This is a genomic window from Nesterenkonia sp. NBAIMH1 (assembly GCF_007922635.1).
Classification (GTDB): domain Bacteria; phylum Actinomycetota; class Actinomycetes; order Actinomycetales; family Micrococcaceae; genus Nesterenkonia; species Nesterenkonia pannonica.
In genome coordinates this window covers 1,986,260-2,040,859 of the sequence record NZ_CP042335.1, presented here as the reverse complement: position 1 = coordinate 2,040,859, position 54,600 = coordinate 1,986,260, and the positions used below count along the sequence as shown (strand labels likewise).

Sequence of the window (54,600 nt, the reverse complement as noted above, 5' to 3'; positions counted from 1 at the left end):
TTCGGCAACGATGAGGCGCTCATGTCCGCCGTCGATGCCATCAACCTGGCCTGCGGCTACCATGCCGGCGACCCGCACACCGTGGCCCATACCGTCGCGCTCGCTGCGGAGCGAGGCCTGCGGATCGGAGCTCACCCCGGGCTCCCGGACCTGTCCGGCTTCGGGCGACGCCGCATGGCGCTGACCCCCGACGAGGCTGCCGACCTGGTCCGGTACCAGACAGGAGCCCTGGTGGGCTTTCTTCAGGCCCACGGCGCCGCTCTGAGCCACATCAAGCCCCACGGGGCCTTCTACGGAATGCTCTCCGGAGACGAAGAGCTGATGCGCAGCGTCGCGGATGTGAACCTTCAGTACGGCGTCCCATTCTTCGGCCTGGCCGGCACAGCGCACCAAAGCGTCTGCGCGGAGAAGGGCGTCGAGTTCATCCCCGAGCTCTATGTGGACCTGAACTACTCCGCCGAAGGCACACTGATCATCCAGCGCAGGCCAGAGATGGCCGACCCGGAGGCGGTGAAGGACCGAGTGCGCCGGGCCCTCACGGGTCAGCCGATCCTGTCGGTGGACGGCACCGAGGTGGCCATCGAATTCTCCAGCATCTGCGTCCACTCAGACGCGCCCAACTCCCCTGATGTTGCCACCGCCGTGCGCAGCGTCCTCGATGAGCCCCGCTGACCGGTCGAGCACCACCCACCCCCAGCAGCACCTACGAAAGGCACAACCACCATGGCAGAGATCGTCTCCCCCCTCCCCGGCGTCTTCTACACGACGCCCGGACCGGACAAGCCCCCCTTCGTCAGCCCCGGCGACACGGTCGAGGCAGGACAGGCAGTGGGTCTGGTGGAGGTGATGAAGCAGTTCACCGAGATCAAGTCCGACGTCTCGGGAACGGTCGCATCGGTGGACTCCGAATCCGGGGCCACCGTGGTTCCCGGCACAGTGCTCGTCACCGTCGACGAGGGCTGAAAGCCTGTGAAGAAGCTCCTGATCGCCAATCGCGGGGAGATCGCGGTGCGCATCATCCGCTCCGCGAAGACCCTCGGCATCTCCACCGTGCAGGTCTGCAGCGAGGCCGATGCCGACTCGCTGTGCGCCCGCATGGCCGACGAGGTGGTCATCATCGGTACGCCTCCCGCCCAGCAGAGCTACCTCGACCAGGCCGCCGTGCTGAAGGCAGCGCGGGACACGGGCGCGGACGCGATCCACCCCGGATACGGCTTCCTCTCTGAGAACGCCGACTTCGCTCAGGCTGCTGCCGACTCCGGGCTGATCTGGGTCGGCCCAGCAGCCAGCATCATCCGCACCATGGGGAACAAAGTCGCCGCGCGCGCTCAGGCGGCCAAGGCGGGGGTTCCCACCCTGGCCGGATCCGACGGTCCCCTGGACGTGGATGCGGACCCGCTCGCCCGGGCAGAGGAGATCGGATTCCCCCTGATGATCAAAGCGTCCGCAGGCGGCGGCGGTCGGGGCATCCGACTGGTGGAGGAGGCCGGCGACTTCCTCTCCGCCCTCGACGTCACCCGCGCGGAGGCCCGTGCGGGCTTCGGCGACGACACCGTCTACCTCGAGAGGTTCGTCAGGCAGGCTCGTCACGTCGAGGTGCAGATCCTCGCCGACGGCGAGCGCGCCGTCCACCTGGGAGACCGTGACTGCTCCATGCAGCGCCGCTCGCAGAAGGTTCTGGAGGAGGCTCCCGCGCCGCACCTGCCCGACCACGTCCGTCAGACCATCGCGGAGACCTCAGTGGCACTGGCTGAGCAGTGCGGGTACTCCAGCGCCGGGACCGTTGAGTTCCTCTATGACCCGCAGCGTGAGGAGGCGGCGTTCATCGAGATGAACACGCGCCTCCAAGTGGAGCACCCCGTGACCGAGGAGATCACCGGCATCGACATCGTCGCCCAGCAGCTGATGATCGCCTCCGGAGAGCCGCTGAGCATGGTTCAGAGCGACGTCGCCCTCACCGGCCACGCCTTCGAGGTGCGCATCAACGCTGAGGACCCCTCCAACGGCTTCTTCCCCAGCCCCGGTGAGATCTCCGCCCTGAAGTGGCCCGCGGGCGAGACCATCCGCGTGGACACCGGCGTGGAGGAGGGTGACATGGTCGCACCCTTCTACGACTCGATGGTGGCCAAGCTGATCGTCTCCGGCGCCGACCGTGACGAGGCACTCTCGCGTCTGTCCCAAGCCCTGGAGGAGACCGAGATCGGCGGCATCACCACCACGCTGGACATGCACAGGCTGCTGGCCTCCCATCAGGCCCTATCGGAGGCCGCCCACCACACCAAGTTCATCGAGAACTCCGGTCTTCTCAACGAATTGGAGAAAGCATGAGCGCACCAACCATCCCCGAGAACGCCCGCTACACCTTCGGAGGCGACGAGTTCCTCTTCGTGGAGATCGACGCGGCCATGAGCCTGGCTGCCAACGCTCGGGCTATGACCATCGCCCAGGGTCTGCGGTCCATGGACCTGGCAGGCCTGATCGAAATCTGCCCGGCCAACGCCTCCCTGCTGCTGCGGGTCGACCCGGACATCTTGGACCCTCGAGACCTCAGAACTGAGGTGCAGAAGCTTGAGGAGCAGTCGAAGGCAGCGTCATCCGTGGTGCTCCAGACCCGCATCGTCGAGGTCCCCGTCTGGTATGAGGACCCCTACACCGACGAGACCGTCTGGAAGTACCGGGAGGGCTACCACCAGGAGCCCACCATGAGCGACCTCGACTACGCGGCCAAGGTCAACGGGCTCACCGACAAGCACGAGTTCATCCGCCGCCATCACTCCTCCCCCTGGCTGGTCACCATGGTCGGGTTCGTGGCCGGGCTGCCGTTCATGTTCCAGCTCACCGACCAGGAGAAGCAGATGGAGGTGCCCAAGTACCTCAGCCCGAGGCCCTCCGGCACCCCCGGGCTGACCGTGGGGCACGGCGGCGCCTTCAGCGTCATATACTCCGTGCCCGGAGCCGGCGGCTACCAGATGTTCGGCCTCGCAGCGGGACCCATCTACGACCCCCAGCAGAGGGGCGAGGACTTCGGAGAATCCATGATCTACTTCCGGCCCGGTGACATCGTGAAGTTCACGCCGGTCACTGAGGAGGAGTACCGGACCATGCAGAAGCAGGTGGATGCCGGCACCTTCGCCTACCGCACCTTTCCTGTCGAGTTCGACGCCGAGGCGTCCCAGGCCGACCCCGAAGGCTACAACCAGCGACTCTTGGAGACCCTCGCATGAGCATCGAGATCACCCAGCCCGGCCTGGCCACCTCCGTTCAGGACCGCGGCCGCTTCGGCTACTACCACCTCGGCCTGCCGCAGGGCGGCGCACTGGACCAATACTCCTACGAGCTTGCCAACGCCCTCGTCGGCAACACCGAAGGCGAGGCGGCCCTGGAGTGCACCTACATGGGGCCGGCCATGACCGCCTCAGAGCCGGCAGCGATTGCAGTCACCGGCGCGCCTGTGCAGGTGCTGATCAACGGCGAGTCCCGGCCGCAGTGGAGCAGACTCCGCCTCGAGGCCGGCGACGAGCTCAGCTTCGGCATCATTGAGGGCGGCACACGCTTCTACATCGCCTTTTCCGGCGGCGTCGATGTGCCTGTGGTGATGGGAAGCCGCTCCACCTACGCCCTCGGCACCCTCGGCGGGTTCCAGGGCCGAAAGCTCGAGGCCGGCGACGTCATACCCATCGGAGCGCCTCAGACCGTCCCGCAGGGCAGCACCATTGCTGAAGAGCACCGGCCGAACTTCAGCACCAGCCAGCAGGTTCGCATCGTTCTGGGCCTCTACGACCACAGCCTCACCGAACAGGGACTGAGGAACCTGACCGAGGAGGAATGGACACTGACGCCGGTGGCCGACCGGATGGGGCTGCGCTATGACGGGCCCGGTGTGGAATGGATGCAGAAGGAACAGCCCTTCGGCGCAGGCTCCGATCCGTCCAACATCGTCGACGCCGGCTATGCAATGGGCTCCATTCAGATCCCGGGAGGGACTCAGCCGATCATCCTGCACCGAGACGCCGTCTCCGGAGGCGGGTTCGGGATGGTGGCCACTGTCATCAGCGCCGATATGGACAAGGTCGCACGGGCCGCTCCCGGCACGGCGACCCGATTCGAACCCGTGGACATGGACGAGGCGCTCGCCGCCCGGCGTGAGCGCCGAGCTGCCCTCGAGGCGGCTGCTGCTTCCCTGAGCTGACTGCAGGGAGCGGAGTCACAGGAGGCGGAACGGTGATCCGAGATGCACCGTTCCGCCTCTCCTCACCCGCGCATAGGCTCCAAAGACCGGCTCCCCGGTATGCATGGCTAGGCCCCGGCCGGCCAGACGCCTGAGCAGATCTCCGTTCCGTTCGCCGGTCTGCGGATCGACGTCGATCACCGCGCAGCGAGGCACCGCTCCGCCGAGGGTGACTGTGGCTGACCCGAGCTGCGCAGTGCGCCCGCACCAGCCCTCCTCAGCCCACGGCACGTCGGTGCGCAGGTGCACCGCAGAGCGAAACCGCCGGTGGTCGGCGTCGCTTCCCAGCTCCGCCAGGGACGCAGAGGCCGTGATGGTGATGTGATCCCCATAGACCACGTCGCCGCGCTGGGCTCGCGCGAACAGAACCGGCCTGCCCAGAAATGCGGAGAAGAGCTCGCTGAGCTCATCGCTCAGCAGCTCCACCCGGATGCGGCGCCCCCAGTACTCGACGTCCAGGAACCCACGGGGCGCTGCCGCACCCATGGTGAGAGCCGACTGACCGGGCACCTGCACGCGCAGTCCCTCCGGGAGCCGCGACACGTCTGCCCCCACCAGTTCGGGGTGCTGCACCGTGCGGATCACGCCTCGACGCTCAGGGTCGACCAAGCAGAACTCACGATCCCCGACCGGTCCGTCCCGATCCAGGCTCAGCGACGGAACGGCCAGATGACGCGTTCCCTTCATGGGCGACAGCCCCAAGCTCATCACGTCCATGAAGTGCATTGTCCCCTCTAAGCCCCACCCACCAGAGCACCGCTCAGGGCCAGGGCCGTCCCCGCAGCGGCTGTCAGCGACACCGGTACGCAGACCACCCACTCCCGCCACGAGCCGGCACTGCCCAGCACGGGGAGGGCCTGACGGCCGCCCGGCGTCCAGACCCGCCGCACGCTGGGTATGCGGCGCAGAGACTGGGGCGGGCGAATGCGCAGCGGCCACACCCAGTTGACGCCCTGCGGGGTCAGCATGTCCCCCACGATGTGAACCACCATCCCAAGCGCGACCGCCAGCGGGAAGAGAAGCATCTCTCCGCCGAGGCCGAAGGCCACCAGGGCCCCCACGGCTGCGCCCACTGCCCATGGCGCTCTGCTTGCTGAGGACGGCATGAACTTCAGCACCTTCGCGGCAAAGCTGGCCAGCAGCACCGTCATCACCCCCGCTCCCACGTTGACGGCACCCGCCGGCGTCTCGACGACGATCAGCGACGCGGCCCACGCGACAGCGGTGAACGCGATGACCCCGACCACGGAGTGGGTGCCGTTGCGGTGCCCGCCGGCCACCCTCCCCACCAGCTCGCAGACAGCTTCGCTCACCGGCGGCAGCGAATGCGCGACGGTGGCGTGGCGGTGGTCGGCGTCGGCCAGGAGTGCAGCGCCGGCGCACACGAAGATGAAGGTGAGAATCTCGAAGTCTGACATGGGGCCGAGGAGCCCGAACCCGAGCGTCAGGGTGTCCGGCAGCCACCCCACATGGCCGGAGAGCCATGTGAGCGGCACCTGGAAGGACGCGGCGGCGAGGACACCTGCGGCGGCGCCGCAGGCGGCGTGATGCGCCCCCATCATGAGGCATTCACCAAGGGATTACTCCTGAAGTGAGTGAGCGAAGAGCCGCGGTTCCGTTCCGGCGGCCCCGCCACTCTACTCGGCCGCGCACCGACCCGCGGCTCCGCCGCGAAGACGTTTCAGATCACCGGGCGCGTCCACATCCCAGGCCTCGGCGATGCCGTCCAGCGGCACCCACGTCGTCCGATGCTCGTGCTGCCGGAGGAAGCGGCGAGCCCCTTCGTCGCCGACGGCGAGCGCCGCCGCCGCTGAGAGCATCGGGCGTATCCAGCAGCACCGGATGCGAGGGCTGACCCTGGATCCGACCTCGAGTGATGCGCTGCCTGCGATGGGCAGCGAGCACAGCACGGGCTGCGGCTGCGCCGATCGAAGGCTGGTCCACCAGCATCAGCAGCACGTGGTCCGCCGCGCCCTCAGCTGCCCGATGAACGCCCGCCTGCAGCGAATCGGCCATCGCGCAGCTTTGCTGCAGGTGCACCACGCTCGTGCCGCTGAGCAGGTCAGCCTCCTCCGCTCGGAGGGTGCCCAGCACCTCATCGGATCGGTGCCCGAGAACAAGGAGGGGCTCTGTTCCTGCATCATGGGCGGCCTGCATCGCCAGGCCCGAGAGGGTGCGTCCGTTCCAGCGCAGCAGGGGCTTCGACAGCCCGCCGAGCCGCCGCCCTGCCCCTGCGGCGAGTATGACGGCGACAGTCCGAGCCACAGTCAGGCCCTAGTGCGCAGCCATCGGCTGCAGGATGCTGCGGTGCCGCGGTCTGCGGCGGTCGACAGGCCCCGAGCCGGCCGACAGGGCCTCCCCCAGGTGATCGGAGGCGTCGTTCTTGGCCCCGAGGATCTCAGCGAACATCGAAATGGCGCTTTCGGCGGGCGACTGGGACCCGATGTCGAGGCCCAGCGGTGAGCGGACCCGGCCCCTTGATGCTGCCGGGTGTCCCAGCTCCGCCAGCTCCATGTCCCGCCGGGCAGCCGCGAAGCGAGACCCCATGGCGCCGACGAAGCTGACGCCCGGCGAGCGGAGTGCCTCGCTGAGCACCGGCACGTCAAGGTCCGGGTGGTGGGTCATGACGCACACGGCGGTGAATGGGGAGTCGGCCGCTGAGATGAGGTCTCTGACGACGAAGGGAGGGTGCCCCACGTGCAGCTGTGCGCCGTGCGGGCACCGTTCGGGGATGGCGAATTCGCGCCGGATGTCCACAACGTGGGTCCACCAGCCGGCGCGCACGGCCGCTTCGGCCAGCTGCTGCGAGAAATCGTGAACGCCCGTCAGGATCAGCGTGGGCGCGGCGCTCCGTGCGAAGCGCACTGTGGCTGCCAGCTCGGCAACGTCGATGCTGAGGCTCGCCCGGTGCCGCCGGTCCTGGTGGGTGAGCTGCCGGGCCCGTTCGAGGTCCTGCATTCTGCTGAGCGGCAGGATGAGCACCTCCATGGCTCCTCCGCAGGTCAGATTGACCGAGCCGGCTCGCTCACCGTCGCGGCTGAAGACCTCCACAACGGCTTCGTCACGCTCGATGGCCTGCTGCGCCGAGAGGGCCGCTGCCGTCTCAGCGCAGCCTGCGGAGAGGGCGCCGATGATCTCCAGGTCATCCGAGACGGCCATGGACGTACCGACCGGCACCGGCGAGGAACCTGTGACGGACACCACCGACGCAATGGCCCATCGCTGCGGGTCTGCGAAGCAGCGGACGTATTCGTGCAGGCGATCGAGCATGGCGGCACTCTAGGTCAGCGATGTTTCGGCTCTGTCACCGCTGCGCGTCGACGAGTTCGAGCAGGCGATGAACTCCTCTGCTCGGGCCCTTGGCGCGCGGGTGAGCAGGCTGATCCCGACGTAGAGCACCACGGCGGCGGTGAGGCCCCACACTCCGCTTCCCTGACCGAGGAGAGCGGTCTGCGTGTACTCCAGCACCAGCACCAGAGTCCCTGCTGCGATGACGGAGATGATCACGGCAGGGGCCGTGCCCCTCTTCCAGAAGAAGGCGCCGACGATAGGCGGCACCATGACCAGCAGACCGGCTGAGGCGGAGACCGACAGCACTGCGATGAGGTCAAGCTGCAGCTGGGCGAACCAGAAGGCCAAGCCCGCGATCACCGGCAGCGTCAGCTTGCCCACCAGCAGCTGTCCCCGCTCACCCGCACCCGGACGGGCGGCGCGGTAGACGTCGCGGCTCACCATGGAGGACAGAGTCAGCATGATCGAGTCGATGGTGGAGACGGCCGCTGCCATGATCCCGACCATCACGATCAGCGCCAGCGGCGCGGGCACCACCCCCGAGGCCAGCAGGGCAGGAGTGGCCTGGTCGGCGGACTCCAACTCGTCGAACTCGAGGACTGCGCTGAGCCCCCACACCACCGAGATCAGCGTGTAGACGAGCCCGAAGGCCATGAAGCCGATCATCATCCGTCGCAGCTCGCGAATGGAGCCCGGCGTGTAGAGGCGCTGACTGACCTGAGGGTTCGAGATCATGAAGAACACCCACGGCAGCGTCAGGCCGATGAAGGTGCTGACCGTGAAGAAGCCCGGCCCGGGGACGGTGAGGACCCCTCCCGGCTCCGCTGAGAGCGCGCCGAAGAAGCTGCCCACCCCGCCGAAGTGGGCGACGACGAAGACGACCACCAGGCTGGCGCCTACGACCATCACGATGGACTGAAGGGCGTCGGTCCAGGCCACCGAGCGCAGCCCCGCCACCATGGCGAAGAGGATCGCCAGCGCTGTGGCCAGCACCGTCCCGGCCGTGAAGCTCACCGCCCCGCCCGAGAGCCCGGAGAGCAGGTACCCCACGCCGGCCAGCTGCACCGCGGCGTAGGGGATGAGGAACACGCAGCTGGCAAGAGCCGTGACGGCGCCCACCGTACGGCTCGAGTATCGATGGGCGAGCATCTCGGTGGGCGTGACGAACCCGTACCTGTTCCCCACCCGCCAGAACCGGGGTCCGAAGATGACGATGAGAACGACTCCGCACAGGTAGAGCAGCTCGAAGCCGAGGGCGCCGACGCCGCCGGCGTAGGTCAGTCCCGCCAGCCCGATCATCATGAACGCGCTGTAGGTGGTGGCGGAGTAGCTCATGGCGGAGACGAACCCGCCCATGCGGCGCCCGCCGAGGAAATAGTCGGACATGCTGGAGGACCTGCCGGCCCGAGACACCACGGCGGCGATGAGCGCGACCAGCACGTAGGCGGCCACTGCAGTCCAGATCCAGATGGGGTCCATGTCAGTCCTCCCAGCCGAAGCTCAGCAGGGCGCTGGCGACCAGCACGGCCGCCGCACCGACGGTCCAAAGCAGGAAGCTGCCATACCACGCATTGACGCCGGTGAGCAGGGTGTACGGCAGCAGCACCATGGCAAGCACCGTCACCGCGATCCCGGCGTAGAGCCAGGGTCTGAGAGTCCGCATGCTGATGAAGAGTACTCGCTGGGCGCAGAACGCGTGGTGTGTGACAGTCCGCCGGTCGATCAGAGGGGCTGGAGGGTCTCCGGGTCCACTGCCTGGAAGCTCACCGAGGCCCCCGGCGGGAGCTGGGCAGCGAGCCCCAGGTCCTCCCGCACGACCACCCCGATGACCGGGTATGCGCCCGCGACCGGGTGATCGACCAGAAGCAGGACCGGGTGGCCGTCGGGGGGCACCTGCACCGCGCCACGGACCACAGGTTCGCTGGGCAGCTGCCCACCGGCGGTCACCTCCAGCCTCTCCCCCTCCTCCGGAAGCAGCCGCATGCCGACGCGATCCGCATCTTTGCTGACGGTCCACCGCTGCTGCTGCAGCGTCTCCAGGCCGGGGTTGCGCCGCCGGGGGCGCTCCTGGTCCGCGAAGCAGGCCTCACGCGGCCCCACGGCGAAGCGCAGCACCACCGTCTCGTCGCTGGGCAGCGGCGTGCGCGCCACATCTGCGATGCCCACGAACCGTGATGTCACGCCCTCCAGGCCGAAGGTCTCCCCGGCTCTCACCGGCGGCGGGCCCAGCCCCGAGAGCGTATCCGTCGATCTGCTCCCGAGCGTCGGCGCCGCCTCCAGCCCTCCGGAGACGGCCACGTAGCTGCGCAGCCCCGCGGACGGCTGCGCAATGGTAAGCCGCTCCCCCGCATGCATCCAGAAGGGCGCTCGCTGGGCGGCCTCACGACATTGCCTCTGCTCCTCAAGCGGGGCAGCCCCTGTGCCCGCCACTGCCATGTTCGACCTGTCCTGCGGCACCGGCGAGCTGATCTCCAGCTCCGCCTCAGCGCCCGTGACCGCCAAGACGCAGGTCTGATGCACCTCGAGAGCGAAGCCTCCCCACAGCACCTCGAACGCCGCGGCGCCGTCATCATTGCCGACCAGCTGATTCGCCTGCCGCAGCGCAGCCACATCGGCGGCACCGGAGCGGGCAGCCCCCAGGCCGGCGCAGCCCTTGCGGCCCACATCCTGGATCAGGGTCTGCGCACCCGGCTCGATCACCTCGAGCATCGGGCTGCGCGTCGTCGGCGGCGACGGTGCGCGCTCGGCCACTTCAATCCGCTCAGCGGCTCGAACGTACCGCACCCGGTCACCGGGCCGGATGAGCGCGGGGCCTCCGGGCCCGCCCCGCTCCAGGTTCCACAGATCGGCGTCGCTGGTGCCGATCAGCTGCCAGTCCCCCGGCGTCCTGCGCGGGCACACTGCGGAGAACTCGTCGGCCAGCACCACGCCTCCGGCCGGAATCGCCGAACGGGGCGAGGAGCGCTTGGGGATCGGCTCTCCGCCGGCCAGCAGCTCAGACTTGCGGGGGCGCCTGCGACGCGCCAGCTCCTCGGGGACGCAGTAGGCGAAGCCGGGTGCGGCCCCGCCGAACGCGGCCACCCACACGGTGCTGGTGTGCCAGCTGATGAGTGCCTCAGGCGAGGTCCCCAGGTGCTGGGCGAGCGGTTCGAGGTCCTCACCGTCGTAGTGCACGCGCACGTCGATCTGCGGCGCATGGTCGTGGCGCGGTGTGCGCAGCTTCATGCGCCGGACCTGCTTGGCACCTGCCACAGCCTCCCTGTGGGAGCGGAACGCCAGCAGCACGGTCCGCGCGGCCGCCACCGTCTCGGTCTGGCCGGGCAGCGGCGAAGCCTTCACCTGATCGTGGAAGGCCAGGACCTCGGAGAGTGTGCCGAACTCTGCGATCAGCGCCCGCTGACCTGCAGGCAGAACGGCATCAGGCATGGGGCTGGGCTCCTCGTGGCACAATCAAAGACGTGGTTGATGATACGTCGAAGGGTCAAGGTGCTCCACAGCCGAAGGACCCCGAACCGAAGCCTCGGCTCTTCACGCGGGACTTCCTCTTCGCCACCCTGATCAACCTGCTGATCACCACCACCTTCTTCACCCTGGTGACGGGCATGGCCGTCTACGCGGCAGCAGAGTTCTCCGCAGGGGAGACCGCAGCAGGCTTCGCAGCGAGCGCGTTCGTGGTGGGCGCCCTGGGGGCCCGGGTCTTCGCCGGCAAGTATGTGAACACGCTGGGCCGCAAGCGAGTGATGATCACCTGTCTGGCCGTGTTCACCCTCGCCACTGTCGCCTACCTCGGCGTGGACTCCTACGAGCTTCTGATCACCGTGCGCATCGTTCACGGCATCGCTCTGGGATTCGCGCAGACGGCTCTCACGGCGTCGGTTTTCGACATCATTCCCAAATCTCGTCGGGGCGAGGGCTCGGGCTACTACCTCCTGGCCAATGCGCTCCCACCTGCGCTGGGCCCCCTGCTGTCCCTGCAGCTCTCCGAGCGGTACGGGTTCGACGCGATGTTCTGGGTGGTCAGCGCACTCTCCGCCCTGGCGTTCGCGCTGGCCGTCGTCATGCGCATTCCGGAGATCAGACGACCAGGCACCGGCTGGTGGGCCGCACTGTCGCTACGCCCCTCGGACATCATCGAACCGCGCATCTTCCCCGTGGCCCTGGTGGCCATGCTGCTGGGTCTGACATTCGCCTCCGTGATGACGTTCCTCAACGGGTACGCTCGAGAGCTCGGCATGCTCGATGCCGCCTCGGTCTACTTTCTGCTCTACTCGGGCGGCATGCTGATCACGCGGCTGTTCACCGGACGCATCCAGGACCGGTACGGCGACAATTCGGTGATCTACCCAGCCCTGTGCCTTTTTGTTGCTTCTATGGCCCTGACCGCCTGGGCACCCGGTTCTTGGGCGCTCTACGTGGGAGGAGTGCTGGCCGGCGGCGGCTTCGGCACGATGCTGCCGGCGCTCCAGGCGGTCATTGCAAATGCCCTGCCGACCCACCGAATCAGTATTGGTGTCTCCACATTCTTCATATGCATGGATGTGGGATTCGGCTTTGCCCCGCTCATGCTGGGGCCTGTCGTGGAGGCCATGGGGTATCAGTTCATGTACGCGGCCTGCGCTGCGGTCATTGCGCTGAACCTGGTGCTCTACTGGCTGGTGCACGGCCGGTACCGCGTGCGGCAGGGGGTGCACGGACGCGGCCCGCTGGCCGGGCAGCGGCGCCCCGAGACAGGCATCATGCCCTCCGTAGACCCTCGTCGCTGAGGATCATTGTCAGGGCCAAATCGGGCAGAGGTGCTGACACGTCATATTCATCGCGAGAAATACGTGCTTTGCTATGTTGAAGCGTTGGTTATTGCACCAGAGGGAGTATGAGGTTTTGAGCGAAAGCGACCATGCCGCTGCACCAGCAGTGAGCGTCCAGAACGTATATAAGGCTTTCGGCCGCAGGCCGAAGCAGATAGTCAAGCGCCTGAAGGAGGGCGCCACGCGGCAGGAGCTGACCTCCCAGGGGACCGCGGCCGTGATCGACGCGAGCTTCGACGTGAACCCGGGCGAGATCTTCGTCGTCATGGGCCTCTCCGGCTCGGGCAAGTCCACCCTGATCAGAACGCTCAACGGGCTGCAGCCGCCGACGGACGGGGTGGTGAAGATCATGGGCCAGGACATCACTGCCGCCAATAAGACCGAGCTGCGCCGTCTGCGACGTGAGCACCTGGCCATGGTCTTCCAGCACTTCGCCCTGTTCCCGCACCGCACAGTGCTGGACAACGCGGCCTACGGCCTGGAGATTCAGGGCGTGGACCGGGCTGAGCGACGCCGCCGCGCCGGAGATATCCTGAGCAAGGTAGGCCTCGAGGGGTGGGCCGACCACTATCCGGACGCGCTTTCCGGAGGCATGCAGCAGCGCGTCGGCCTCGCCCGTGCCCTGGCGGCCGACACGGACATCATGCTCATGGACGAGGCATTCTCCGCACTGGATCCGCTGATTCGTCGAGAGATGCAGGGACAGCTGCTGCACCTGCAGGAAGAGCTGGGAAAGACGATCGTATTCATCACGCACGACCTCAATGAGGCCATGTACTTGGGCGACCGCATTGCCGTGATGAAGGACGGCGAGATCGCGCAGATCGGCACCCCAGCAGACATCCTCTCCAAACCCGCAGACGACTATGTGGCGTCCTTCATCGCAGATGTGGACCGCACCAGAGTGCTCACCGCAGAATCTGTCATGGTTCCGCCTGCGGCACTCTCAGAGGAGGAGCAGGTCCGCGCACGCACGACCACCGTCAAAGCCGGAATGACGCTCCAGGAGCTTGTCCCGGTGGCCATCCGCTCAGACGGAGCTGTGGCCGTGGAGGGCGACGGCCGCGACGGCGAACCGGTCCAGATGGGCTACGTGAAGCTGGCCAACCTGCTGGAGGCCATGGCGCCGCCGGAGACAGGCACCCACCCCACGGTTCCTGAACCCGAGACATCGACTGTCAAGCCTGCAGGAGAGGATGCGTGATGGCTGACGAGGCAATCGACTTCCGCATCCCGCTCGGCGACTGGACCGAGACCGCCGAGGACTGGATCCAAGACGTCTTCGACACTCCGCTGGGCCTGCTGGCGGACCTGATGCGGATGCTGTTCGACATCATCACAGACGGGCTGGCATCCGTCCTCCCCGTAGAGGTCCCAGAATGGTCTCCGCTGATTCTGGCGCTGCTCCTTGGGCTCGGGCTCGGCTTCGCCGCGAAGTCATGGCGCCTGGGGCTGGGCACAGCGCTGGTGCTGGGACTCATCCTCGGCGGGCTGCACCTGCCGCCGTGGTACATCGTCGCCGTGGTGTTCGCGGCCATCGCGTGGCTCGCCAAGTCGTGGAAGCTCGCGCTGGGAACCCTGGTCGGCATGACGCTGATCTTCGGCGTCGGCCTGTGGGAGGAGGCGATGGACACCCTGGCCCTGGTGGCCGTGGCAACCCTGGTCTCCATCGTCATCGGTGTGCCGCTGGGCATCGCTGCCGCTTACTCCCGCACGTTCTCTGCTGGACTGCGCCCCGTGCTGGACTTCCTGCAGACCATGCCCCCGATGGTCTACCTCATCCCTGCCATCGCCTTCTTCAGCGTCGGCGTAGTGCCGGGCATGGTGGCCACCATCCTGTTCTCCATGGCTCCCTCAGCACGACTGACGGAGCTGGGGATCAGGGGCGTCAATCACGAGGTGGTGGAGGCCGGCGAAGCGTTCGGCGCGTCCACCTCACGCATCCTGCGCCAGATCCAGCTGCCGCTGGCGGTGCCGACCATCATGGCCGGCATCAACCAGGTCATCATGCTGGGCCTGTCCATGGTGGTCATCGCAGGCATGGTCGGAGCAGGTGCGCTCGGCGGCGAGGTGGTCCGCGCTCTCTCCGGCAACGACCTGGCACTCGGTGTGGAGGCCGGGATCTGCGTCGTCGTCCTGGCCATGTTCCTTGACCGCATCACCGCCCACTCCGGCCGAGCCAAGACGTGATCATTCGGCCCCGCTGACACCTATAGACCTTCCGAACCCGATAAGAGAAAAAGTAGAAAGGATCAAGAAGATGACACTCGCACATTCAAAGTTCATCAAATCCGCCGCAGTGCTCTCCGTGCTTGGGGTGGCCCTCACCGGCTGCGCCGACGACAACGGTGACGCAGACGACGAAGAGGCCGAGGACGCCGACGTCGAGACTGACGAGAACGGCGGCGACGACGCTGAAGCTGGCGACGACGCTGAGGCCGGCGGCGACGGTGAGGAGATCACCCTCTCCATGTTCGCCGGCTGGGAAGAGGGCATCGTCGCCACCCACCTCTGGGAGATCCTCCTGGAGGAGGAGGGCTACGAGGTGAACATTGAGGAGTCTGAGGCAGGTGTGGCCTACGCAGGCCTCGCCAACGCCGACTACGACGTCAACCTCGACGCGTGGCTGCCCATCACCCACGAGTCCTACTGGGAGGAGTACGGCGACGACCTCGAAGACCTCGGCACCTGGAACGACGAGGTCTACCTGACCATCGCCGTCAACGAGGATGCTCCCATCGAGTCCCTCGAGGAGCTCGCCGACAACGCCGACGAGTTCGACAACACCATCTACGGCATCGAGCCGGGCGCTGGCCTGACCGACGCCACGGAGAACGAGGTCATCCCGACCTACGGCCTGGAGGACATGGACTTCATCACCTCCTCCACCTCCGCGATGATCGCCGAGCTGGACAGCCAGATGAGCGCCGGCGAGAACGTCGTCGTCACCCTGTGGCGTCCGCACTGGACCTACGGCGAGTACGAGATCCGCGACCTCGAGGATCCAGAGGGCACTCTGGGCGACGAAGAGGGTCTGCACATCGTGGCCCGTGACGGGTTCTCCGACGACCACCCTGAGGTGACTCAGTGGCTCGAGGACTTCGACATGGACACCGAGATGCTCAACGACCTGCTGGGCCACACCTTCGGCGGCGAGGCAGACGGTGACCCCCGTGACCTTGTCGAAGAGTGGATGGACGAGAACAGCGACTACGTGGACGGTCTGACGAGCTGATCGACAGCCTTCACGTCTGAGCACGACACACTGAGGCCCGGTCCCCTGGGGACCGGGCCTCAGTGCATTCGCAGGGAGCGTCTCAGCCGGTCAGAACGGCCTGCGAATCCTGGTGCGCATCCTCCTCGTCCTGAATGCTGGCGGCGCTGAAGCAGATGGCGCGGACCGTTCCGTCGGGCAGGTCCAAAAGCTGCTCGGCCCGGTGGAACAGGTCCTGCCACATGCGCAGTTCGCTCTCGGACTCCATGCCGAGAAGGGAGATGAAGGGCGCGCGGCCCTCGTCCAGCAGGCGGCGGGCGTTGCGGTGCAGGTGCAGCCCGAAGTCAACGATGCCTGCGGAGGTGGGCGCACCATCAGCCTGAATGCGGGTCTCCAGGCGAGCCAGCCCGCGGGGGGCGATGTACGTGCAGGGTGGCTCCGTGAGGTGCTTCTCGACCACCGCGGACCAGGAGGCGGCGAAGCGCTCGGCCTCTCCCTGAGCCTTGGTGCTGGCGTCCCCATGGGCCCGAAGCTCGGCGACTCGAGCGCCGAACTCGTCGTGCAGCTGCCCGAGGAATGCCAGGAGGCTCTCGGTGAAGACCTCGTCCTGGCGGGGAGCAGGATCAGCGGTGATGGTGATGTGGGTGCTCATGGCTGACTCCTTTGTCAGTTCAGTCGTGCTGCTGCTGGCTGTCCGTGCTGGCTCGTCCTTGAGCTGTCACGTAGGCGATGCGGTCATCGCCTGGTGAAACCAGTCTGCACAGCAGAAAGCGGGTCTGACCCCCGTTGTGCGAGAGAAGATTGGCCGTTCTTCGAAATGGGGAAGAAAGCGCTGTTCGGCTTGCCGACGGTGGGCGAGGTGCGCCCTGCGGATGAGTCTCCGGGCCTGTGGACAGGCCTCGGTGCGACCTCCTGAAGAGGGCTAGCCTGTCGGGATGTCCGCCGAACTCCCCCACCAGACTCGCTGGCGACCGCCGCGAGGCGTCCGCCTCTGGCTCGTCGTGCTGCTGGTGGTGATCGCCGCTGCCGCCTCCCTGAGCTGGCTGCAGAGCCGGGACGATGGAGCGCGAGCAGACGGCGACTACGCCGAGCCCCAGCCGGCGGTGCTGGAACGCGTGATCGACGGGGACACCGTCGTGGTGCTGCTCGACGGGGTGGAGGAGAGTGTGCGCCTGCTCAGCATCGACACGCCTGAGTCTGTTCACCGTGACCGACCGGTCGAGTGCCTGGGCCCGGAGGCCAGCGCGCGGATCGCCCAGCTGATCAGCCCCGGAGATGAGCTGATTCTGGAGTTCGACCACGACGTGCGTGACCACTACGGCCGCCTTCTGGCTGGTGTCTATGCGGAGGGGCTGTTCATCAACGAGCAGATGGCCCTCGACGGCTATGGGGCTCCTGCGTACTACGAGCCCAACGACAGGTTCCTGGCAACGATCGAGCGCGCCTGGGACGAGGCGAAGGCCGCCGGCAACGGAGTGTTTGCCGACGGCCTTCGCTGTGTGCCCGAGATTCCGGACTACCTGTGACCTGATGGTCAGGCGGCTGTGCTGCTCTTCTTCCACCGTCGAGCGGCCAGGAAGCTGCGCACTCCGAGAATCAGGTAGATGACCAGCGCAATGAGCGTGATCAGCGCGGCGATCACAGCTCCCGGCCGTTCGGCCTCGCCTGCGAAGAGCTCGCCGAGGCTCATGAGCGGCATGGCCATCGACAGGGCGCCCAGGAGCGCGATCAGCAGGGCGACGTGGATTCCGGCCATGAGGTTCTTCAGGGCGAGGGCGCCCGACGCCAGCAGCAGCAGGCCCACCACGGAGGGGATCAGGGCGGTGAAGTGCTGGGTGTCGTTCAGCATGGAGAACAGGTAGCCCGCCACACCCACGATGACGAGCAGGCCGCCGGTGATGAAGGTCAGGCGGGGCATGGGACTCTTGGCGTCAGCGGTCGAAGTCATGGACCCAGTCTACTTCTACGAGCTGTAGAACACGAGCCTGCGGGGCCTGTCAGGCAATCGATGGTTGTGGACTGACGGACCGCAAGATCAAGCCGGAACACCTGTGGGCAAGTGGACCCAGATGTGCTCGGGGGAGATCCTCTAGCACACTCGAACCTGTGGATAATCCATGCACATACGTTGACATGAGTTCGTGACGTTTAAAAAATATGGCAGATTCTTTACACATCACTGCTGTCTTGCTAGTTTTTTTGCATGTCGTCATGGAACGCCGCCACTCCCTACAACGAGCTCCCGAAACTACCTCCGGTGGCCAACGTAGAGACCGTGGAGACTCTGAAGCTTGCTATTGAGGCGCGGGCGTCTTTGGCGGCAATGAACGAAGCGGCACGGTCCATGACAAATGCTTCGGTTCTGATCAACGCGATTCCACTCCTCGAGGCTCAAGCAAGCTCGGAGGTGGAGAACATAGTCACGACTACCGACGAGCTGTTCATGCATGCAAATGATGAATCGTCGGCTAGCCCTGCAACCCGCGAGGCCCTGCGATACAGGACGGCCCTCTTTGAAGGCTTCCAGATGGTGGAACGGCGCGGCATCATCACCACCAATACGGCACGGGACATCTGCTCAATCATCAAGCTGCACACAATTGACCTACGGACCGGCGGAGGGACCTACATAGGAGACCCTGCGACGCGGACGCCTATATATACACCGCCGGAAGGTTACGCCGTCATTGACGAGAAACTGAGCGACTGGGAGCTCTTCGTCAATTCGGGTCAGGGGTACGACCCGCTCGTCAGAATGGCTATAGCCCACTATCAGTTTGAGGCGATACACCCTTTCGATGACGGTAATGGTCGTACAGGGCGCGTGCTGAACGTCTTGATGCTCGTAGCAGCTGGCCTGCTGGATTTCCCCGTCCTATATCTGTCGCGGTTCATCATCAAGAACAAGAACGAATACTACCGACGGCTCCTAGGCGTTACGGCCGAGGGCGCCTGGACGGAATGGGTTGGTTACATGCTCGAGGCCGTCCGGGAAACAGCAGACTCGACGCTGAGGAAGATTGAGGCCATCCGCGAGCTTCAGAATGAGATGAAACATGAGATAGGCGACGCCCTGGCCAGTGGCGGTCACGTAGGACTCTTGGATGTCTTGTTCGAGCAGCCCTACTGCCGAATAGTCAATGTGATGGACGCGTGCCATGTCTCTCGCCCGACCGCCACAAGGTGGCTGACGGCACTTCTTGATAAAGGTGTGCTCCAGGATTTCCGGGCCGGCCGTGAACGGATCTTTATCAACACACGCTTCATGGAACTCCTCGTCGAGGATGGCCAAGAAGCTGCTGATGAGACCCTGTTCTAATACTCGCGGAGGACGCGAGGCCCTTTTTGAGAACAGCAAGGTGCCACAAAGACCAGACGCACTGCCTCTGATGCTCCCGGCGGACGTGCCCTTTCGGGATGCGCCTGTTCAAGCACAGAAAGAGGGCCCCTCCGCGTTGACTGCGGAGAGGCCCTCTTCTTCAGCGGTGACGGTGGGATTTGAACCCACGGTACGGGGTTGCCGTACACAACGATTCCAGCGTTGCTCCTTCGGCCGCTCGGACACGTCACCCTGATTCTGCTGGAACTCCTCACCGGATCAATCCGATGAAGAGCGAAATACATCGTATACGAAAGCCCCGCCGGAACGCACATCCCCCGTCAGAGTCAGCACCGCCGGAACGCACATCCCCCGTCAGAGTCAGCACCGCCGGAACGCACATCCCCCGTCAGAGTCAGCACCGCGTCAGCGCACAAGCTTGAGGTGGAGTCGCTCGACCAGCGGGTCTGCCTGCGTGTGACGGCCGAGGAGGCTCATCACTCCGCGCTGACCTCCGAGGTCAGTCAGCATCGCGTCCATGGACTCAGGCGTCGCTCCGAGCAGCGGGTGGTCCGAGGCGAAGAACTCATGCGCCTTCTGCTCCTCCTCGCTGATCTGCGCGCTGCTGGCCCGCGCGCGGATGTAAGCGGCACCCGCAAGTCGGCTGAAGATGGCGGCGAGGTTCTGCTCGGTGTGCGCGTAGTCCTCCACCACGACGTCCCGGTCTGCTCCCAGCAGCGTCAGCACCACCGCGGCCAGGATCCCGGTCCGGTCCTTGCCGGCCGCGCAGTGGAACAGCGTGCCGCCGTCGTTCTCCGCCATCACGCTGAGGCCCTGGACGACCTCCTGCGAGTGATCGCGCACCAACGCGGCGTACCACCGGCCCACATCACCGGGGGACTTCACTCTGGGGGCGGCCTGGATCAGGGCCATCGGGTGCACAGCCGCCTCCGCCAGAGGAAGGTGGTGGGCGCGGATCCCGAACGATTCGGCCGTCGAGTGCGGCGACGCCTGGGATTCCGGGGTGGAGCGCAGGTCAAGCACGGCGGTGACGCCTCGCTCGGCCAGCGAGCGGATCTCCTCCTGGGGTGAGAGCGTCGGGTCGTCGGAGCGCCACAGCCAGCCCTGGCGCACCGAGCCTCCCTCCACCTTGATGCCGCCCAGGTCACGAATATTGACGAGAGGCTGAGCAGGATCGGACACGGGGGCGGCAGTCAGGTTGTCAGGCATCGAGGCTCATACTATCCGCCCCAGGTTCGCCTCAGGCGGGCTCGGGCAGGTAACATTGAGTCCGGCCCCACGCGTGGTGCCATCCTGCCTAACTCCCCCAGGACCGGAAGGTAGCAAGGGTAAGCGGGCTCTGGCAGGTGCGCGTGGGGCCTTTTCGTGCCCAGCGTGCTCGCGTCACACGCAGGACCCTCCCGGGCGGCGTCCCGGAACTTCTCATCCCTCTCGGTACTCTTGAACCCATGCGCTCGCGTCTCTTTTCCGGCCTGACTGCCTCAGCCCTCGCAGTCGCCCTGCTCGGCAGTGCCCCGGCAGCGGCCCAGGAGACAGCGGAGCCCACTGGCACCGGTGAAGCGAGTGCCCCGAGCGCATCCGAGCCGACTGGTGACACGGAGTCAGGTGAGCCCGATCCTGAAGGTGCGGAGACGAGCACTCCGACTCCAACTGGCACTGCCACGGGTGATGCGGAAGGCGAAGAGAACGAGACTTCGTCCCAGGACGAACCTCCCTCTCCCGAGGAGCCCTCGCCCCCCGAGGACGACGAGCCGAACGAGGAAGCCACCGCCGAAGAAGACGATGAGGCGTCCGACGAAGACGAGACGGACGAGAACATTCAGTCCATTGAGGACGTCAACGCACTGATCGACGGGGGCGCTGAGGACGAGGCTGTGACGACCAGCGGCGTCGTCACGGGCGTCTACCCGGATGAGCGCAGCTTCGGAGGCTTCTACATCCAGTCCCCCGAGACTGGCGACGATTCGGACTATTCCGACGCGATCTTCGTCTACGCCCCGACCAGCGTGGACGACGTCCAGCCCGGCGACTACGTCGAGATCACCGGCGACGCCGGCACCTACAACGACCAGCCGCAGATCAGCCTCTTCCCCGGCTCGGATGACGCCCCCCACCACGAGCTCGCCCTGATCGAAGACGAGAATCCCGTGGTGGAGCCCGCCGAAATTGCCTTCCCAGAAACATCGGAAGAGCGGGACGCCATCATGGGCATGCTCATTGAGCCCCAGGGCACCTACACGGTCACCGACCACTACACCCTTCACCAGTACGGCGAGATCGGCATCGTCGCCGGCGAAGACCCCCTCTTCAACCCGACCAGCGTCGTCTCCCCCGGCGCTGAGGCTAACGCCCGGGCCGCCCGCAACAGCGAACGGCTGTTCTACCTCGACGACGGCTCCACGGCCGATCTCCAGAACTCCGACCTGGAGCTGCCCTACATCACCGCCGACAGCCCGGTGCGGGTCGGCGCGCAGGTGAGCTGGGAGCAGCCGGTGATCGTCGACTACGACCACGGCGAATATCGCCTCCAGCCCACCAGCCGGCTCGACGGGCCCGAGGACGAGGCCACGCCGGCGAGCTTCGAGAACACCCGCACCGGCAGTGAGACACCCGCACCGCGGGCCGCCGATCTGCGCATCGCAGGCTTCAACGTGCTGAACTACTTCGTCCACCTCGGCGAGGACGAGCCGGGCTGCGACTTCTACGCCGACCGCGACGGCAGCCCCACCACTGCCGACTGGTGCGAAGTGCGGGGCGCCTGGAGCACCGAATCCTTCGAGCGCCAGCAGTCGAAGATCGTCTCGGCCATCAACGCGATGGACGCCGACATGGTCGCCCTCCAGGAGATGGAGAACTCCGGGCACTTCCACCAACAGGACCGCGACTATGCTCACGCCGAGCTCGTCGACGCACTGAACGCAGACCTCGGCTACGAGGCCTGGGACTACGTGGTCGAACCCGAGAACGTCCCCTCCATCGAAGATGAGGACGTCATCCGCAACGGCTACATCTACAAGCCCGAGGCGCTGGAAGTCATCGACTCCTGGATCCTCTTCGACGAGGGAATCGAAGAGCTCGATGCTGAGCACTTCGAAAGTCTCGACCGGGATCTCGCCGACATCTACTCCAACGCACGCGAACCCTTCGCCGTTCAGTTCCAGCCCACGCAGGGCGGCGAAGCGGACCAGTTCCTCGCCATCGTCAATCACTTCAAGTCCAAAGGTGCCTCAGGGGTCCCCGAGGGCTCCCCCAACGCTGACCAGGGCGACGGCCAGGCACCGTGGAACCTCGACAGGATCCACCAGGCTGAGGGCGTCCAGGCCTTCGCCGACGCCCTCAGCGAGTCCACCGGAGTGGACAACGTGCACCTCATGGGCGACTTCAACTCCTACGAGCAGGAGGACCCGCTGCGCGTCTTCTTCGACCAGGGGTACACCAACGTCTCTGCTGCCACCGGCCAGCACTCCTACATGTTCGACGCTGAGGTGGGCTCCCTGGACCACCTGATCTCCTCGCCCAGCGCAGCGGATACAGTCGCCCGCTCCGAGATCTGGCAGATCAACGCCGTGGAGCCCATCGCCCTGGAGTACAGCCGCTTCAACTCCAGCGCCTCGGACCTGTTCCGGACGGACCCCTGGCGATCCTCCGACCACGACCCCATCGTGGCCGACATCCGCCTCACCGGAGAGCCCCGCGACGACGGGGCGGACCAGGATGAGGACGAGGACCAAGACGACGACGCCGTCTCCCCCGGCCCCACAGACCAAGCTGACGGGGACGCAGGCCCTCAGAGCCCTGCCCCTGACGCATCGGACTCCGGCGACGCTTCAGTGACGCTCAGCCCCGACACCGTCACGGCCGGCGAACAGCTCACCGTGAGCGCAGGGGGGTACGGTCCAGGCGAGGAGCTTCTCATCGCCTTCAACCCCGAACTCGGAGAGGTCCCCGCCGACGAGCAGGGAGCCGCCGAGACCCAGGTGACGATCCCCGAGGAGACTGAGCCCGGCACCTACACCGTCGAGGTGACCGGCCAGGATTCCGGAATCTACGGCTCCGCTGAGCTCACCGTCACCGCACCCGCGCCGACACAGGTCGAGGAGGAGCAGACCGACCAGCAGGTGGTGACGCTCGCTCGGACCGGTGCGACAGTCGGCGGAATCCTCCTCGGAGCCATCATCCTCCTCGGAGCGGGGGCCGCACTGGTGGCCCTGCGCGCCCGAGAGGACCTCGAGCTCTTCGACTGACACCCCGCGCATAGGCGTGGGCGCCCGCTCCCTATGGGGTAGCAGGCGCCCACGCCTTCTGCAGTGCTGTCCTCGAAGGACTCAGTGGCCCTGTGCCGAGGGGCTCACCGTCGCTTCGACCCGCTGGAATGACTTCAGATCCACGTAGCCGGTCGCCGCCATCGCATGGCGCAGACCGCCCATGAGGTTGGATGTGCCGTCCGTGTGGTGACCAGGCCCCCACAGCAGCTCCTCCAGGGGCGCGACGGTGCCCACCCGAGTCCTGTGCCCGCGCGGGAAGTCCGGGTGCACGGCCTCCAGGCCCCAGTGCCAGCCCCGCCCGGGAGCCTCCTCGGCACGGGCCAGCGTCGTGCCCAGCATCACCGCGTCAGCCCCCACTCCGAGTGCCTTGACGATGTCGCCCGAGGTGCCGAGACCTCCGTCGGCGATGACGTGCACATAGCGTCCGCCCGACTCGTCCAGGTAGTCCCGCCGGGCCGCTGCGATGTCACTGATCGCAGTCGCCATCGGCACCCGGATGCCCAGCGCGCGACGGGTCGTAGACGCCGAACTGCCTCCGAAGCCCACTAGGACGCCTGCAGCACCGGTGCGCATCAGGTGCAGAGCCGGGGTGTACCCCGCAGCTCCGCCGACGATCACCGGCACATCGAGCTCATAGATGAATTCCTTCAGGTTCAGCGGGTCCGCCTGGGAGGAGACATGCTCAGCCGACACGGTGGTGCCCCGGATGACGAACATGTCGACCCCGGCGTCGACCACCGTCTGGTAGAACTCCTGGGTCCGCTGAGGGGTGAGCGACCCGCTGACCACCACCCCCGCCTCGCGGATCTCGGCAAGGCGAGCGGTGATCAGCTCCGGCTTGATGGGCTCTGAGTAGAGCTCCTGGAGGCGGCGTGTGTTCTGCGGGGAGATCTCCTTGGCCTCAAGACCTGCGATCTCATCGAGAATCGGCTGAGGGTTCTCGTAGCGGGTCCACAGCCCCTCGAGGTTCAGCACCCCCAAACCGCCCAGTCGTCCCAGCGCGATGGCGGTGGCAGGTGACATCACCGAGTCCATAGGTGCCGCGATGACGGGCGAATCGAAGGTGAAGGCGTCGATCTGCCACGACAGGTCCACGTCCTGGGACGCCCGAGTCCGGCGTGTGGGGACTACGTTGACATCGTCCAAAGCCCACGCACGGCGCGCGGTCTTGGCCAATCCGATAGGAAGTTCGGTGCTCATCACTTGGTCCTGTAGTTAGGTGCTTCGACGGTCATCATCACATCGTGCGGGTGCGACTCCTTCAGGCCCGCAGAGGTGATCCGGACGAACTCTCCCTTGCGCTTCAGATCATCGACGGTGCGCGCGCCCACGTAGAACATCGTCTGGCGCAGCCCGCCGGTGAGCTGATGCAGCACCGCAGAGAGCGGCCCGCGGTAGGGAACCTGACCCTCGATGCCCTCCGGGATGAGCTTTTCATCGCTGGGCACATCAGCCTGGAAGTAGCGGTCCTTCGAGAAGCTGGTGTTCTTCCCGCGGGTCTGCATTGCTCCCAAAGAGCCCATGCCCCGGTAGGCCTTGAACTGCTTGCCGTTGTAGAAGACCAGGTCGCCCGGCGACTCGGCCGCACCCGCCAGCAGAGACCCCAGCATGACGGAGTTGGCGCCGGCCACCAGTGCCTTGCCGATGTCTCCGGGGTGCTGCAGACCGCCGTCGGCGATCAGAGGCACCCCTGCCGGAGCCGCTGCCTTGGAGGACTCGTAGATCGCGGTGATCTGCGGAACGCCCACGCCGGCCACCACACGCGTGGTGCAGATGGAGCCTGGCCCCACGCCGACCTTGATCGCGTCGGCGCCCGCGTCGACCAGAGCCTGCGCCCCGGCGCGCGTCGCCGCCTGCCCGCCGATGACGTCGACATGTGCGGCGGCCGGCTCACTCTTGAGCGCGGCGATCATGTCGAGCACACCGCGAGTGTGCCCGTTGGCGGTGTCCACCACCAGCACATCGGCGCCCGCCTCGACCAGGCTCATGGCGCGCTCCCAGCCGTCGCCGAAGAATCCGACGGCCGCTCCCACGCGGAGGCGGCCCTCGTCGTCCTTCGTGGACTGCGGATACTTGTCGGCCTTGTCGAAGTCCTTGATGGTGATCAGCCCGGTCAGGCGACCGTCATCATCGACCAGAGGCAGCTTCTCGATGCGGTTCTTGCTGAAGAGACGGATGACCTCTTCGCGCTCCACACCTTCGCGTGCGGTGATGAGCGGGGCGAGCGTCATCTTTGCCGACACCCGCGTGGTGGCGTACTCCTCGTCCGGCAGGAATCGGATGTCGCGGTTGGTGATGATGCCCTGCAGCGTGCCGTGCTCGTCGACCACGGGCAGCCCGGAGATGCGGTAATGCCTGCAGAGATCGTCCAGCTCAGCGATCGTCGCGTCCGGGGAGATGGTGACCGGGTCGCTGATCATTCCCGATTCGGACCGCTTGACCTGGTCGACCTGCTTGGCCTGCTCCTCGATGGAGAGGTTGCGGTGGATGATGCCGATCCCCCCGAGACGGGCCAGGGCGATCGCCATGGGGGCTTCGGTGACAGTGTCCATCGCCGCTGAGGCCACAGGCGAGTTCAGGGTGACTCGCTTGGAGAACTGAGTGGCGGTATCCGCATCGGAGGGAATGACGTCGGTCTCGCCGGGCAGCAGAAGCACATCGTCGTAGGTCAGGCCGGTCAGGGCGAAGGGGTCGCGCACCTCGGCGGGGGTATCTGTCAAAGTCTCTCCCAAAACGAATCTGGCGTGGCTGCGGGAATCAGGGACAAGTCTACTGGCCGCAGCAGCTCACCAGGACCCGGCCCGGCACAGACGCATAGGGGCCGGCCCGGGAAAACCCGGACCGGCCCCTATGCAGAGGGATCAGAGGATCAGTGGTCCTCGTCCTCCTCGGGCTTCTCCACCACAAGCGTCTCGGTGGTGAGCACCAGAGCTGCGATGGATGCTGCGTTCTGAAGAGCGGAGCGCGTGACCTTGACCGGGTCGATGACGCCGGCTGCGATCAGGTCGCCGTACTCTCCGGTCTTCGCGTTGAAGCCGTGGTTGGCCTCAAGCTCCGACACCTTGGACGCGATGACGAAGCCGTCCTGTCCGGCGTTCTGCGCGATCCAGCGCAGCGGCTGCACCAGTGCGCGGCGCACAATGCCGACTGCTGCTGCTGCGTCACCCTTGAGGTCGGTCACTGCCGGGTCCTCATCAAGGACGGTCAGCGCGTTGATGAGGGAGGTGCCGCCTCCGGCGACAATGCCCTCCTCAAGTGCGGCACGCGTCGAGGAGACAGCGTCCTCGATGCGGTGCTTGCGCTCCTTGAGCTCAACTTCGGTGGCTGCGCCGACCTTGATCACGCCGATGCCTCCGGCCAGCTTGGCCAGACGCTCCTGCAGCTTCTCGCGGTCCCACTCAGAGTCCGTCGCCTCGACCTGGCCCTTGATGAGCTGCACGCGGCCGTCGACGTCCTCCTTGCTTCCGGCGCCGTCGACGATCGTCGTCTCATCCTTGGTCACTGTGACCCGGCGTGCGGTGCCGAGGTCGTCCAGGCTGACCTGCTCCAGCTTCAGGCCCAGGTCCTCGGTGATGACCGTGGCGCCGGTCAGCACAGCGATGTCCTCGAGCATGGCCTTGCGGCGGTCGCCGAAGCCGGGAGCCTTGACGGCCACAGCGGAGAGCGTGCCGCGCAGCTTGTTCACCACGAGTGTGGAGAGAGCTTCGCCCTCAACGTCCTCGGCGATGATGAACAGCGGCTTCTTGGTCTGAAGGACCTTCTCCAGCGCGGGCAGGAACTCCTGCATGTTGGAGATCTTGCCCTGGTGGATCAGGATGTATGGGTCCTCAAGCACTGCCTCCTGACGCTCAGCGTCGGTGACGAAGTGCGGGGAGAGGAAGCCCTTGTCGAACTGCATCCCCTCAGTGATGTCCAGCTCGGTGGTGGTGGTGGAGCCCTCTTCGATGGTGATGACACCGTCGGTGCCCACGGCTTCGAAGGCGCGAGCGATGAGCTCGCCCACCTCGTCGTTCTGCGCAGAGATTGCGGCGACGTTGGCGGTCTGCTGACCCTCAACCTCGCGAGCGTTCTCACGCAGGCGGCGAGTCACGGCGTCCACGGACACCTCGATGCCGCGCTTGATCTCGCCCGGAGCGGCCCCGGCGGCCACGTTGCGCAGGCCTTCCTTGACCAGAGCCTGAGCGAGGACGGTGGCGGTGGTGGTTCCGTCGCCGGCCACGTCGTTGGTCTTGGTTGCGACCTCTTTTGCCAGCTGAGCGCCGAGGTTCTCGTAGGAGTCCTTGACCTCGATCTCGCGGGCGATGGTCACGCCGTCATTGGTGATGGTGGGCGCGCCCCAGGACTTGTCCAGGACCACGTTGCGGCCCTTGGGGCCCAGCGTGACCTTGACGGTGTCGGCGAGCTTGTCGATGCCGGCCTCGAGGGCCTTGCGAGCATCGTCGCCGAAAAGCAGCTGCTTTGGCATGGATGTGTACTCCTCTGGAAGAGTCGAGCGGGTAGTGGGTTTACTTCTCGACCTTGGCCAGCACGTCGCGGGCGTTGAGCACGAGAAGCTCCTCGCCGCCTGCCTTGACCTCGGTGCCGCCGAACTTCGAGTAGATGACGACGTCGCCCTCGGCGACATCGACTGGGAGGCGTCCGCCCTTGTCGTCGAACTTGCCGGGGCCCACTGCCACGACCTCGCCCTCCTGGGGCTTCTCCTTGGCGGTGTCCGGAATCACCAGGCCGGACGCGGTGGTCTGCTCGGCCTCCAGTGGGCGGACAACAATACGATCCTCGAGGGGCTTGATAGAGACTGACATTTCAGCTCTCTCCTTTGCACATGGTGTGAATGCTTGGACTGCTGCACGCCTCGGGAGTGACCGACCGTCGTCGCGGGTGCCGGCGGCTCATCCTTCGGCTTAGCACTCACTGACGATGAGTGCTAAGCCAAACTATATGACTCAGTTAGCACTCGATCAAGCACAGTGCTAACTCCGAGGGCTGCTGTTCACGCGCACGGCGGGGCGGGCATGCCCAGCTTCTCCGCCAGCCGCCCAAGCGGCTCGCAGATTTCGTCGAAGGCCTGGTCGTACACATCCTCGGGCAGCATGTACGGGTCCACGACGTCGGACTCCTCCCCCAGAGGGCCTGTCCGATCGCGCCGGGCGTCGGCGAGGGCGACCAGCGCCTTCAGCCGGTCTGCGGCGCCTGCACTTGGAAGCTCATCATCCTGAATGTGCGCCGTGATGCGGCCGAAATGCCTGACCGTGAAGGTCCGGGGAGCGGCTTCCGGAGCATCAGCCAGCATGTCTCGCACGTGCTCGCGCGTCGCTCCGAGGATCAGATCGGCACCCCTCAGCATCTGAGGGGTCGTCTGCTCAGCGACGAAGCCGTCCGTCGCTGCTCCCGCCCACTCCAGCCGCTGCCGGGTGCCGGGCTGCATGTCCCAGCCGCTGTGGGCGAACGTTCCCGCCGAGCGGACGATCACGCTGTCCTCTTCGGCAAACATGTGCGCAAGGAGTCGCTCCATGGCGGGTGAGCGACAGATGTTGCCCGTGCACACCGCCAGGATGCTGAACAGCTCGCCCACCGAGCCGCTCAGCTCTCAGCTGGCTTGCCGGCGCCTGCGGAGCCGCCTGTGCGGCGCCGACGCCGACGCTTCCGCTGAGCGCCGTCCTTGGCGCCCTCGCCGGACGCCTTCTCGGGGGACGGGGCCTTCTGCTCGGCCGCGCCGTCACCGCTGCGACGACGGCTGCGACTGCGGCCTCCCTCGGAGCGGCCTCCGCCCGAACGGCCTCCGCGGCCGCCTCCGGACCTGCCGGCGCTGCGCTCACTGTCCGGGCCGCCGAGATCCTCGACAGCTTCGGCCTCCAGGCCGGCCTTGGACCGCTTGTGGCGAGGCAGACGACCCTTGGTCCCCTGAGGGATGTCGAGATCCTCGAAGAGGTGCGGGCTCGAGGAGTAGGTCTCCACAGGCTCGGGGATGTCCAGGCCGACCGCCTTATTGATGAGGCTCCATCGCGGCATGTCCTCCCAGTCCACGAACGTCACCGCGGTGCCCTTCTTGCCGGCGCGGCCGGTGCGGCCGATCCGGTGAAGGTACATCGACTCGTCCTCTGGGCAGGTCAGGTTGATGACGTGGGTGATGTCTGTGACGTCGATGCCGCGAGCCGCCACATCGGTGGCCACCAGCACATCCACCTTGTCGTTGCGGAACGCGCGCAGAGCCTGCTCACGGGCGCCCTGCCCGAGGTCGCCGTGGATCGCTCCGGCTGCGAAGCCTCGTGAGATCAGCTCGAGAGAGAGCTTGTCAGCCTGCCTCTTGGTGCGGGTGAAGATGATGGACCGGCCACGGCCCTCCGCCTGGAGGATGCGGGCGATCATTTCGTCCTTGTCGAGCGAATGCGCGCGGTAGACAACCTGGCGGATGTCCTTCTTCGTCACGCCTTCGTCCTCAGGGTCCGCTGCGTGGATGTGCGTCGGCTTCGACATGAAGCGGCGAGCCATGGAGACCACCGGGCCGGGCATCGTCGCGGAGAACAGCATGGTCTGCCGCACCTCCGGCACAAACGAGAGCAGCTTCTCCACATCCGGAAGGAACCCGAGATCCAGCATCTCATCGGCCTCGTCGAGAATCACGATGCGGACGTTCTTCAGGTTCAGATGCTTCTGGCGCTGCAGGTCGATGAGACGACCCGGAGTGCCGACGACGATCTCGACCCCCCGCTGAAGCTCCTCGATCTGGGGCTCGTACGCACGGCCTCCGTAGATCGTCGCGGTGCGCGCACCGAGCTTCGCTCCCGCTGTGGTGATGTCGCCTGCCACCTGGACGGCGAGCTCACGGGTGGGGGCGATGATCAGCGCCTGGGGCGCGCCCGGCACGGGGAGCTGGTCATAGCCCTCCTCGTGCGGGGCCGTGACCCGCTGGAGTGCGGGAATGCCGAACCCCAGCGTCTTGCCCGTGCCCGTCTTGGCCTGCCCGATGATGTCATTTCCGGCCAACGCGATCGGCAGCGTCTCAGCCTGGATCGGGAATGGCGCGATGATGCCCTTTTCAGAGAGGGCATCGACTATTTCTGAGCGGACGGCGAAGTCCGAGAAGGTGATGGTCTTCTCCGCTGCCGCGGAATCCTGCTGTGTGTCTGTCATGCGTTCTTTCATTCGGCGAGCGCGGCGAAGCCCACGCTCTGTTTGGTGTCGGAGCCGATCTCTACATAGCCGATGGAGGCTGTCGGAACGACGATCCGCTTGTCGCGGCGGTCAGTGAGGGTGACCAGGGGCTTGTTGGACTCGATGGCCTCGGCGATCGTCTTCTCGACATCCTCCGCGGCGGCCTCGGTCTCGACGACGATCTCGCGGGCCACGTTCTGGACTCCGATGCGTACTTCCATGCCACTTCCTTCAACGGGCGCGCCGGGCGTGCAGGCACGCGAAACCTGTGCTTATCCTGCGTCGATACTAACGCTCGCGCGCAAATCGCAGGGCTCACGGGCGGGGCGGGTCGCCTGCGGACCTCCTGCTCGCACCAGGAGCCTCCTTGGGGAAGCCGCTGATTCCCTTCCACGCCAGCCGGCCCGCAAGCTCTGCGGAGACCTCCATGGGCGGACGTTCGGAGAGCCGGTTCCAGTGGCGGGCAGCCTGGGTCGCCATTCCGATGAGACCGTGGCCGATCATGGTGGCCTCCGCGATCGGCTGCCCGGTGTCCTCGACGATGAGCTCAGCGATCGCCGTCGCCATTCTGGAGTGGAATTGGGAGAGCCGCGCCGCCACCGCCTCGTCGTGGTCCATTCCGGCGGTGAAGACCAGCCGGTACGCCTCGTCCTCACGCGCGATGAACGTGAAGAAGGCCGTCACCGTGTCCTCCACCCGCTCCCGGTTGGGCTTCTCGCCGGCCAGCGCTGCGGTGAGCTCGCCGGTGAGCTCCTGCAGATGGGTGTCGAGCAGATCGAGGAAGAGCTCGTGCTTGCCCGGAAAGTGCTGGTAGAGCACGGGCTTGGACACGGCGGCCGCTTCGGCGATGTCATCCATGGAGGCGGCGTGGAAGCCTTTGGCCACGAACAGCTGCTGCGCGCATTCGAGCAGCTGCAGCCGACGCTGCGCTCGCGGGAGCCGTCGCTTGGGGTGAGGGGCCGAGGCCGCATCGCTGCTCATAGGGAGACCTCTCCGACCGGCGGGGTGCCGGATCCTGCCTCGAGGATGCGGCGCACCATCTCCGGGTCTGTGGTGTTCTCTCCGAGGCGGTTGGGCTTTCCTGCACCATGGTAGTCGGAGGCTCCGGTCACGATCAGCCGGTGCCGCTCAGCGAGCTCCTTCAGGAGCCTCCTGCCCTGCGGCGTGTTGTCGCGGTGATGGATCTCGACTCCCAGCATGCCGGCCTCCACCATCTGCTCCAGCTGGGCTGTGCTCAGAGTCTCGCCTCGGGTCGAGGCCATGGCGTGGGCGATGACCGGCACTCCCCCGGCGTCGCGGATCTGCGCGACGGCCTCCGACGGACTCGGGCTCTGCTGGGCGACGTAGTACTTGGTGCCCTTGTGCAGCAGTCGGGCGAACGCCTCGCTGCGGTCAGCGACGACGCCCACGCTGACGAGGGCGTCTGCGATGTGAGGTCGGCCGACCGTCGCGTCGGGCCCCACCTGGGCGAGAACGTCAGTCCAGGAGAGGTCGAAGTCTCGGCCGAGGTTCTCCGCGATCCTCTGCGCCCTGGCCACCCTTCCCCTGCGGACTGCGCTGCTCATGGCGGCGAAGCCGGGGTGCTCCGGATCATGGAGGTAGCTGAGGATGTGGACGCTCACAGGTCCTGCCTGAGCGGTGATCTCAGCCCCAGGGATCAGCAGCAGACCATGGCGGACGGCCCCCGCAGACGCCTCCTCCCACCCGGCGGCGGTGTCGTGATCAGTCAGGGCGACGCCCTTCAGACCGGCTCGGGCCGCAGCCGCGACCACCTGCGCTGGGGGTTCGGTGCCGTCCGACGCGTCGGAGTGCACGTGGAGGTCGTACATTCCTCTTACCCTACTGTGGTGAGCATGAACGACGACGACGTGAAGCAGACCTCCTCCCGATCCCAGCGTCCCGCCTCCCAGGCCTTCAAGGACTTCATGGGCTCCAGGTGGGCTCCCGCCTCCGGCGAGGTGCCGGCCCGGGACGAAGCCGCCGGGTTCGCCGCAGAGCGCCGCGGCCGCGTCTCAGCGCACTTCGCCGGCGAACGACTGATCATCCCCGCGGGACCGCTGAAGACCCGGTCCAATGACACCGACTACCGGTTCCGCCCCCACTCCGCCTTCGCGCACCTCACCGGCCTCGGCACGGACCATGAGCCCGGGGCCGTGCTGGTCCTCGAACCCCGCGAGGACGGAGGCCACGACGCTGCCCTCTACTTCAAGCCCATGGCCGGCCGGGACAGCGAGGAGTTCTACGCGAGCGCCAGGCACGGCGAGTTCTGGATCGGTCCCCGGCCCACCCTCGAAGACATGGAGGCGCGCCTGGGCATCTCGGCCCGCGATCTCGATGAGTTCCCTGCCGCCGCAGGCAAGGACGCCGGCGTCACGGGCATCCGCGTCGTGCGAGAGGCAGATCCGCAGGCGGACGCAGTGGTCGAAGCAGCCCGTTCCGAGCACGGCGTCGACGCCGAGCAGGCCCGTACCCACGATGCCGCGCTGGGCCAGCTGCTCTCCGAGCTCCGGCTGGTCAAGGACTCGCACGAGGTCTCCGAGCTGCGCCGGTCGGTCGCCGCGACGGTGAGCGGCTTCGAGGACGTGGTCCGCGCCCTGCCCGCAGCATTGGAGCACGATCGCGGCGAGCGGCTCATCGAGGGGACATTCTTCGCCCGGGCGCGCTTGGAGGGCAACGATCTCGGGTACGACACCATCGCCGCGTCAGGCAGCAACGCCACCATCCTTCATTGGATCCGCAATACAGGACGCGTAAGCCCGGGCGAGCTGCTCCTGCTCGATGCCGGAGTCGAAGTCGACTCACTGTATACAGCTGACATCACCCGGACCATCCCCGTCTCGGGAACCTTCAGCGCCCAGCAGCGGAAGGTCTACGACGCTGTCCTCAGCGCCGCCGACGCCGCATTCGCCGTCGTGCGGCCCGGGGTGAGGTTCAGGGAGATCCACGCCGCAGCCGTGCGGGTCCTCGCCGAGCATCTCGACGCGTGGGGCCTCCTGCCGGTCAGCCTCGAGGAGGCGCTCTCCGCGGAGGGGCAGCACCATCGGCGGTGGATGCCTCACGGCACGAGCCACCACTTGGGACTGGACGTCCATGACTGCGCCGCCGCCAAGCGGGAGCTCTACCTCGACGCCGAGCTGGAGCCGGGAATGGTCTTCACGATCGAACCGGGCCTCTACTTCAAGGACGAGGACCTTGCCGTTCCGGAGGAGTACCGCGGAATCGGCATTCGCATCGAAGACGACGTCCTCGTCACCGAAGACGGGTACGAGAACCTCTCAGCGGCCCTGCCCCGCACAACGGATGATGTGGAGGCCTGGATCCGCCGCGTTCAAGGCTGATCGCGGGGAGGCGCCGCGGAGTCTGACCGGTCATCTGCGGCGCTGTCGGGCTGCGCCTCCGGCACCGTCGCCTGAGCTGACGCGTCGGACTCCGCATCGTCGCGACGCACCCCGTAGCGCGGCCGGCCGTCACTGGTCTGCCACTGGGCCGCACGCTGCCTGGCCTGCTCCTCGGAGGAGGACTGGGGGGACGTGTGCCCACCAGAGTCGGCGCTCTTCCCCGTTCCCGAAGAGGGCTCGGGAGCGCGTAAGCGCTCACCGCCGAGGTTCCCGGAGCGTCCCGTGGGGTCGTTCTGCGCGTTGAGGCTCATCACACCTGCCTCCTTCACCAGCTGACGGGCCCGGCCTGCGACTGCGAAGTCACAGACGACGTCATACGTGGTGGCCGTCAGCTGGGAGACCGATGCGAAATCGCGGCGCCCCTTGCGCACCGCGTAGCCGATGGTGCCGGCGATCATCCACACGGCGGCGCCGAGAAGAACGATCGAGGCAAGTTCGATCAGCGGTGTCTCCGGCGTGAAGAGGTAGAAGATCATGGCGATGAATCCGCCGAATATGGCTCCCTGAGCGGCTCCGCCCAGAGCCACCCGCGGGTAGGAGAGCCGGGTGCGAATGTGCTCGACGCTGCGCAGGTCATTGCCGACGATGCTCAGCGCCTTGATGTCGAAGCCCTCCGCTGCGGCAAGGTGGTCGACCACCTTCTGGGCGTCGTCGTACGTTCGGTATCGGCCCAGCAGCTCACCGGTGGGCAGACCGCCGGCAGCGCCGGCCTGGGTAGGCTGAACACTCATACCGTGCATTGTTTCAGGTTCTGCTGACCAGCCCCGCTCCGACTGAGACAATGGTCGTCATGCCTGAAACTGATCCCACGGTGATTGACCGAATCCGGCGCCGCCTGGACGAGGTCATGGACCCGGAGCTTCGCCTGCCGATCACCCAGATCGGCATGGTCGGCGATGTCACCGTCGACGACGCCGGCGCAGCGGAGATCCAGGTCAAGCTCACCATCGAAGCGTGCCCGATGCGCAGCCGCATCGTCGAAGATGTGGCAGCAGCCGCCGTCCGCGCCGAGGGCGTCACCACCGCGGAGGTGGATCTCCACGTGATGAGCCCCGAGGAGCGGGCCGCTCTGAAGGAGCAGCTGCGCGCGGGAGGCGGCAGGACCAACCCCTTCTCGGACCCGGACTCCCTGACCAAGGTCTACGCCGTCGCGTCCGGCAAAGGCGGCGTCGGCAAATCCTCAGTGACCGTCAACCTCGCCTGCGCCATGGCCGAGCAGGGGCTGAAGGTGGGCGTGGTCGACGCTGATGTGCACGGCTTCTCAGTGCCCGGGCTCATGGGCATCACGGACAGGCCCACCCGATTGGACGAGATGATCCTCCCACCTGTGGCCTACGGGGTGAAGACCATCTCGATCGGCATGTTCGTCGAGGGCAACCAGGCGGTGGCATGGCGGGGACCCATGCTCCACCGTGCCGTGGAGCAGTTCCTCACGGACGTGTACTTCGGCGACCTCGATGCGCTGCTGCTCGACCTGCCTCCGGGCACGGGCGACATCGCGATCTCCGTGGCTCAGCTGCTCCCCAACTCCGAGCTGCTGGTGGTGACGACCCCCCAGACAGCCGCCGCCGACGTGGCCGAGCGGGCAGGCGCTCTCAGCTCCCAGACGGAGCAGAGGGTCGCTGGCGTCATCGAGAACATGGGGCCGATGACCATGCCGGACGGGTCTGTGCTGGAGCTCTTCGGCTCCGGCGGCGGACAGATTGTGGCGGACCGCCTCGGAGATCGGCTCGGAACAGCCGTTCCCCTGCTGGGGTCCGTCCCCCTGGACACCACACTGCGTCAGGCAGGCGATGACGGTGCACCCGTGTCTGTGTCGCATCCCGACTCACCAGCCGGCTCAGCTCTGCGCGAGATCGCTGGGAAGCTGACCGCGCAGGGCCGGGGGCTTCGGGGACGCTCCCTTCCTCTGAACGTGTGAGGCGTCAGGTGGCGTCGATGTCGAAAGGCGCAGGCAGCTGCCCCGCAGGGTCAGAACCGGAGTCGCCCGAGGGGCTCAGGGAGGCCGCCCCAGCATGCGCGCCCGTTCCCGAGGCTGCGGCGCCTGCCACTCCGGCCGCCATCGCGCCGCCGGCCTTCTTCGGACCGCTGCTGAACAGTGCCCTGGGGTCAGCGGCCCGGCGCAGCTCCTCGCCGGTTCCGCGAAGCTCGTCGGCCTCCTCCGCAAGCGCCTCCCGGATGATGCGCCGGGGGTCGTACTGCCGGGGGTCGTACTTGTCCCAGTCGACCTCGTCGAAGTCGGTCCCCGTCTCCTCACGGAAGCGCACCTTCGCGTCCTCCGCCATGCGGCGCCCCTGGCGAACCCATTGGCCCAGCTTCTGGGCGTACTGAGGCAGCCGCTCGGGCCCCAGCAGAATCACCGCCAGGAGCAGGAGCACCAGAAATTCGTAGGCATTGATCCCGGGCACGGAACCACCCTATCGGGACACGGGGCCGGCGCTGCGCGCCGGGTCAGGGCTCAGTCGGAGAACCACGACCCCATTTCGTCGAAGCCTCGCTCGAGCCGGTCGGCAGCGCCAGGCTCGTGAGGCATCACCTGCAGCCGTGAGCGGTCAGTGGCCAGGACCCATGAGGTGATCTCGGCCGCATGAGCTTTGGGAAGATCGGAGCTGATGACGTACTGGACACCAGCCCGCTCCGCGCCGGAGGTCCAGTAGTCCTCTCCCAGCAGGAGACTGCCGGTCTGGCCGCTGCTGAGGGGGAGCTCACCGTCGCCCTCGGCTTCCGCTCCCTCGGAGTTCGCCATGGCCTCCTCCAGGGGCTTGAGCTCCAGTCCCCCCTGCTCAGCCCTCGTCTCGGAGACGTTGATCCAATGGTCGCTGTTCGCCATATGGATGCGTATGGTGCGCACACCCTCCACGACGCCTGTCTCAGCGTGGTCCGCCTGCATATCAGTCCGCTCCAAGTAGGGGACCGTCCATCCCATCAGCTTGAGGTGGGCCAGGCTCTCGACGGGAATCTCGTAGATCTCAGCCTCTTCGCGCGCCCCGGCAGAAGAGCAGCGGTCTCTCCTTCATGAGGTCCCGGAAGCATCTCCCCGGACGTCTCATTCGCCTCGTCTCCGCCCTGCAGAGACGCAGCCGTCTCCCGGAGCCGGCTGGGCGGCGGGGCAGGAGCGCCTGCACATCCTGCGGAGGGCCCGCAGAGCGCCCTCCCAGAAGCCACGCCGTGAACACCGCAGCGCCGATCAGCGCAGCCAAGCACCCGGCGACGAAGATGAGCACCGACCCGACGGAGAGACGACGATGACCCCGAACGCGTTGGACCTCTGGGGTCGGGGTAGAGTCACGGTTCAGGGTGTGCGGTGCGGCATATGGCTCGCCGACGTCACGTGGCATCGGAATGATTATGCGGACGCCGCCTGAAAAGAACCTGAAATTCGCCGGAGAAGAACGATGCCTGAAGGGGTGGGATCATGACCGCCGGGGCCCCCACCAGCAAGCACACCAGCTGGGCCTACGCAGAGGAGCACCTGCCGGAGTCCGACCCAGCCGTCCGAGCGAGAGCCCTGGCCCGCGAGCTCGGCGTGAGCGCCGTCACCCCGGCACCGCGGCCGCCCTGAGCATGCTGGCCGCCGCCGGCCGGGCGAAGAGCATCGTCGACGTGGGAAGCGGCGTGGGCCTGGCGTCCCTCGCGCTCCTGCGGGGCGCGAGCTCCTCTGACGCAGGCCGAGGCGTCGTCCTGACTGGAATTGAGGCGGATCCGGACTGCTTGGCCGCCTCGCGAAGCCTGTGCGCCCAGACGAATCTGCGAAGCGCCAGAACCCGTTTCATCTCAGGCCGCGCCGAGGACGTTCTGCCGCGTCTCGCCTCAGGGTCGTACGACGTGGTTCACTTCCACACCCCGGCAGAGACGCTCGAACGCTGCATGGAGGAAGCAGTCCGCATGCTTCGATCCGGCGGAATGCTCCTCATCAGCGATGCGCTCGACAGCGACCGCCTGCCCAAGCCCGCCGTCAGGGCGCACTCCGCTCAGACCCTGCGCACGGTGGAGCGCAGAGTCCAAGATGACGACCGGATGCTCTCTGCCCTGCTGCCCACCGGCACCGGGCTTCTCGCGGCCGTCAAGGTCGGGGCAGTCGCTACTGGCCCACAGCCTCGATCAGGCACTGCTTGAGGGACTCCGCTTCGTCGTTGTTGATCTCCAGCACCAGACGACCTCCGCCGTCGATGGGAACGCGCATAATCAGGCTGCGGCCTTCCTGAGTGACCTCCATCGGACCGTCGCCAGTACGCGGTTTCATAGCAGCCATCGAGTTGGTTCCCTCTCAAAGTCGTCCATTTCTGACGACCCTATTATCCACCTCACACGCCGGACGTGTCACGCTCCTGCGCACGGGCCTCCGCGAGCTGATCCCGCAGGACATCGAGAAGCCGGTCGACCTGATCCATCCGGTAGCCGCGGAATCCCGTCTGAAGCTGAACTGCGTCGAGATCCTGCGCCGTCAGCTCCCGGTCCTCCGACGCTGCGTGAGCAAGGACCTCCTCCAGCCCGTCAGGACTTCCGGGTGCCTCCTCCGCTGAGGGCTGTGCGCCGCCCCAGCGCCCTGCGAGCACCGTGACGATCAGCCCGATGACGGCCAGCGCTGCGAAGTAGAGCCACATCATGACGCCAGACTACTGCCCCTGGACGCCCGGGAGCCTCTGCTCAGCCCCCTCATGGGAGTCGATGTGGTCGCGCAGCTCCATCTGCTCCTCCTCGACGGGCACCTCGTCGACGACAGGGGGATCGGAGAGGTCCGGCTGGAAGATCAGGATGAAGACCCCGAAGAGGACTACGTAGACGGCGAACACACGGAAGCGAGCGCGGTAGAGCAGTTTGAGCACGCCCCAGAGGGCGGCGGCCCCCACTGCTGCGGAGACGAAGAAGGCCGCCCAGTAGGCCTCGGCCCCGATGCTGAAGCCGTCCCGGTGCCCCACCAGGCTCAGTGACTGAACGCCTGTGGCGGCGAGAATGGTGGGGATGGCGATGAAGAAGCTGTACTGCGCTGCGATCCGTCGGTGCATGCCCAGCGCAAGAGCAGCGGCGATCGTGATGCCGGAGCGCGAGATGCCGGGGAAGAGAGCCACGGCCTGAGCCAGGCCGATCACCACAGCCACCCAGATCGTCATCTGACCTGCGCCGCGCCATGTTCCCCGCACGCTGTCTGTCCACCAGAGAATCCCCCCGGTGATGAACAGAAAGACGGCGACCACCCACGGCACGGCGAAGATCCCGGTGCCGAACTCTCTGATGATGAGGCCCAGGCTGCCCGTGATGCCGACGCTGACCACGCCCAGCAGCATCAGACGTATGTGGATGAGGTGGCGCAGCGTGCGCCGCCTGGTCAGAAGCCGCAGCTCACGTGCGGTGCCCACGAGCAGCCGCTTCAGAGGCGACCACATCACCACTGCGACGGAGACCATGGTTCCCAGGTGAACGACCAGGTTGAAGAAGATCATCTCCGGGCTGTCCGGGCTGGGCAGCGGTGACCCCTGCTCCACCAACCAGTGCTCAGCGATCACCAGATGGGACGACGAGCTCACGGGAATGAACATGAAGAGCCCCTGAATCGCGCCCAGGAGCACGGCTTCCCAAAATGTCACCGCGGCACTGTATCGCGTCCTCGCACGCGGCGTCTGCATTCCTCAGCAGTCTGTACCCTGTGAGGCATGACTGTTCAGCCCGAGCCTCCCCTCCGTCCCGGCGAGGAGCAGGGGTGGGGCGTGGCGATCCACCTGGGCCGCTTCCTCCTCGGAGGATTCGGCTTCTCGCTGATCGTGCCGCTGGTGATCTGGCTGGTGCTGCGCCGTCGCAGCGCACTGATCAACGACCACGGCCGCAGTGCTCTGAACTGGGAGCTGACGCTGATCCTCGTCGGGGTTCTCGGAATAGGCGCCGCGGTCGGCCTCTTTGCGACGGCGGCGATCACCGGCGCAGCAGGCGGAGACGGACCTATGGTGGGCTTCATGGCGGGCTACGGCCTCTTCTGGCTCGGCGCCCTGGCCCTCTTCGTCCTGAACCTTGTGCTGTCCATCATCGGCGCGGTGCGCGCATATCAGCGCCGACGGTTCCGCTACTGGGCCATTCCGTTCATCCGCTAGGGCGTTGGAGCTCCACGACGGCGTCGAAGTCGTCATCCGGCGCGACCCTGTTCCTGTCCTCTGCCGCGCACACCGTGCATCGGTGGATGAGGACATACCCCTTCTTGCCCGAATAGTCCACGGCGACCGGCCGCATCGGGCCCAAGCAGTGCGCAGCACGGTCACCCGGGAAGACGTCCACGTGCCTGGACCACAGGCACCGCGGGCAATGGTTGCGGTACGAGCCGCGCGGATGAGCTGGGATCAGCTCACCGCAGCGCACACATGCGAAGCCCGTGTTCTCCTCACCGCGCGAACCCGGAGCGTAGAGGCCCACTGCGGCTCTTTCAGCGCTGAGCCATGGCTGAGGTGTACAGGCAGACCGCTGCTGCGGCGGCGACGTTCAGCGACTCAGCCTGGCCGTACATCGGAATGGACACCACGGAGTCTGCGGCGCCTCGCTCCGCTTCGCCGAGGCCGTGGGCCTCGTTCCCGAACAGCCACATCGTCGGCGCCGATGCGCGCGGCTCATGGCGAGCCTCAGCAGAGCGCTCCTTGCCGCCGGACTCGTCGGCGTCAGCACCGGCGGCTCGAGTCATCTGCTCCAGGGAGATCTCGCCGCGGCCATCGGCTGCCAGAACCTGCAGCCCCGAGCGTCGAGCCTCCTCAGCCGCCCGAGCGGCATCAGCGCCGGTGATCAGCGGGAGGTGGAAATGAGAGCCTGCGGCGCTTCGAACCACCTTCGGCGACCAAGGGTCCACACTTCCGGCCGAGAGGACCACGGCATCGGCCCCCGCCGCGTCGGCGGCGCGGATGATGGTTCCGACGTTGCCCGGATCCTGCACCTGCATCAGACCCGCGACCAGCGCAGAGCCCTCAGGAATGTGCTGTGCCTGAGGTATGCGGCATACGGCGATGATCCCCTGAGACGTCTCTGCGTCGCCCATTGCTTCCAAGACCTCGGGCGCGGCTTCGCGCAGGAAGACCCGGCCCGCGGACGGGAGATTCGCCTGAGGATCGAAGAGGACGCCGCGCACCCTGTCCAGCAGCGTTTCGACGTCGGAATGGCGCTCGAGGGCTTGGGGGTCGAAGTACAGCGCATCGAGCTCAGGCTTGTATGAGCCCGACGACCGGCGCTCCGCCGCGGCATCCGAGCCAGGCTCCTCGTAGCGCTCGAGCCAGGCCCTGAGCGCCTCTCGAACCGGCTGCGGACCCTCTGCGAGGAACAGCCCCTCGCGCCGTCTGGTCTTGGCCGTGGCAAGAGTCGCGACCTTACGGACGCGATCCGACTTAGGACTGCTCAGGACATCTTCGTGGTGAGCCACCGCTCAGTTCACCGCTCCGGTCCACTTCTCGCCTGGTCCCTTGCCGGGAGCGTCAGGAATGGCCGACTCTTCGCGGAACGCCAGCTGCAGAGAGCGCAGCCCGTCGCGCAGCGGCGCCGCATGGGTCGAGCCGACCTCAGGGGCTGCTGCGGTCACGAGCCCTGCAAGGGCTGTGATCAGCTTGCGGGCCTCATCCAGGTCCTTCAGCTCGGCGGCCTGAGGGCCCTCAGCGAGGCCGACCTTGACCGCTGCGGCGCTCATCAGGTGAACCGAGACGGTGTTGATGAGCTCCACAGCAGGAACGTCGGAGATGTCTCGGGCCTGGCCGCCCACTGCGGCTGCGAGGTCTTCCGGCTCCAAGCCGGGGGCGGGGCTGTTTTGAGGCGTGTCCATGCTGGTAAGATTCTCACAGTCTGAGTGGGGTCGGCGAACCAATGCTGACCGTACACCGCACTTTCCCCTTGAACCCGAAGCAGGAGCAGGACAGATCAGCGAACCACGTATCAACACCCGCATCCGTGTGCCCGAAGTTCGGCTCGTCGGACCGAACGGCGAGCAGGTCGGCATTGTCAAGATCGACGACGCCCTGAGACTGGCAGCGGAGGCTGATCTGGACCTGGTGGAAGTTGCGCCACAGGCCAAGCCGCCGGTGTGCAAGCTGATGGACTACGGCAAGTTCAAGTACGAGTCGGCCGTCAAAGCTCGCGAGTCCCGCAAGAACCAGGCCACCACCGCGCTCAAAGAGGTGCGCTTCCGCCTGAAGATCGACGATCACGACTATGAGACCAAGGTCGGCCATGCGCGGCGATTCCTCGAGGCCGGCGACAAGGTCAAGGCCATGATCCAGTTCCGCGGACGTGAGCAGCAGCGCCCGCAGATGGGTGTCCGGCTCTTGGACCGCTTCAGCCAGGATGTCGCGGACCTGGGCCAGGTGGAGTCGAGCCCGCGCCAGGACGGTCGTCACATGGTGATGGTCGTCGGACCTCTGCGCACCAAGGCGCAGCAGGCCAAGCAGCAGGACTCCGACGCTCCCTCGGACAACGAGGACAACAAGGCCCAGGCCAGAGCCAAGAAGGAAGGCCGTGCCCGCAAGACGCAGGAGCGTCAGGAGAAGGTTTCGACGGACCCGAAGGACGCCAAGTCCCTTTCGAACTCCATGGCCGACTACCTGCCGGACGAGCTCAAGAACCTCTGAGCCGCAGCGCCGGCGTCGAGCATGCGAGAACCGGCGTGACCCGTTAGACTGTGTCGTTGGGTCTGGCTGACCGTGCGCACATCTGCTGCGCCGTACGTCATCAGCCCGCATGAAAAGGGATCGTCGCCCATGGGGCGAACCGATCCACCTCTGCACCGCCGCCGGCCTCCGTGCCGCTGCACAGGTGCTGCAGGTCCGTTCGATGTAAGGAGTACGGCACTATGCCGAAGAACAAGACCCATTCGGGGGCCAAGAAGCGTTTCAAGCTCACCGGCTCCGGCAAGATCAAGCGCCAGCAGGCCAACCGCCGCCACTACCTGGAGCACAAGTCATCCCGGCTTACCCGCCGCCTGGCCAAAGACCAGATCGTCACCACCAAAGGTGATGAGCAGCGGATCAGGAAGATGCTCGGCTGATACAGCCCAGCACCGGCAGAGACTTTCGACAGAACTTCAGGAGAACGACGTATGGCACGTGTGAAGCGCGCACTGAATGCGCACAAGAAGCGCCGCAAGGTCCTTGACAGGGCCTCCGGCTACCGCGGACAGCGGTCCCGCCTGTACCGCAAGGCAAAGGAGCAGCTGCTCCACAGCTACACCTACAACTACCAGCACCGCAAAAAGCGCAAGGGTGACTTCCGTCGCCTGTGGATCCAGCGGATCAACGCTGCGGCTCGCGCCAACGGCATGACCTACAACCGCTTCATCCAAGGCCTGAAGGCTGCGGGCGTCGAGGTGGACCGTCGCATGCTGGCAGAGCTTGCAGTGTCCGATGCCAAGGCTTTCGAAGCACTGGTTGAGACCGCGCGCAGCGGACTGCCCGAGGATGTCAACGCCCCTAAGGCTGCAGTCTGACTCCTCGTCGGCGACCATAGCTGAGCAGAAAGGCGCCCTTCTCCACACTGTGGGGAAGGGCGCCTTTCATATGCGCAGACCCAGCCCTCGCCCTATGCATCCTTAGGGTCAGGCTCAGGCGTTTCGTCGAGCCACTGCTGAGTGGGGCGGATAAAGAGAAGAATCAGAGCGGCTGCTGCCGGCAGCAGGCCCAGGGCTGCGAAACCGGCGTTCAGTCCGCCGCCGACCAGCAAGGAGGCCGACAGAATGACGATCATCAGCTCCAGCACCATGGCTGGCGTACGAGCCGCGGCCGAGCCGCGAAATACTTGAAACCCCAGAAGAATCAGAATGGCGCCGGTCAGAAGCATCAGCACAAGAAGCGCGATCACTCCCGCCGTGTCAAGAACAGCGGCCTCACTGACAACGACCTCTGCCACGGCACCGAGAATGATGAACCCGCCCTGGAGAAAAAGAATCAGATAGACGAAAAGCACCGACAGGGGTCGGCGGGGACGTGAGATCTCAGACATTCCCCCATTGAATCACCGGGGAGCCGCCGGGCCGACACCGCAACAGTCCCGACTGTTACCGACTGTGATAATAATCACGCCGAGTGCCGAAAATTGACCCGCTGATAGGTCTTGTTTACCTTCGTATAACATGTCAGCCTGGAATGCGTACCCAGACGGGTAATGGATTTCTTCCCCGGGCGTGGGCCTTCCGACTGACTCCGCGCCCTATCCCACGCACCACTTGAGAGCTGCGGGAAGATGTTTCCATCACCCGCTCTACGCACCCGAGCCCGCGGCACGTCCGTGTGGCAGCCCCCCAAGGAGCAGTGATCGCCGTGGATTGGCGCAGCCGAGCAGCGTGTCTCGACAAGGACCCCGAGCTTTTCTTCCCTGTAGGCAATACTGGCCCGGCCCTTCTGCAGATCGAAGAGGCGAAGAGCGTATGCCGCCGATGCCCGGTCATGGATACGTGCCTCCAGTGGGCCTTGGACACCGGACAGGACTCCGGTGTGTGGGGCGGCATGAGCGAGGATGAGCGCCGTGCGCTGAAGCGCCGCGCCGCCCGCGCTCGTCGCGCCAGCTGATTCTCCTGACCCTCATCCCAGGATGGGGGCCCGCAGGACTGCTTTCGTTCCTCCGCCTTCGTCGGCGGACATCCACTCGATGGAGCCCGACAGTTCGCCCCTGACGAGGGTCTTGACGATCTGCAGCCCCAGTCCCGGCTCCCAGTCCTGGTCCGGAAGGCCGACCCCGTCGTCAATGATCTCCACGTCGAGGCGCTCTCGCCCTGCAGCGTCGGTATGACGGCTGACCTCCATCACGACGGTGAGGTCTGTCTGCCCCTCACCGAACCCGTGCTCCACTGAGTTCGCCACCACTTCTGTGACGACGAGTGCCAGCGGAGTGACCATATCGGCCGGCAGCTGGCCGAAGCTGCCTCGGAGCTGGGTGGCGGCATACTTCTCGGACTGGGCCATTTCGGCGGCCAGTCGAAGCTGCCGCCGCATCAGCTCATCGACGTCGACGCTCTCCTCCAAACCCTGCGAGAGGGAGTCGTGCACCACTGCGATAGTCTGCACACGCCGCATGGCACGCGCGAGCCCCTCCCTGCCTTCAGCGGAGTCCATGCGCCTGGACTGCATGCGCAGCAGGGCCGCCACCGTCTGAAGGTTGTTCTTGACGCGATGGTGGATCTCTTTGATCGTGGCGTCCTTGCTCATGAGCTGCTTCTCGCGCCGGCGCAGCTCGGTCACGTCTCTGCAGAGAACCAGCGCCGCGAACCTCTCCCCCTCCCCCTGCCGAAGGCCCCGGTGCAGGGGGATCGTTCGCAGCGTGACCGCAGCTCCATGTGCCTCAAGCTCGCTGCGCTGGGCTTTGCGGCCGGTGAGCATCAGGGGCTGGGACTCGTCGACGGCCACGCCTGTGGCCCGCTGCAGCTCGGCGCCTATCCCGGCCAGCGACCTGCCCTCAAGCGCTTCGTTCACACCCAGGCGCAGCAGCGCTGAGACGGCGTTGGGACTGGCGAAGGTCACTTTGCCCTCACTGTCGAGGCGAAGCAGGCCGTCCCCGACGCGGGGGGCGCCCGAATACCCGGTGTACTCCTGCGCAGGGTCGGGCCACACTCCGGCGGAGACCATCTCAAGCATCTCTGTGGCGCATCGCCTGTAGGTGAGCTCCATCCTCGAGGGTGAGCGCAGCGCTGATACCGCGAAGTGCATCGTGATCACTCCGATGGTGCGGCGCTGGCCGCTGCGATCGCGTCGCACCAGCGGGAGTGCGCTCACCCGCGTCTTTGAGGGGTAGGGCTGGCCCTGGTCGGAGGAGTTCGTCTCCACTCGGTAGGTCCAGGCGCGCTCGACCACCGCCTTCAGGTCTGCGCGTATCCGGTCGCCCACGATGTCTCGGGGAATGATGGTCTGGGTGGTCGAGGGCCGCGCCTGCGAGAGCGCCACATACGAGCGTCCTTCCGCGGAGACGTAGCCCTCAGGCGTGTGAGGGCCCCACAGAACAAGGTCGGAGTATGAGAGGTCTGCGATGAGCTGCCAGTCACCCATGAGGGCGTGGAGCCATTCGACGTCGTCCTCCCCCAAGTGCCGGTTCGAACTGAGACGCTCGCCGAAATGGCTCATCAGCTGCTCACCAGCCCACGAAGGTGCCGCAGCAGAACAGTGATCGAGGCGAGGGACTCATCTCCATCAGGGAGGTCCGCCATGAGCCGCTCGGCGCGATCGACCTGACTTCGGTGGGAGTCCTTCCAGGCACGGAGCCGCTCGGCTGCGCGTCCCACGGGATCATCGTCGCCGCTCTCCGTCGTGGAGAGCACCGCCTCGGCGATTCTCTTGACGGCGGAGTACAGCTCATCGCGCTGGGCTCCTCTGGCCAGAGCCTGCCACTTGTCCCGTCGCGGCAGGGCGCTGATGCGACGCAGCAGCGTCTCCACGTCGAAGTCCGTGTACACCCTGTAGTAGACCGCAGCAGTCTCCTGCGGGTCCGTGCCCAAGCGGTGGGTGAGTGCGGCGACGTCCAGAAGAGGGAAGGACTCGAACAGCTCGGCGGTCCATGAGGCGAGCTCCTCCCCCACACCGAGGTCGATCAGGTCGCTGCGGTCGGCAGCGAGCCTCTGGATATCGGCATCGCCCAAGTACTCCGTCAGACGGCGGTACAGAGGGTCTGTGGCTTCGCGATAGGCCTCGATCTCCTCAGCGATCGTCAGCTGCGTCCTAGGACGGCCCAAGAACCATCGGACGGATCGGTCGACGAACCGACGCATGTCCATGTACAGCCGGGCGAACTCTTCGGTGGGAAGGGACACCTGCAGCCGCCGCAGCGCCGCGTCGTATGACACCAGGTCGAACAGCTCCCGGACTATCACGAAGGCTCTGATGACCTGGTCCTCAGCCGCGAAAGTCTCCTCCATCGTGCGGAAGACGAATGTGGAGCCTCCGAGGTTCACCGAATCGTTGGCCAGCCGGGTGGCCACGATCCGGTGGGCAAGCGGGTGCTGCGGCAGCAGATCGCCGTAGCTCTCGCGGATCTGCGCGGGGAAGTAGGAGGCCAGCGTTCCTGCGAACCATGGGTCATCGGGAAGATCGGAGGCGGTGAGCGCCTCCTTCAGCTGAATCTTCATGTAGGCCTGCAGCACAGAGAGCTCAGGAGCCGTCAGAGGCGGGATGCCGGACTCTGTCCTGGCGGCCAGCGCGGAGCTGTCAGGTATCTGCTCCAGATCTCGGTTCAGGCCTGCGGTCTCCTCAAGCCAGCTGATCAGCCGTGCAAAGCTGGGAGTCCACTCGGCGATGCGCTGCCGGTCGATCAGCAGCAGCACATTCTGATCCCGGTTGGTCGTCAGGACCAGCTCAGCGACCTCCTCCGTCATGCTCTCCAGCAGCGGATTGCGCTCCTGCCGGTCCAGCTTCCCTGCACTGACCAGCTGATCGAGCAGGATCTTGATGTTGACCTCGTAGTCCGAGCAGTCGACCCCGGCGGAGTTGTCCACGGCGTCGTTGTTCACCAGCCGTCCGTGCTGCGCAGCTTCGATCCGCCCGGCCTGAGTGAGCCCCAGGTTCCCGCCCTCAGCGACAACTCGCGCTCGGAGCTCCTCACCGTCGACGCGTATTGCGTTGTTGGCGCGATCTCCCACCTGTTCGTGGGTCTCGTGGCGGGCCTTCACATAGGTGCCGATGCCTCCGTTGTACAGGAGGTCCGTGGGTGCGGCCAGCAGCGCACGGATCAGCTCCGGAGGAGTCATCGTCTCGACCTCCTCACCGATGTCGAATCGCTCGCGCATCTCCGGGGTGATCGCGATGCTGCGCGCCTCACGGGAGAAGACTCCGCCGCCTGCCGAGATGAGCGAAGACTCATACGCGTCCCAGCCTCGCTGCGGTGCGGAGAAGAGCCGCTGCCGTTCGCGGAAGCTGGTCGCGGGATCGGGGTTGGGATCGACGAAGATGTGCAGGTGGTTGAAGGCCGCCGTCAGCATGATGTGCTCGGAGAGCAGCATGCCGTTGCCGAAGACGTCGCCGCCCATATCGCCGATGCCGATCACCGTGAAGTCCTGCGACTGAGTGTCGTGGCCCAGTGTCGCGAAGTGCGCCTTCACCGACTCCCAAGCACCTCGTGCGGTGATCCCCATGACTTTGTGGTCGTAGCCGGCCGAACCGCCGGAGGCGAATGCGTCTCCCAACCAATGCCCGTACTCCTGGCTGATTCGGTTGGCGGTGTCTGAGAACGTCGCGGTTCCCTTGTCGGCGGCGACGACGAGGTAGGGATCGTCCCCGTCATGGCAGACGACATTGTCGGGGTGGGTGACTGTTGTCCGGAAGTCCTGAGCACCCGCTGGCGCTCCATTCCCGGCGTCTGACTCCGCAATGGGGGTTCGCACCTGCTTATCGGTGAGGTCGAGGAGAGCGCGGATGAAGGTTTTGTACGCCTCTCGACCCGCCTCTTGGATCTCTTCGCGGCTTCCGTTCTCGGGCAGTCGCTTGGGGTAGAAGGCACCTTTGGCGCCCGAGGGCACGATGACCGCGTTCTTGGCCATCTGAGCCTTGACCAGGCCCAAGACCTCGGTGCGGAAGTCCTCGACGCGGTCGGACCACCTGAGGCCGCCTCGTGAGATGGCGTCGTAGCGCAGGTGTGAGCCTTCGACTTCAGTGGAATAGACCCAGATCTCGTGCGCCGGGCGGGGCTGCGGGGCAGACGTGATGGCCTGTGGGCGCAGTTTGAAGCTGATCCGCTCGTGCCCCTGGTAGAGGCTGGTGCGGTCAGTGGAGTCGATGAGGTTCAGGAAGCCTGAAAGGACACGGTCCGCATCGAGTGTGGCGACGTTCTCGAGCGCCTCCAGCACCGCTCCTCGGCACGCAGCCTCAGCGTTCTCGCGCGGCCCGGAGAGCCGAGGGTCGAACCGGGCGGTGAAGTAGGACATGAGGGCACGACCAGCCTGCGGGTGGTCATCGAGGGCCTCAGCCAGGAAGTCATAGGAGTGCACGCTTCCCAGCTGGCGCATGTACTTGGCGTAGGCCCGCAGGACGGTGACCTGGCGGATGCTGAGCCGCAGGGTCAGCACCAGTCGCGAGAAGACGTCTGACTCCGCCCGTCCGGTCAGGACGGCTCGGTAGGCCTCCTTGAACATCGGCAGAGTCTCTTGGGGGTCGACCCCCTGCGGGTAGCAGAGCCCGAGATCATAGAGGTACAGGCTGACCCCATCCTCGGTCGTGACGGTGTAGGCACGCTCATCGAGGACCTCAAGGCCGAAATCGTCGATCATCGGCAGGGTATCGGTGAGCGTCTTGGGCTCGTCCAGATACAGTTTGAGGCGCAGGTCGGCCGGGTCGCCGTTCTGCGGCGGCGCGAAGCCGAGCCGCGGTCCAGCCTGCGGCTCATGCTCCAGCGTTTCGAATTCGGCGGCGTCGTCGAGGGCGTCCGTGACCTCGTAGAGCACCCGATAGTCCTCGGGGAACGCTTCGGCCCACCGCGTCGATATGCGATCCGCCTGCTTCCTGCTGTACCTCCTGGCAGCCTCCGCGGCGAGGCTTTCGCTCCATGAGCGCACGGCCCGAGCCAGCTCGTCCTGCAGCTGCTGGGTGCTCACCTCGAGCTCCCGGGGGTCCTCCCTCAGGTGGATCCGGAAGAACACCCGCGCCAGGACGGAGTCGGAGAGGCGAACGGTGAAGTCGATCGAGGCTGCGTCGATGTGCTCAGCCAGAGCGGCCTCAAGCCGGAGCCTCACACCCGTGTTGTAGCGGTCACGAGGCAGGAACACCAAGGCGGTCATGAAGCGTCCGAAATGGTCTTCGCGGAGGAAGAGCCTCACCCTGCGGCGCTCCTGCAGCTGGAGGATCTGCCATGCCGTCTCCTCGATCTCATCGAGGTCCATCTGCAGCAGCTCGCTGCGCGGATAGGTCTCCAGGATCTGCATCAGGTCGGAGCCGGAGTGCGAGTCCGGGGTGAACCCGGTGCGGGCGAGCAGCTGCTCAGCCCGTGAGCGCAGCAGGGGAATGGTGGTGATCGAGCTCGTGTAGGCGCGCTGGCTGAAGAGCCCCAAGAAGCGGCGCTCCCCGGTGAGGCGAAGCTCGGAGCCCCTGCGCTCGTAGGTCTTGACGGCGATGTAGTCCATGTAGGACCTGGTTCTGACCGTGGACCGGGCATCGGCCTTGGTGATGATCAGGGCCTGATCGCGGTCGGAGCGGTCGGCACCCGAGGAGGCCAGCTCGGAGCTTCGCTTCGGCCGCGGACGGCCGTCGATATCCGCAAGAATCCCGAGACCTGTTCCCGGAAGGGGCTCAAGACCCGAGTCCTCCAGGGCATACTCGCGGTAGCCCAAGAAGAGGAAGTGCCCGTGGGCCATCCACTCGAGGAGCTCTGCGGACTCGTCTCGTTCGGCAAGGTGCTCATGGCTCCGGAGCTCATCTGCGGCCCTGCGGCTGCAGGAGCGCATACGGTCGGCGTCACGGTCAGTGACCCTGACATCCTCCAGAACAGACCGGATTCCATCCATCAGGCGCTCTGCGGCCGCGTCGTCCAGGACGGTGTCGAGCTCCACGGATATCCAGGACTCCACAGCGGCTCGTCCCGAGCCCGATACGGCCTCGGCCAAGGACGGCATCGCCTGTGTATCGCCGGACGAGAGGGTGCGCCCCTCAACGGGTATCTCCTTGACGTGCAGCAGCCGGGCCTGGTCATCGCGCTCTGTGAGGAGGGTGGGGTGGACCACGAGCGCTATGGCGTGACCGTCCCGCGCGATCTCGCCGGTGACGGAGTCCACCAGGTACGGCATATCCTGCGTGACCAGCTGCACGATGCTGCGAGCACCGATGCTGCGCACTGCCAGCGCCGGCTCCTCCGCGGAGAAGCGCTCGGCCACTTCGATATGCGACCTCAGACGCTCAAGGCGCTCGTCCTCCGGAATGGAGGCAAGATCCTCCTCCGCGATGTGCGAGTAATAGGGGCGCAGCAGCTGGTGCGGATCCATAGGCCTCACTATCTCACTTCTTCAGACCCCAGCGACGACGACGCGGAACAGTGACGCCGACCAGAGCTGCGAAGGCCCGGCGAAGCTCCGAATGCTCGGCGCATTCGGCCAGCACCTGGCCGTGGCGCAGGGCAGTGTCGCAGGCTGAGCGGTCATAGGGCAGGTAGGCCTCGATGGCGGGCGCACCGACCTGCCCTCCCCCATACCGTGCCCACGCCTCAGCGATGCGGCGCTGCGGGGAGCGGCCCACCACCTCGCCTCGGAGCTGATTGATCACGACCTTCGGTGCAACGCCGTCGGGGACCGCCTCGGCGTAGTCGCCCAGCGACCGAACCAGCCTGGAGAAGCCCACAGGGTCCGGGGCGCCGACGAGGATCACCTGATCGGCAGCGCTGAGGCTGCTCACGGCCGCAGAGTTTCTCTGCGGTGCCGAGGTGCCGAAGCTGATCTCCTCGTTGTGTTCCAAGGGGGCAGCCACATCGATGATGACGTGGCTGTAGCGGGCTGCCGCCAGATGGAGCACGCGTTCGACCGCTCGAGGACGAAGCTCCGCCCAGCGCTCCGGCCGCGGCAGCCCAGTCAGAACATCCCACGAGCTTCCCGCGGTTCGAACCGTCTGAGCCAGTCTGACGAGCCCAGGGCCGTCCAGGGTTCCCCGATCGGCGGCTCGGCATGCCTGCGCGAGCCCGGCCGACTCCTCCAGCAGGCCCAGGTGAGCCGCTGCCGAGGCGGACCAGCTGTCAGCGTCCACCAGCAGAACCTGAGCTCCTGCGATCGCGAGTTCGGACGCGATGCTGATGGCCGTCGTCGTGCGGCCCGGGGCCCCGTGCGGGCCCCACACCGCAGTGATGCCGCGGGGCACCGCACCGGTGTCCTTCGGAATCTCCTGGGATCCGCGGGAACGAGGAGGCGGGGGCAGTTTGGGCATCGGGTCGCCAGACGCTGAGGACAGTCCCCAGCCTTCGACCGCGCCCGGTGCAGCGCTGCGCAGAACCTCCCCTCCCGAGGTGTGCTCCGCCTGAGTCCGACCCTCCTCCTGCAGAGCCTGCGCAAGCGTCTCGGCCGGGACGTCGTCGGGCAGGCTGCGGACGCCCAGCAGGCGCAGCCGCTCCCGCTCCGCCAACAGATCCGTGATCACCACCACTCGCAGGCCGCACCCTCGCAGCTGCTCGACAAAGGAGCCCGTGATGATCTCCGGCTGACCGATGAGCAGAGCAGCGTCGGCCTGCGTGTGCCGAGCCGTTGCGAGCAGCTCGGCCGGCGCTTCGCACCGCCGATCGATCGTCACCGGGCCCTGAAGGGCCTCCAGCGCCGCGACGTGGTCGATGTCGAGCCTGCCGGTCGTCAGCACCGAGCAGCGCGGCTTCACCGGCTCTCCCCCGTATTGTCTGCGTCGGACTCAACGGCCGGCTGGGCGGGCAGCAGCGAGATCTGGTGACCGTCGCTGACGGCCTGAAGGATTCCGGGAACGTCGTCCGCATCCACCAGCAGCTCAACGGTGGTCGCCGACTGTGTGCCGAAGGCAGACTCGCGCGCCCTGACGTCTGCGAGCTCCGCCGAGGCCACGAGTCGGGACACCTCCCCATCCTCGCCGTAGCCTCCCGCGGCGGATCCCCAGACCTCCGCGGCCCTGCCGGCGCTGAGCGCGCGCGGAAGCTCGTGCTCAATCTCGACCGTCACTGGCTGCCGTCCTTCAGGATCGCTTGCAGCCAGCGAGCTCAGCGGAATGAACTCCCCCTCCTCCACACGGCTGATGACCATCCCTTCCAGCGTCCGCTCGCCGGGGAGCAGATACTTGCCTGATCCCTCCCCCAGCTGCACATCGACCGTGACCAGATCGTCCTCGGTGATCTCCTCACCCACAGCGAGCGCCCTCGCAGCCGCATAGGCCGGGGCTGTCCGATTCTGCTCCGCAACGAGGGCCACCACACCGCCCACTGAAGCCGCCACCAGCAGCGTCCCGACGATCAGCCGCGGGTCCTTCCACGATGGGGGCTTCATGCGTCGTGCCGTCGATTCTGCCGAATCCGAATCCGGGTATGCAGAGCTGTCAGTGTGAAAAGTCATAGCGCCCTCCGCGCAGAGATGAAGAAACCGTTCCGCAGGCCGTCACTCCTGCTCCCCGGCGGCTCCGTCCAGCTCACCGGGTCGGCCAAAGACTAGCTCAGGGGCACCGAAGATGCCACACTTGAACGAAACATCATCAAATGCGACGTCAGGAGATCATCTGTGCGCAGATTCCTCACACTTCCCGATGTGGCAGAGGCGCTGAACATCTCGATGTCCCAGACTCGGTCCCTCATCCGCTCAGGCGACATTGAGGGCATCCAGATCGGAGGGCGGGGGCAATGGCGAGTCGAAGAGGCCAAGCTCGACGAGTACATCGACCGGCAGTATGAGCTGCAGCGGCAGACCCGAGCAGCTGAACACTCTCAGGCCGCCGGCTCTGCGCGGAGCACGCAGCATGCGGCTGACGCCGCCTAGCGCTCGATGAACGCCGCGGCTTCGCTCCGAAGCAGCAGGACCGCGTCCAGGGGCACAGTGCGCCGTGAGGTTCGCCGCAGTTCAGGCTCACCCTGAAGCACGTCGATGTGGTCCGCGCCCACTGACGCCAGCAGCCCTCGTGCGGCTTCACCCCCCGCAGTGTGCACGCTCACCTCGGTCCGGTCACGGACCAGACCCGTCAGCACCCTCCGCAGTCCCAAAGCCGAGTGCGAGCCGTCAGTCTCCGTGCAGGATCTCGCCCCCAGACCCTCCACGGAGACCACGGCCTTCAGCGTCACCAGGCAGCTCTGCGCGCCGGCCAGCCCGAAGAGCCAGTCATCGCCCACGGCTCCGATCACCAGGTGCACCGCACCCACTCCCGAGAGCTGCAGCCTGACCGACTCCCCGCGGTGTGCCCGCAGCCGCTCAGCCAAGCTCATCCGCCGCAGCTGAAGCTCCGACTCCTCCTCAGCTTCAAGCTCCAGGCCCTGGTGACGCTCCGCCGCCAGCTGGGCCTCCAAATCTTCGAACAGCGCATCCCAACGCACGTGCTCTCCCCTCTCTGAATGACGTGAAGCTAGCACGGCATTCACGCGCCATTCGATTCTGTGTATGCTCTAGCGAGACGTCAAAGCATCAAACGTCATCAAATGAACGGTTAATGAGGGGGACTCATGGAGGGCCGGTTCAGACCGCAGGATCCCGGCGGGGGATCCGCGCGGCATGCAGGACTCCCCATCAGGGAGGACCAGGAGGGCGAAGTCGTGGTCAGACCCGGCGATTCGCTGTGGACCATCGCTGCGGAGCATCTGGGGCAGCGAGCGGCGCCCTGGGAGATCGCTGCCGAATGGCCGCGCTGGTATGAGGGAAACAGGGACGTGATCGGCCAGCACCCGGGCAGGCTTCGCCCAGGCACTGTGCTGCGACGCCCTGCTGAAACGCACCACGGCCCCTCACCCTCCTGACGCCCTCTGGGGCCCTGAAGCGGCCCCCAGCAGCGTCTGACTCGAGAAAAGGAACGGAACACATGACACGTGCTATGACCGCCGCACCGGCGGATTCACAGGACACCATCACGCTGACACGCCGCAGTGTTCGGCGATTCAGGCTCCGCCGCGAGGCCGAAGTGCCTCGACTGCTGAGAGCTATGGGATACGACGATCCAACGATGCTTCCCGACGGGGAGTCGGACGGACGTCGCCCCACAGAGCTCGCCTCAGAGGCCGAAGAGAGCCGCCAGATTCAGGCCATGTCCAAGGTCGTCTGCCAAGCAGCCCTGGAGACGTTCGCAGGGCTGAGGCCCGCCCACCAGATGGAGCGCTGGCTTGCCCCTTCGGTCTACGAAAAGATTGTGGCGCGCGCTGATCTTGTCGCACACATGCGTGCGGGAGGCGGATCCCATTCGGCACGCCTTCAGTTCCTGTCGGTCAGACCCTGTCGCGTGCGGCCGGGGATCTGGGAGGTCTCCGTCGTCTTCGCCGACGCGCGTCGGGTGCGCGCCTGCGCGCTGCGTCTGGAGGCGCACCGAC

The 54,600-nt window shown here is 66.4% G+C and carries 58 protein-coding genes, 1 tRNA gene and 1 other RNA gene (2 of these 60 only partly in view); 25 read left to right on the top strand and 35 right to left on the bottom strand.

The annotated features are described in order from the left end of the window. The 5 genes in view from pxpA to FS388_RS09755 are tightly spaced (at most 51 nt apart) and all read left to right on the top strand, a layout consistent with a single transcriptional unit that may run on beyond the window. Positions 1-672 carry the 3' portion of a 5-oxoprolinase subunit PxpA gene (gene pxpA / locus FS388_RS09775; RefSeq protein ID WP_146341247.1) on the top strand. Its footprint begins 60 nt before the window's first position, so 672 of the gene's 732 nt are visible here — the last part of the coding sequence; the start codon falls outside the window, past its left edge; its stop codon occupies positions 670-672. Between the two features lie 51 nt (positions 673-723). Beyond that, the gene (locus FS388_RS09770; protein ID WP_146341246.1) at positions 724-963 is read left to right on the top strand and encodes an acetyl-CoA carboxylase; all 240 of its coding nucleotides are present in this window, start codon (positions 724-726) and stop codon (positions 961-963) included. A 6-nt stretch (positions 964-969) separates the two neighbouring features. After that, positions 970-2,328, top strand: a complete 1,359-nt coding sequence (locus tag FS388_RS09765) for an acetyl/propionyl/methylcrotonyl-CoA carboxylase subunit alpha (RefSeq protein WP_146341245.1) — start codon at positions 970-972, stop codon at positions 2,326-2,328. Continuing rightward, on the top strand, positions 2,325-3,224 hold the full coding sequence (locus FS388_RS09760) for an allophanate hydrolase subunit 1 (protein ID WP_146341244.1): 900 nt from the start codon (positions 2,325-2,327) through the stop codon (positions 3,222-3,224). The genes FS388_RS09765 and FS388_RS09760 overlap by 4 nt, the downstream gene beginning before the upstream one ends. After that, positions 3,221-4,189, top strand: coding sequence for a biotin-dependent carboxyltransferase family protein (locus FS388_RS09755; protein ID WP_146341243.1), 969 nt, complete (start codon positions 3,221-3,223; stop codon positions 4,187-4,189). The genes FS388_RS09760 and FS388_RS09755 overlap by 4 nt, the downstream gene beginning before the upstream one ends. A gap of 15 nt (positions 4,190-4,204) precedes the next feature. Here the strand turns inward: FS388_RS09755 and FS388_RS09750 are convergent, their stop codons facing one another. The 7 genes from FS388_RS09750 to FS388_RS09720 all read right to left on the bottom strand — a co-directional run bounded on the left by FS388_RS09750 (position 4,205) and on the right by FS388_RS09720 (position 10,945). Beyond that, positions 4,205-4,945: an MOSC N-terminal beta barrel domain-containing protein gene (locus tag FS388_RS09750; RefSeq protein WP_168198679.1), complete on the bottom strand. Its 741-nt coding sequence runs from the start codon at positions 4,943-4,945 to the stop codon at positions 4,205-4,207. Positions 4,946-4,962: 17 nt separating this feature from the next. Then, the gene (locus FS388_RS09745; RefSeq protein WP_146341241.1) at positions 4,963-5,790 is read right to left on the bottom strand and encodes a metal-dependent hydrolase; all 828 of its coding nucleotides are present in this window, start codon (positions 5,788-5,790) and stop codon (positions 4,963-4,965) included. A gap of 124 nt (positions 5,791-5,914) precedes the next feature. Further along, a complete protein-coding gene (locus FS388_RS09740; RefSeq protein WP_168198678.1) occupies positions 5,915-6,493 on the bottom strand; it encodes an NTP transferase domain-containing protein in 579 nt (192 codons plus the stop codon). A 9-nt stretch (positions 6,494-6,502) separates the two neighbouring features. Next, positions 6,503-7,498: an XdhC family protein gene (locus FS388_RS09735; protein ID WP_146341239.1), complete on the bottom strand. Its 996-nt coding sequence runs from the start codon at positions 7,496-7,498 to the stop codon at positions 6,503-6,505. Between the two features lie 9 nt (positions 7,499-7,507). Beyond that, positions 7,508-8,998, bottom strand: coding sequence for a sodium:solute symporter (locus FS388_RS09730; RefSeq protein ID WP_146341238.1), 1,491 nt, complete (start codon positions 8,996-8,998; stop codon positions 7,508-7,510). A 1-nt stretch (position 8,999) separates the two neighbouring features. After that, positions 9,000-9,182 carry a hypothetical protein gene (locus FS388_RS09725; protein WP_146341237.1) on the bottom strand — a complete coding sequence of 61 codons (183 nt, stop codon included), beginning with the start codon at positions 9,180-9,182 and terminating at the stop codon, positions 9,000-9,002. Between the two features lie 59 nt (positions 9,183-9,241). Further along, positions 9,242-10,945 (bottom strand): carboxyltransferase domain-containing protein, encoded by a 1,704-nt coding sequence (locus FS388_RS09720; protein WP_146341236.1) that lies wholly within the window; start codon positions 10,943-10,945, stop codon positions 9,242-9,244. A 32-nt stretch (positions 10,946-10,977) separates the two neighbouring features. Between FS388_RS09720 and FS388_RS09715 the strand changes: the two genes are divergently transcribed. From FS388_RS09715 to FS388_RS09700, 4 genes are all read left to right on the top strand, one after another. Further along, positions 10,978-12,282, top strand: a complete 1,305-nt coding sequence (locus FS388_RS09715) for an MFS transporter (protein ID WP_146341235.1) — start codon at positions 10,978-10,980, stop codon at positions 12,280-12,282. Between the two features lie 115 nt (positions 12,283-12,397). Then, the gene (locus FS388_RS09710; protein WP_246836176.1) at positions 12,398-13,528 is read left to right on the top strand and encodes a glycine betaine/L-proline ABC transporter ATP-binding protein; all 1,131 of its coding nucleotides are present in this window, start codon (positions 12,398-12,400) and stop codon (positions 13,526-13,528) included. Next, positions 13,528-14,514, top strand: coding sequence for a proline/glycine betaine ABC transporter permease (locus FS388_RS09705; RefSeq protein WP_168198677.1), 987 nt, complete (start codon positions 13,528-13,530; stop codon positions 14,512-14,514). The genes FS388_RS09710 and FS388_RS09705 overlap by 1 nt, the downstream gene beginning before the upstream one ends. Positions 14,515-14,584: 70 nt before the next feature. Beyond that, a complete protein-coding gene (locus FS388_RS09700) occupies positions 14,585-15,559 on the top strand; it encodes a glycine betaine ABC transporter substrate-binding protein (protein WP_146341233.1) in 975 nt (324 codons plus the stop codon). Positions 15,560-15,641: 82 nt separating this feature from the next. Here FS388_RS09700 and FS388_RS09695 read toward each other — a convergent pair whose 3' ends face one another. Continuing rightward, positions 15,642-16,190 carry a hypothetical protein gene (locus tag FS388_RS09695; RefSeq protein ID WP_146341232.1) on the bottom strand — a complete coding sequence of 183 codons (549 nt, stop codon included), beginning with the start codon at positions 16,188-16,190 and terminating at the stop codon, positions 15,642-15,644. Between the two features lie 283 nt (positions 16,191-16,473). Here FS388_RS09695 and FS388_RS09690 point away from each other — a divergent pair, with 283 nt between their 5' ends. Next, complete coding sequence (locus FS388_RS09690) at positions 16,474-17,064, top strand: thermonuclease family protein (protein ID WP_146341231.1); 591 nt, start codon at positions 16,474-16,476, stop codon at positions 17,062-17,064. Positions 17,065-17,072: 8 nt separating this feature from the next. Here the strand turns inward: FS388_RS09690 and FS388_RS09685 are convergent, their stop codons facing one another. After that, the gene (locus tag FS388_RS09685; RefSeq protein ID WP_246836175.1) at positions 17,073-17,486 is read right to left on the bottom strand and encodes a hypothetical protein; all 414 of its coding nucleotides are present in this window, start codon (positions 17,484-17,486) and stop codon (positions 17,073-17,075) included. 255 nt (positions 17,487-17,741) lie between these two features. Here FS388_RS09685 and FS388_RS09680 point away from each other — a divergent pair, with 255 nt between their 5' ends. Beyond that, positions 17,742-18,857 (top strand): Fic family protein, encoded by a 1,116-nt coding sequence (locus tag FS388_RS09680; protein WP_146341230.1) that lies wholly within the window; start codon positions 17,742-17,744, stop codon positions 18,855-18,857. Positions 18,858-19,021: 164 nt separating this feature from the next. Here the strand turns inward: FS388_RS09680 and FS388_RS09675 are convergent. Together FS388_RS09675 and FS388_RS09670 are read right to left on the bottom strand one after the other, a co-directional pair. Then, positions 19,022-19,109 (bottom strand) — tRNA-Ser (locus FS388_RS09675). Positions 19,110-19,283: 174 nt separating this feature from the next. Then, positions 19,284-20,087 (bottom strand): tyrosine-protein phosphatase, encoded by an 804-nt coding sequence (locus tag FS388_RS09670; protein ID WP_146341229.1) that lies wholly within the window; start codon positions 20,085-20,087, stop codon positions 19,284-19,286. 60 nt (positions 20,088-20,147) lie between these two features. Between FS388_RS09670 and ffs the strand changes: the two genes are divergently transcribed. Continuing rightward, an RNA gene (gene ffs / locus FS388_RS09665) (signal recognition particle sRNA small type) lies at positions 20,148-20,244 on the top strand. Between the two features lie 82 nt (positions 20,245-20,326). Next, positions 20,327-23,122: an ExeM/NucH family extracellular endonuclease gene (locus FS388_RS09660; RefSeq protein WP_146341228.1), complete on the top strand. Its 2,796-nt coding sequence runs from the start codon at positions 20,327-20,329 to the stop codon at positions 23,120-23,122. 81 nt (positions 23,123-23,203) lie between these two features. Here FS388_RS09660 and FS388_RS09655 read toward each other — a convergent pair whose 3' ends face one another. From FS388_RS09655 to FS388_RS09615, 9 genes are all read right to left on the bottom strand, one after another. Beyond that, positions 23,204-24,343 carry a GuaB3 family IMP dehydrogenase-related protein gene (locus tag FS388_RS09655; protein WP_146341227.1) on the bottom strand — a complete coding sequence of 380 codons (1,140 nt, stop codon included), beginning with the start codon at positions 24,341-24,343 and terminating at the stop codon, positions 23,204-23,206. Next, a complete protein-coding gene (gene guaB / locus FS388_RS09650) occupies positions 24,343-25,863 on the bottom strand; it encodes an IMP dehydrogenase (RefSeq protein ID WP_146341226.1) in 1,521 nt (506 codons plus the stop codon). The genes FS388_RS09655 and guaB overlap by 1 nt, the downstream gene beginning before the upstream one ends. A 149-nt stretch (positions 25,864-26,012) precedes the next feature. Next, positions 26,013-27,608, bottom strand: a complete 1,596-nt coding sequence (gene groL, locus FS388_RS09645; RefSeq protein WP_146341225.1) for a chaperonin GroEL — start codon at positions 27,606-27,608, stop codon at positions 26,013-26,015. A 40-nt stretch (positions 27,609-27,648) separates the two neighbouring features. Next, a complete protein-coding gene (groES, locus tag FS388_RS09640) occupies positions 27,649-27,945 on the bottom strand; it encodes a co-chaperone GroES (RefSeq protein ID WP_146341224.1) in 297 nt (98 codons plus the stop codon). Positions 27,946-28,133: 188 nt separating this feature from the next. After that, positions 28,134-28,715, bottom strand: coding sequence for a low molecular weight phosphatase family protein (locus FS388_RS09635; RefSeq protein WP_146341223.1), 582 nt, complete (start codon positions 28,713-28,715; stop codon positions 28,134-28,136). An 8-nt stretch (positions 28,716-28,723) separates the two neighbouring features. Beyond that, positions 28,724-30,274 carry a DEAD/DEAH box helicase gene (locus tag FS388_RS09630; RefSeq protein ID WP_246836174.1) on the bottom strand — a complete coding sequence of 517 codons (1,551 nt, stop codon included), beginning with the start codon at positions 30,272-30,274 and terminating at the stop codon, positions 28,724-28,726. Between the two features lie 8 nt (positions 30,275-30,282). Beyond that, entirely contained in the window at positions 30,283-30,516 is a 234-nt protein-coding gene (locus FS388_RS09625; protein ID WP_146341221.1) for a DUF3107 domain-containing protein, read from the bottom strand. A gap of 94 nt (positions 30,517-30,610) precedes the next feature. Beyond that, on the bottom strand, positions 30,611-31,276 hold the full coding sequence (locus FS388_RS09620; RefSeq protein WP_146341220.1) for a TetR/AcrR family transcriptional regulator: 666 nt from the start codon (positions 31,274-31,276) through the stop codon (positions 30,611-30,613). Beyond that, the gene (locus FS388_RS09615) at positions 31,273-32,124 is read right to left on the bottom strand and encodes a PHP domain-containing protein (protein WP_146341219.1); all 852 of its coding nucleotides are present in this window, start codon (positions 32,122-32,124) and stop codon (positions 31,273-31,275) included. The genes FS388_RS09620 and FS388_RS09615 overlap by 4 nt, the downstream gene beginning before the upstream one ends. A 24-nt stretch (positions 32,125-32,148) precedes the next feature. Here FS388_RS09615 and FS388_RS09610 point away from each other — a divergent pair, with 24 nt between their 5' ends. Next, on the top strand, positions 32,149-33,633 hold the full coding sequence (locus tag FS388_RS09610) for an aminopeptidase P family protein (protein WP_146341968.1): 1,485 nt from the start codon (positions 32,149-32,151) through the stop codon (positions 33,631-33,633). Here the strand turns inward: FS388_RS09610 and FS388_RS09605 are convergent. Continuing rightward, positions 33,624-34,424 carry a general stress protein gene (locus FS388_RS09605; protein WP_146341218.1) on the bottom strand — a complete coding sequence of 267 codons (801 nt, stop codon included), beginning with the start codon at positions 34,422-34,424 and terminating at the stop codon, positions 33,624-33,626. The two genes, FS388_RS09610 and FS388_RS09605, sit on opposite strands and share 10 nt — an antisense overlap. Positions 34,425-34,483: 59 nt before the next feature. Between FS388_RS09605 and FS388_RS09600 the strand changes: the two genes are divergently transcribed. Continuing rightward, the gene (locus FS388_RS09600) at positions 34,484-35,614 is read left to right on the top strand and encodes an Mrp/NBP35 family ATP-binding protein (RefSeq protein WP_146341217.1); all 1,131 of its coding nucleotides are present in this window, start codon (positions 34,484-34,486) and stop codon (positions 35,612-35,614) included. Positions 35,615-35,618: 4 nt separating this feature from the next. Here FS388_RS09600 and FS388_RS09595 read toward each other — a convergent pair whose 3' ends face one another. Then, on the bottom strand, positions 35,619-36,101 hold the full coding sequence (locus tag FS388_RS09595; RefSeq protein ID WP_146341216.1) for a twin-arginine translocase TatA/TatE family subunit: 483 nt from the start codon (positions 36,099-36,101) through the stop codon (positions 35,619-35,621). Positions 36,102-36,151: 50 nt separating this feature from the next. Next, complete coding sequence (locus tag FS388_RS09590; protein WP_146341215.1) at positions 36,152-36,619, bottom strand: hypothetical protein; 468 nt, start codon at positions 36,617-36,619, stop codon at positions 36,152-36,154. 489 nt (positions 36,620-37,108) lie between these two features. Here FS388_RS09590 and FS388_RS13075 point away from each other — a divergent pair, with 489 nt between their 5' ends. Together FS388_RS13075 and FS388_RS09585 are read left to right on the top strand one after the other, a co-directional pair. Continuing rightward, positions 37,109-37,255 (top strand): hypothetical protein, encoded by a 147-nt coding sequence (locus tag FS388_RS13075; protein ID WP_168198676.1) that lies wholly within the window; start codon positions 37,109-37,111, stop codon positions 37,253-37,255. A 2-nt stretch (positions 37,256-37,257) separates the two neighbouring features. Next, complete coding sequence (locus FS388_RS09585; protein WP_168198675.1) at positions 37,258-37,809, top strand: O-methyltransferase; 552 nt, start codon at positions 37,258-37,260, stop codon at positions 37,807-37,809. Here the strand turns inward: FS388_RS09585 and FS388_RS09580 are convergent. From FS388_RS09580 to FS388_RS09570, 3 genes are read right to left on the bottom strand one after another with little or no spacing between them, the layout of a single operon-like run. Further along, positions 37,775-37,945: a DUF3117 domain-containing protein gene (locus tag FS388_RS09580; protein WP_146341213.1), complete on the bottom strand. Its 171-nt coding sequence runs from the start codon at positions 37,943-37,945 to the stop codon at positions 37,775-37,777. The two genes, FS388_RS09585 and FS388_RS09580, sit on opposite strands and share 35 nt — an antisense overlap. Positions 37,946-37,997: 52 nt before the next feature. Further along, positions 37,998-38,300 carry a DivIVA domain-containing protein gene (locus tag FS388_RS09575; RefSeq protein WP_146341212.1) on the bottom strand — a complete coding sequence of 101 codons (303 nt, stop codon included), beginning with the start codon at positions 38,298-38,300 and terminating at the stop codon, positions 37,998-38,000. 9 nt (positions 38,301-38,309) lie between these two features. Beyond that, on the bottom strand, positions 38,310-39,278 hold the full coding sequence (locus FS388_RS09570; protein ID WP_146341211.1) for an undecaprenyl-diphosphate phosphatase: 969 nt from the start codon (positions 39,276-39,278) through the stop codon (positions 38,310-38,312). 66 nt (positions 39,279-39,344) lie between these two features. On the opposite strand from FS388_RS09570, the gene FS388_RS09565 reads away from it, so the two are divergent. Continuing rightward, positions 39,345-39,776, top strand: a complete 432-nt coding sequence (locus FS388_RS09565; protein ID WP_146341210.1) for a DUF4870 domain-containing protein — start codon at positions 39,345-39,347, stop codon at positions 39,774-39,776. Here FS388_RS09565 and FS388_RS09560 read toward each other — a convergent pair. The 3 genes from FS388_RS09560 to FS388_RS09550 are packed head-to-tail and all read right to left on the bottom strand — an operon-like array spanning position 39,766 to position 41,473. Then, positions 39,766-40,092, bottom strand: a complete 327-nt coding sequence (locus FS388_RS09560) for an RNHCP domain-containing protein (RefSeq protein WP_146341209.1) — start codon at positions 40,090-40,092, stop codon at positions 39,766-39,768. The two genes, FS388_RS09565 and FS388_RS09560, sit on opposite strands and share 11 nt — an antisense overlap. 10 nt (positions 40,093-40,102) lie before the next feature. After that, complete coding sequence (locus tag FS388_RS09555) at positions 40,103-41,080, bottom strand: RNA methyltransferase (protein ID WP_146341208.1); 978 nt, start codon at positions 41,078-41,080, stop codon at positions 40,103-40,105. A gap of 3 nt (positions 41,081-41,083) precedes the next feature. Continuing rightward, entirely contained in the window at positions 41,084-41,473 is a 390-nt protein-coding gene (locus FS388_RS09550) for a DUF1844 domain-containing protein (RefSeq protein WP_146341207.1), read from the bottom strand. On the opposite strand from FS388_RS09550, the gene infC reads away from it, so the two are divergent. The 3 genes from infC to rplT all read left to right on the top strand — a co-directional run bounded on the left by infC (position 41,472) and on the right by rplT (position 43,129). After that, positions 41,472-42,275, top strand: coding sequence for a translation initiation factor IF-3 (gene infC / locus FS388_RS09545; protein ID WP_146341206.1), 804 nt, complete (start codon positions 41,472-41,474; stop codon positions 42,273-42,275). The genes FS388_RS09550 and infC overlap by 2 nt on opposite strands. A 221-nt stretch (positions 42,276-42,496) precedes the next feature. After that, positions 42,497-42,691: a 50S ribosomal protein L35 gene (gene rpmI / locus FS388_RS09540; protein ID WP_146341205.1), complete on the top strand. Its 195-nt coding sequence runs from the start codon at positions 42,497-42,499 to the stop codon at positions 42,689-42,691. Positions 42,692-42,742: 51 nt separating this feature from the next. Next, positions 42,743-43,129, top strand: coding sequence for a 50S ribosomal protein L20 (rplT, locus tag FS388_RS09535; RefSeq protein ID WP_146341204.1), 387 nt, complete (start codon positions 42,743-42,745; stop codon positions 43,127-43,129). Positions 43,130-43,221: 92 nt separating this feature from the next. Here the strand turns inward: rplT and FS388_RS09530 are convergent, their stop codons facing one another. After that, positions 43,222-43,605, bottom strand: coding sequence for a hypothetical protein (locus tag FS388_RS09530; protein ID WP_146341203.1), 384 nt, complete (start codon positions 43,603-43,605; stop codon positions 43,222-43,224). 353 nt (positions 43,606-43,958) lie between these two features. On the opposite strand from FS388_RS09530, the gene FS388_RS09525 reads away from it, so the two are divergent. Beyond that, entirely contained in the window at positions 43,959-44,207 is a 249-nt protein-coding gene (locus tag FS388_RS09525; RefSeq protein WP_146341967.1) for a WhiB family transcriptional regulator, read from the top strand. A gap of 12 nt (positions 44,208-44,219) precedes the next feature. On the opposite strand, the gene FS388_RS09520 is transcribed toward FS388_RS09525, so the two are convergent. From FS388_RS09520 to FS388_RS09505, 4 genes are read right to left on the bottom strand one after another with little or no spacing between them, the layout of a single operon-like run. Continuing rightward, a complete protein-coding gene (locus FS388_RS09520) occupies positions 44,220-45,752 on the bottom strand; it encodes a sensor histidine kinase (RefSeq protein WP_146341202.1) in 1,533 nt (510 codons plus the stop codon). Then, on the bottom strand, positions 45,752-50,587 hold the full coding sequence (locus tag FS388_RS09515; protein WP_146341201.1) for an NAD-glutamate dehydrogenase: 4,836 nt from the start codon (positions 50,585-50,587) through the stop codon (positions 45,752-45,754). The genes FS388_RS09520 and FS388_RS09515 overlap by 1 nt, the downstream gene beginning before the upstream one ends. 13 nt (positions 50,588-50,600) lie before the next feature. After that, positions 50,601-51,956: a chromosome partitioning protein gene (locus tag FS388_RS09510; protein ID WP_146341200.1), complete on the bottom strand. Its 1,356-nt coding sequence runs from the start codon at positions 51,954-51,956 to the stop codon at positions 50,601-50,603. Continuing rightward, complete coding sequence (locus FS388_RS09505; RefSeq protein ID WP_146341199.1) at positions 51,953-52,654, bottom strand: hypothetical protein; 702 nt, start codon at positions 52,652-52,654, stop codon at positions 51,953-51,955. Before FS388_RS09505 ends, FS388_RS09510 begins: the two co-directional genes overlap by 4 nt. 162 nt (positions 52,655-52,816) lie before the next feature. Between FS388_RS09505 and FS388_RS09500 the strand changes: the two genes are divergently transcribed. After that, positions 52,817-53,071 (top strand): helix-turn-helix domain-containing protein, encoded by a 255-nt coding sequence (locus FS388_RS09500; protein ID WP_168198674.1) that lies wholly within the window; start codon positions 52,817-52,819, stop codon positions 53,069-53,071. Here FS388_RS09500 and FS388_RS09495 read toward each other — a convergent pair. Beyond that, the gene (locus FS388_RS09495; RefSeq protein ID WP_146341198.1) at positions 53,068-53,619 is read right to left on the bottom strand and encodes a hypothetical protein; all 552 of its coding nucleotides are present in this window, start codon (positions 53,617-53,619) and stop codon (positions 53,068-53,070) included. The two genes, FS388_RS09500 and FS388_RS09495, sit on opposite strands and share 4 nt — an antisense overlap. A 126-nt stretch (positions 53,620-53,745) precedes the next feature. Between FS388_RS09495 and FS388_RS09490 the strand changes: the two genes are divergently transcribed. Together FS388_RS09490 and FS388_RS09485 are read left to right on the top strand one after the other, a co-directional pair. Further along, entirely contained in the window at positions 53,746-54,036 is a 291-nt protein-coding gene (locus FS388_RS09490) for a LysM peptidoglycan-binding domain-containing protein (RefSeq protein WP_146341197.1), read from the top strand. A gap of 62 nt (positions 54,037-54,098) precedes the next feature. Then, positions 54,099-54,600: the 5' portion of an Rv3235 family protein gene (locus FS388_RS09485; protein WP_146341196.1), read on the top strand. 35 nt of this gene lie beyond the right edge of the window; only the first 502 of its 537 coding nucleotides appear in the window; it begins with the start codon at positions 54,099-54,101; the stop codon falls past the right edge of the window.

Bases quoted from the DNA above. Each gene is read 5' to 3' on its own strand.
- FS388_RS09770 (WP_146341246.1), top strand. From the start codon at position 724: ATGGCAGAGATCGTCTCCCCCCTCCCCGGCGTCTTCTACACGACGCCC.
- FS388_RS09760 (WP_146341244.1), top strand. From the start codon at position 2,325: ATGAGCGCACCAACCATCCCCGAGAACGCCCGCTACACCTTCGGAGGC.
- FS388_RS09755 (WP_146341243.1), top strand. From the start codon at position 3,221: ATGAGCATCGAGATCACCCAGCCCGGCCTGGCCACCTCCGTTCAGGAC.
- FS388_RS09750 (WP_168198679.1), bottom strand. From the start codon at position 4,945: ATGGACGTGATGAGCTTGGGGCTGTCGCCCATGAAGGGAACGCGTCAT.
- FS388_RS09745 (WP_146341241.1), bottom strand. From the start codon at position 5,790: ATGATGGGGGCGCATCACGCCGCCTGCGGCGCCGCCGCAGGTGTCCTC.
- FS388_RS09735 (WP_146341239.1), bottom strand. From the start codon at position 7,498: ATGCTCGATCGCCTGCACGAATACGTCCGCTGCTTCGCAGACCCGCAG.
- FS388_RS09730 (WP_146341238.1), bottom strand. From the start codon at position 8,998: ATGGACCCCATCTGGATCTGGACTGCAGTGGCCGCCTACGTGCTGGTC.
- FS388_RS09725 (WP_146341237.1), bottom strand. From the start codon at position 9,182: ATGCGGACTCTCAGACCCTGGCTCTACGCCGGGATCGCGGTGACGGTG.
- FS388_RS09720 (WP_146341236.1), bottom strand. From the start codon at position 10,945: ATGCCTGATGCCGTTCTGCCTGCAGGTCAGCGGGCGCTGATCGCAGAG.
- FS388_RS09705 (WP_168198677.1), top strand. From the start codon at position 13,528: ATGGCTGACGAGGCAATCGACTTCCGCATCCCGCTCGGCGACTGGACC.
- FS388_RS09700 (WP_146341233.1), top strand. From the start codon at position 14,585: ATGACACTCGCACATTCAAAGTTCATCAAATCCGCCGCAGTGCTCTCC.
- FS388_RS09695 (WP_146341232.1), bottom strand. From the start codon at position 16,190: ATGAGCACCCACATCACCATCACCGCTGATCCTGCTCCCCGCCAGGAC.
- FS388_RS09690 (WP_146341231.1), top strand. From the start codon at position 16,474: ATGTCCGCCGAACTCCCCCACCAGACTCGCTGGCGACCGCCGCGAGGC.
- FS388_RS09685 (WP_246836175.1), bottom strand. From the start codon at position 17,486: ATGACTTCGACCGCTGACGCCAAGAGTCCCATGCCCCGCCTGACCTTC.
- FS388_RS09680 (WP_146341230.1), top strand. From the start codon at position 17,742: ATGTCGTCATGGAACGCCGCCACTCCCTACAACGAGCTCCCGAAACTA.
- FS388_RS09670 (WP_146341229.1), bottom strand. From the start codon at position 20,087: ATGCCTGACAACCTGACTGCCGCCCCCGTGTCCGATCCTGCTCAGCCT.
- FS388_RS09660 (WP_146341228.1), top strand. From the start codon at position 20,327: ATGCGCTCGCGTCTCTTTTCCGGCCTGACTGCCTCAGCCCTCGCAGTC.
- FS388_RS09655 (WP_146341227.1), bottom strand. From the start codon at position 24,343: ATGAGCACCGAACTTCCTATCGGATTGGCCAAGACCGCGCGCCGTGCG.
- groL (WP_146341225.1), bottom strand. From the start codon at position 27,608: ATGCCAAAGCAGCTGCTTTTCGGCGACGATGCTCGCAAGGCCCTCGAG.
- groES (WP_146341224.1), bottom strand. From the start codon at position 27,945: ATGTCAGTCTCTATCAAGCCCCTCGAGGATCGTATTGTTGTCCGCCCA.
- FS388_RS09630 (WP_246836174.1), bottom strand. From the start codon at position 30,274: ATGACAGACACACAGCAGGATTCCGCGGCAGCGGAGAAGACCATCACC.
- FS388_RS09625 (WP_146341221.1), bottom strand. From the start codon at position 30,516: ATGGAAGTACGCATCGGAGTCCAGAACGTGGCCCGCGAGATCGTCGTC.
- FS388_RS09620 (WP_146341220.1), bottom strand. From the start codon at position 31,276: ATGAGCAGCGATGCGGCCTCGGCCCCTCACCCCAAGCGACGGCTCCCG.
- FS388_RS09615 (WP_146341219.1), bottom strand. From the start codon at position 32,124: ATGTACGACCTCCACGTGCACTCCGACGCGTCGGACGGCACCGAACCC.
- FS388_RS09610 (WP_146341968.1), top strand. From the start codon at position 32,149: ATGAACGACGACGACGTGAAGCAGACCTCCTCCCGATCCCAGCGTCCC.
- FS388_RS09605 (WP_146341218.1), bottom strand. From the start codon at position 34,424: ATGAGTGTTCAGCCTACCCAGGCCGGCGCTGCCGGCGGTCTGCCCACC.
- FS388_RS09600 (WP_146341217.1), top strand. From the start codon at position 34,484: ATGCCTGAAACTGATCCCACGGTGATTGACCGAATCCGGCGCCGCCTG.
- FS388_RS09590 (WP_146341215.1), bottom strand. From the start codon at position 36,619: ATGGGATGGACGGTCCCCTACTTGGAGCGGACTGATATGCAGGCGGAC.
- FS388_RS13075 (WP_168198676.1), top strand. From the start codon at position 37,109: ATGACCGCCGGGGCCCCCACCAGCAAGCACACCAGCTGGGCCTACGCA.
- FS388_RS09585 (WP_168198675.1), top strand. From the start codon at position 37,258: ATGCTGGCCGCCGCCGGCCGGGCGAAGAGCATCGTCGACGTGGGAAGC.
- FS388_RS09580 (WP_146341213.1), bottom strand. From the start codon at position 37,945: ATGGCTGCTATGAAACCGCGTACTGGCGACGGTCCGATGGAGGTCACT.
- FS388_RS09575 (WP_146341212.1), bottom strand. From the start codon at position 38,300: ATGATGTGGCTCTACTTCGCAGCGCTGGCCGTCATCGGGCTGATCGTC.
- FS388_RS09565 (WP_146341210.1), top strand. From the start codon at position 39,345: ATGACTGTTCAGCCCGAGCCTCCCCTCCGTCCCGGCGAGGAGCAGGGG.
- infC (WP_146341206.1), top strand. From the start codon at position 41,472: ATGCTGGTAAGATTCTCACAGTCTGAGTGGGGTCGGCGAACCAATGCT.
- FS388_RS09550 (WP_146341207.1), bottom strand. From the start codon at position 41,473: ATGGACACGCCTCAAAACAGCCCCGCCCCCGGCTTGGAGCCGGAAGAC.
- rpmI (WP_146341205.1), top strand. From the start codon at position 42,497: ATGCCGAAGAACAAGACCCATTCGGGGGCCAAGAAGCGTTTCAAGCTC.
- rplT (WP_146341204.1), top strand. From the start codon at position 42,743: ATGGCACGTGTGAAGCGCGCACTGAATGCGCACAAGAAGCGCCGCAAG.
- FS388_RS09520 (WP_146341202.1), bottom strand. From the start codon at position 45,752: ATGAGCCATTTCGGCGAGCGTCTCAGTTCGAACCGGCACTTGGGGGAG.
- FS388_RS09515 (WP_146341201.1), bottom strand. From the start codon at position 50,587: ATGGATCCGCACCAGCTGCTGCGCCCCTATTACTCGCACATCGCGGAG.
- FS388_RS09505 (WP_146341199.1), bottom strand. From the start codon at position 52,654: ATGACTTTTCACACTGACAGCTCTGCATACCCGGATTCGGATTCGGCA.
- FS388_RS09490 (WP_146341197.1), top strand. From the start codon at position 53,746: ATGGAGGGCCGGTTCAGACCGCAGGATCCCGGCGGGGGATCCGCGCGG.